Raw genomic sequence first — 55,918 nt, forward strand, 5'->3', positions numbered from 1 at the left:
ACGTGTGCCCGAAGGGTCTGAACCCGACCAAGGCCATCGGCAAGATCAAGGAGCTGATGGTCCGCCGCGCGGTGTGATCCTGCGGCTGTCTAAGTAGTAAGCGGCGCGTCAGCCAGAGCGGCTATATCTGGCGGGCGCGCCGAAAGTAGGAAGCCATGACCGAGAGTCCTGCCACCACCTTCTCCCATCAGGCCGATCCGCACAAGCGCGCACGGTTGCGCTGGCGTGCCCGCCGCGGCCTCCTGGAGAACGACATCATCGTCGAACGTTTTTTCAACCGTTACGAGGAGAGCCTGTCCGACGAGGATGTGGCTTCGCTGAGCCAGCTGTTCGAACTCAGCGACAACGAGTTGATGGACCTGCTCCTTGCCCGCAAGGAACTGGACGGTGAGCTCGACACGCCCCCGATGCAGCGCGTAGTGAACCTGCTGCGTACGGTCTGAGTTTTGGTCAACATTATTATTCACAGCATTTGAAGGATCCGACATGACGCCGTCCGATGTGAAAGCCACGCTATCGTTCTCCGATGGTTCCCCCAGCGTTGAGCTGCCGATTTATACGGGCACCGTTGGCCCGGACGTGATCGACATTCGCAAGCTGTACGGACAAACCGGTAAGTTCACCTACGACCCCGGTTTCATGTCGACGGCTTCGTGCAATTCGAAGATCACCTACATCGACGGCGACAAGGGCGAGCTGCTGTACCGCGGCTACCCGATCGAGCAACTGGCGCAGAAGTGCGACCACCTCGAGACCTGCTACCTGCTGCTCAAGGGCGAGCTGCCCAACGCCAAGCAGAAGGAAGAATTCGTCGGCCACGTGATGAACCACACCATGGTTCACGAGCAGCTGCAGTTCTTCATGCGCGGTTTCCGCCGCGATGCCCACCCGATGGCCGTGCTGACCGGCCTGGTGGGTGCCATGAGCGCGTTCTACCATGACGCGATGGACATCGACGATCCGCACCAGCGCGAGATCTCGGCCATCCGCCTGATCGCCAAGATGCCGACCATGGTCGCCATGGCGTATAAGTACAACATCGGCCAGCCGTACATTTATCCGCAGAACGACCTGTCCTATTCGGGCAACTTCCTGCGCATGCTGTTCGGCACGCCGTGTGCGCCGTACACCGTGAACCCGGTGCTGGAGCGCGCGCTGGACCGCATCTTCATCCTCCACGCCGACCACGAGCAGAACGCCTCGACCTCGACCGTGCGCCTGGCCGGCTCGTCGGGCACCAACCCGTTCGCAGCCATCGCCGCCGGCGTCGCGTGCCTGTGGGGCCCGGCCCACGGCGGCGCCAACGAAGCCGCGCTGAAGATGCTGGAAGAGATCGGCAGCGTCGACAACATCGGCGAGTTCATCAAGCAGGTCAAGGACAAGAACTCGGGCGTGCGCCTGATGGGCTTCGGCCACCGCGTGTACAAGAACTACGATCCGCGCGCCAAGCTGATGCGCGAAACCTGCCATGAAGTGCTGAACGAGCTGGGCCTGCACAACGACCCGCTGTTCAAGCTGGCCATGGAGCTGGAAAAGATCGCGCTGGAAGACGAGTACTTCGTCAGCCGCAAGCTGTACCCGAACGTCGACTTCTACTCGGGCATCGTCCAGCGCGCGCTGGGCATCCCGACGTCGCTGTTCACCTGCATCTTCGCGCTGGCCCGCACCCCGGGCTGGATCTCGCAGTGGGAAGAGATGATCACCGATCCGGAATACAAGATCGGCCGTCCGCGCCAGCTGTTCGTCGGCGCCGCCACGCGCGACGTGCCGGACGTGGCCAAGCGCTAAGCGCAGTTCATCCGATCCGCTGCGCAGTGCAGCAATTGCAGACGCCCCGGCCCGCCGGGGCGTTTGTCTTTTCTGCGTCGGTGCGCCTTGTGCAGTGCAACGACGGCAAGGGCAGGAAATTGCACCTTGACTGGTCCGGGCCGCAATTAGTGGAAAATTGTGTCGCGTTTTCCCAATGGGGTTCCGCATTTATTGTGCGATTGTCGCGTAGCGCAGGAAATTTGACCCTATAATGCGGGCTGCTTTGCCGACGGCAGCCGGGCCATCCCTCCGGCATGCGGTGCGGCAAGCGGGGCAGGCGAATCGCTTGCGCAATAGAGAACGCATCAAACGTTGTCTTTCCGAACCTTGGTCCCCATACCACAGCGGGGACTGACACATGCCGGGCCCCGCACAGCTTCTTCTTCCTTGCAGGCCTGTCTTCCGCGTTCGGGGCGGCGCTTCTGCCAGTCCCGATCCCAGTAGTCCGCGGGTGTTGTTCGATTGCGCAGGTCATTCCGTTTCTGCCCGGATGACCCAAACATAAATCGAGGAGCTCCTGATGACGCTGTCCCGTCTTACGACCATTTCGCTGGCTGCCATGCTGGCCACCTTTGGCGCCGCAGCCAACGCCGAAACCGTGAAGATCGCCATTGCCGGCCCGATGAGCGGCTCGGTGGCGCAATACGGCGACATGGTCAAGGCCGGTGCGCTGACCGCCATCGAACAGATCAACGCAGCCGGCGGCGCCGGCGGCAACAAGTTCGAGGTGGTGATGATGGACGACGCCTGCGAACCGAAGCAAGCCGTCGCGGTGGCCAACAAGATCGTCAGCCAGAACATCAAGTACGTGATCGGCCATGTGTGCTCGGGTTCGACCATCCCCGCCTCGGACATCTACGAGAACGAAGGCATCGTGATGGTGACGCCGTCGGCCACGGCGCCGCAGCTGACCGAGACCAGGAAGCGCAAGTTCATCTTCCGCACCATCGGCCGCGACGACCAGCAAGGCCCGGCAGCCGCCCAGTACATCATCGGCAAGATCAAGCCGAAGAAGGTTGCCGTGCTGCACGACAAGCAGTCGTACGGCCAGGGCATTGCCAGCTCGGTGAAGAAGGACCTGGAAGCCGCCAAGATTCCGGTGGCCGTGTTCGAGGGCATCAACGCCGGCGATTCGGACTACTCCGCCGTCATCACCAAGCTGAAGTCGCAGGGCGTGGACTTCGTTTACTTCGGCGGCTACCACCCGGAAATGGGCCTGCTGCTGCGCCAGGCGCGCGAGCAGGGCGTGAAGGCCGCCTTCATGGGCCCCGAGGGCGTGGGCAACAAGGACGTGACCGCGATCGCCGGGCCGTCGTCGGAAGGCATGCTGGTGACGCTGCCGGCCGACTTCTCGGCCGACCCGGCCAACGCCGGCCTGGTGAAGGCATTCGCCGACAAGAAGCGTGACGCCAACGGTCCGTTCCAGATGCCGTCCTATGCCGCCGTCAAGATCATCGGCGACGCCATCGCCGGCGCCAAGAGCACCGACCCGGCCAAAGTCTCGGCGTACATGCACAAGAACGCCTTCACCACCCCGATCGGCAAGGTCGAGTACGACGACAAGGGCGACCTGAAGTCCTTCAAGTTCGTGGTCTACACCTGGCACAAGGACGCAAGCAAGACCGCCGCAAACTAAGCAGGCGCTCCCTTCCGCACACGCCCCGCCCGTACCCCGGGCGGGGCGTTCTGGTATCGGGCTTCAAGTTCCTGAGGCTTCCCCAATGAATGAATTCCTCCCACAGTTCACCCAGCAGCTGGTCAACGGCCTGACGCTGGGTGCGATCTACGCGCTGATCGCCATCGGCTACACAATGGTCTACGGCATCATCGGCATGATCAATTTCGCGCACGGCGAGATTTACATGATCGGTGCCTATGTCGGCCTGGTCACGCTCACCGCGATCGGCGCCCAGGCGGGCTACCCCCTGCCGCTGGTGCTCGGCGCCGCCTTGCTGGTCTCGGTGCTGGTCACCGGCGTCTACGGCTTTGCGGTCGAGCGGGTGGCATACCGGCCCCTGCGCGGCGGTCCGCGGCTGGTGCCGCTGATCTCCGCCATCGGCATGTCGATCTTCCTGCAGAACTATGTGCAGATCGGGCAGGGCGCGCGCGACGTGTCGGTGCCGGTGCTGATCTCCGGCGCCATCGAGTTCCAGATGGGCGGCGACTTCACCGTGACCGTGCCGTATTCGCGCCTGCTGATCGTGGGCGTGACGCTGGCGATGATGGTCGCGCTGACGCTGTTCATCGGCCGCTCGCGCATGGGCCGCGCCTGCCGTGCCTGCGCTGAAGACATGCGCATGGCCAATCTGCTCGGCATCGACACCAACAAGGTGATCTCGTTCACCTTCGTGCTGGGCGCAATGCTGGCCGCCGTCGGTGGCATGCTGATCGGGCTGAGCATCGGCAAGCTCAATCCCTTTATCGGCTTTATCGCCGGCATCAAGGCCTTTACCGCGGCGGTGCTGGGCGGTATCGGCAGCATCCCGGGCGCGATGCTCGGCGGCGTGCTGCTGGGCCTGGCGGAAACCTTCGCCTCGGGCTACATGCCGGCCGAATACAAGGACGTGGTCGCATTCAGCCTGCTGGTGCTGGTGCTGCTGTTCCGTCCGACCGGGCTGCTGGGCAAGCCTGATGTCGAAAAGGTGTGAGGGAGGGCGAGACCATGACTAACCAAGTTTCTGCGATGTCCGCCGCACAGGTAGCGCGCGGCGCCATGCCGGGCCAGTCGCTGAAGAACGCGATCACGGCGGCCGTGATGACGGCGATCCTGACCATTCCGATCCTGGGCCTGCAGCTCAGGCTGGAAGGCTACAAGGTGGTGCTCGAGCCGCACTGGCGCCCGGTGTGGATTGCCGTGGCGGCGGTGTTCCTGTTCCAGCTGTTCAAGCCCATGCTGTCGCGCGCCGGCAGTGCCGTGCGTTTGCCGTCGGTGCCGCAGCTCGGCGCGCGGCAGCAGCGTGCGGCGATATGGGTGCTGCTGGCGGTCGGGCTGGTGTGGCCGTTTTTCGGCTCCCGCGGCGCGGTGGACGTGGCCACGCTGGCGCTGATCTACGTGATCCTGGGGCTGGGCCTGAATATCGTGGTGGGCTATGCCGGCCTGCTCGACCTGGGCTATGTCGGCTTCTACGCGATCGGCGGCTATACCTATGCGCTGCTGAACCAGCACTTCGGGCTCGGCTTCTGGGAATGCCTGCCGATCGCCGCGGCGATGTCGGCTACCTTCGGCTTCCTGCTGGGCTTCCCGGTGCTGCGGCTGCGCGGCGACTACCTCGCGATCGTGACGCTGGGCTTCGGCGAGATCATCCGCCTGCTGGCCAACAACCTGACCAGCCTGACCGGGGGGCCTGATGGTGTCTCGGGCATTCCGAAGCCGTCAGTGTTCGGCATCGAGATGGCGCGCAACGCCAGCGTGGAGGGTGCCAGGACCTTCCATGACCTGATCGGCCTGGACTACAGCGGCCAGCACATGGTGATCTTCCTGTACCTGCTGGCGCTGCTGCTGGTGGGCTTCACGCTGTTCGTCACCAGCCGACTGATCCGCATGCCGATGGGCCGTGCGTGGGAAGCGCTGCGCGACGACGAGATCGCGTGCCGCTCGCTGGGCCTGAACCCGACCCGCATCAAGCTGTCGGCGTTCACGCTGGGCGCATCGTTTGCCGGCATCGGCGGCGCCTTCTTCGCGGCGCGCCAGGGTCTGGTCAATCCGGAATCGTTCACCTTCATCGAGTCGGCGCTGATCCTCGCCGTGGTGGTGCTGGGCGGCATGGGCTCGCAGCTGGGCGTGATCCTGGCGGCAATCCTGCTGACAGCGCTGCCCGAGGTGGCGCGCGGCTTTGCCGAATACCGCATGCTGATCTTCGGCCTGGTGATGGTGCTGATGATGATGTGGCGTCCGCAGGGCCTGCTGCCCGCGAGCCGTCCGCACGTGGAGCTTCCCCGATGAGTGCAGAACTGCTGAAAGTATCCGGCCTGCAGATGCGCTTCGGCGGACTGCTGGCCGTGGACGGCATCGATTTCGATGTCCGCAAGGATGAGGTCTTCGCCATCATCGGTCCCAACGGCGCCGGCAAGACCACGGTGTTCAACTGCGTCGGCGGTTTCTACAAGCCGACAGCGGGCGAGGTTACGCTGGACGGCCATGCCATCGCCGGCCTGCCCAGCCACAAGGTGGCGCGGCAGGGCCTGGTGCGGACCTTCCAGAACATCCGCCTGTTCAAGTCGCTGACGGTGGTGGAGAACCTGCTGGTGGCGCAACACCTGCAGGTGCAGTCCGGCATCCTGCGCGGCCTGTTTGCCACCCCGGCCTATCGCCGTGCCGAGCGTGAAGCGCTGGAGCGCGCCGCGCTGTGGCTGGAGCGCATGGGCCTGACCAAGGTTGCCAACCGCGAGGCCGGCACGCTGTCGTACGGCCACCAGCGCCGGCTGGAGATCGCGCGCTGCATGATCACCAGGCCGCGCCTGCTGATGCTGGACGAGCCCGCCGCCGGCCTGAATCCGCAGGAAAAGGTCGAGCTGCAGCAGCTGATCGACCAGCTGCGCCGCGAGTTCGGCATTGCCGTGCTGCTGATCGAGCACGACATGAGCCTGGTGATGGGGGTCTCCGACCGCATCCTCGTGATGGAGCACGGCAAGCCCATCGTTACGGCCAAGCCCGACGAAGTGCGCAACGACCCGCGCGTAATCAAGGCCTACCTGGGAGAGGACTGATGCTGAAGCTGGAACAGGTCCATACCCATTACGGCGCCATCGAGGCGCTGTCGGGCGTATCGATCGAAGTCAAGAAAGGGGAGATCGTCACCCTGATCGGCAGCAACGGCGCCGGCAAGACGACGCTGATGATGACCGTGTGCGGCACGCCGCGCGCCTCGAGCGGACGCGTGCTGTTCGAGGGCAAGGACATCACCAACCGCTCGACGCACGAGATCATGCGGCTGGGCATGGCGATTTCGCCCGAGGGCCGTCGCGTGTTTCCGAGCCTGACGGTGCTGGAAAACCTGAAGATGGGTGGCTTCTTTGCCAGTCGCGACGAGATCGAGGCTGGTATCGAGCACGTCTTCAAGCTGTTCCCGCGCCTGAACCAGCGTGCCAGCCAGCGCGCCGGCACCATGTCGGGCGGCGAGCAGCAGATGCTGGCGATCGGCCGCGCGCTGATGAGCCGGCCCCGGCTTCTGCTGCTGGACGAGCCCACGCTCGGCCTCGCGCCGCTGATCATCGCGCAGATCTTCGACATCATCCGGACCATTCGTGACGAGGGCGTCACCGTGTTCCTGGTCGAGCAGAACGCCAACAAGGCGCTGCAGGTGGCGGATCGCGGCTATGTGCTGGAAACCGGCAAGGTGGTGCTGGCCGATACGGGTGCCAACCTGCTTGCCAACGACAGGATCAAGGCCGCCTACCTGGGCGGCTGACGCCGGGAGGGCCGCCGCCCTGCAACGGGGCGGCGGCCCGCCAACGATTCGTTTTCGTGATCGGCGAAAGCCCCCTTTCGCCAATCACATTACATCCCAGGCGCCGTCCCGGCCGGGCAGGGCGCTGATCCCCATATCCCCTGTGGCATAATCGATTGCCAAGTCAAGCATTGCGGCAACGCTTGAAATAACGCTCGCTTCAGGCGGCTTCCGGCGCGATCATCGCGATTGATCGCGATCGACGCCCGTGTTCGCCGCCGCGACCGAAGCGAACAAAAAACCCCTGCAAACTACTGCGCGGTCACCGCGGACTTCTCCTGCCAAGGATCGGTCATTCGGCCCGCCATCGCACCATGGCCAAGACGCTCTACGACAAACTCTGGGATGACCACACCGTCCACGTCGAGGAAGACGGCACCACGCTGCTCTATATCGACCGCCACCTGCTGCATGAAGTGACCAGCCCGCAGGCGTTCGAGGGCCTGAAGATGGCGCAGCGTCCGGTATGGCGCATCAGCGCGAACCTGGCCGTGTCGGACCACAACGTGCCGACCACCGACCGCAGCCAGGGCATTGCCGACCCGGTGTCGAAGCTGCAGGTCGATACGCTGGATGCCAATTGCGACAGCTATGGCATCACCCAGTTCAAGATGACGGACCATCGCCAGGGCATCGTGCACGTGATCGGGCCGGAGCAGGGCGCGACGCTGCCTGGCATGACGGTGGTGTGCGGCGATTCGCATACCAGCACGCACGGCGCCTTCGGCGCACTGGCGCATGGGATCGGCACCTCGGAAGTCGAGCACGTGCTGGCCACGCAGACGCTGCTGGGCAAAAAGGCGAAGAACATGCTGGTCAAGGTGGAAGGCAAGCTGCCGCGCGGCTGCACCGCCAAGGACATCGTGCTGGCCATTATCGGCAAGATCGGCACCGCCGGCGGCACCGGCTACACCATCGAGTTCGCCGGCTCGGCCATCCGCGACCTGACCATGGAAGGCCGCATGACCGTCTGCAACATGGCCATCGAGGCGGGCGCGCGCGCCGGCCTGGTGGCGGTGGACGACGTCACGCTGGAATACGTCAAGGGCCGCCCGTACGCGCCGCAGGGCGTGGAGTGGGAGCAGGCCGTGGCTTACTGGCGCACGCTGCATTCGGACGCAGGTGCCAAGTTCGACCAGGTGGTCGAGCTGCGTGCCGAAGAGATCCGCCCGCAGGTGACCTGGGGCACTTCGCCGGAAATGGTCATCAGCATCGAAGACCGCGTGCCGGATCCCGAGAAGGAAAAGGACCAGACCAAGCGCAACGCGATGGAGCGCGCGCTGGAGTACATGGGCCTGCAGCCCAATGTGCCGGTCGAGAGCATCAATATCGACAAGGTTTTCATCGGCTCGTGCACCAACAGCCGTATCGAGGATATGCGCGCCGCTGCGTGGGTGGTGCAGAAACTGGGCCGCAAGGTTGCGTCCAACGTGAAGCTGGCGATGGTGGTGCCGGGTTCGGGCCTGGTCAAGGAACAGGCCGAGCGCGAAGGCCTGGACAAGATCTTCAAGGCCGCCGGCTTTGAGTGGCGCGAACCAGGCTGCTCGATGTGCCTGGCCATGAATGCCGACCGCCTGGATCCGGGCGAGCGCTGCGCGTCGACCTCGAACCGCAACTTCGAGGGCCGCCAGGGCGCCGGTGGCCGTACCCACCTGGTGAGCCCGGCGATGGCAGCCGCTGCCGCCATCGAAGGCCATTTCGTCGACATCCGCAAGCTGGGCTGAGCGGAGCGCGGCAAATGAAAAGGACCCTGATCGCACTGCTGGCATGCTTGGGCATGCTGCAGCTTGCCGGCTGCAACACCATGGCCGGACTGGGCAAGGACACGCAGGCCGCCGGCCGCTCGCTCGAGAGCGCGGCGAAGAAGTAAGGAAAGAGACATGGAAAAGTTCACCGTACACAGCGGCCTCGTGGCGCCGCTCGACCGCGAGAACGTCGACACCGACGCCATCATCCCGAAGCAGTTCCTGAAGTCGATCAAGCGCACCGGCTTTGGCCCCAACCTGTTCGACGAGTGGCGCTACAAGGATGTCGGCGAGCCGGGCATGGACAACAGCAAGCGTCCGCTGAACCCGGACTTCGTGCTGAACCAGCCGCGCTACCAGGGCGCGTCGATCCTGCTGGCGCGCCGCAACTTCGGCTGCGGCAGCTCGCGCGAGCACGCGCCGTGGGCGCTGACGCAATACGGCTTCCGCGCCGTGATCGCGCCCAGCTTTGCCGACATCTTCTTCAACAACTGCTACAAGAACGGCTTGCTGCCGGTGGTGCTGAGCGAGCAGCAGGTCGACCACCTGTTCAACGAGACCAACGCGTTCAACGGCTACCAGCTGACCATCGACCTGGACAAGCAGGTGGTGCTCACGCCGTCGGGCCAGGGCTATGAATTCGACATCGCCCCGTTCCGCAAGTACTGCATGCTGAACGGTTTCGACGATATCGGCCTGACCCTGCGCCATGCCGACAAGATCAAGGCCTATGAGGCCGAGCGCGTGGCGAAGATGCCGTGGCTGAACAACCGCCTGGTCGGATAAGACTCAACGAGGAAGACAACAATGAAGATCGCAGTCCTGCCGGGTGACGGCATTGGTCCCGAAATCGTTGCAGAGGCCGTCAAGGTCCTGAACGCGCTCGACGAGAAGTTCGAACTGGAAACCGCGCCGGTGGGCGGCGCCGGCTACGAGGCCGAAGGCCATCCGCTGCCGGAGAACACGCTCAAGCTGGCCAAGGAAGCCGACGCCATCCTGTTCGGCGCCGTCGGCGACTGGAAATACGACAGCCTGGAGCGCGCGCTGCGCCCGGAGCAGGCCATCCTGGGCCTGCGCAAGCACCTGCAGCTGTTCGCCAACTTCCGTCCGGCGATCTGCTATCCGGAACTGACCGGCGCCTCGAGCCTGAAGCCCGAGCTGGTGGCCGGCCTGGACATCCTGATCGTGCGCGAACTGAACGGCGACATCTACTTTGGCCAGCCACGCGGCCTGCGCGAAGCGCCGGACGGCCTGTTCAAGGGCGAGCGCGAAGCCTTCGACACCATGCGCTACAGCGAGCCGGAAATCCGCCGCATCGCGCATGTGGCGTTCCAGGCCGCGGCCAAGCGCGGCAAGAAGCTGTGCAGCGTCGACAAGGCCAACGTACTCGAGACCTTCCAGTTCTGGAAGGACATCGTGATCGATGTCAGCAAGGAATATCCGGAAGTCGAGCTGTCGCACATGTATGTCGACAACGCGGCCATGCAGCTGGTCAAGGCGCCCAAGAGCTTCGACGTGATCGTCACCGGCAACATGTTCGGCGACATCCTGTCGGACGAGGCCGCCATGCTGACCGGCTCGATCGGCATGCTGCCGTCGGCGTCGCTCGATGCGAACAACAAGGGCCTGTACGAGCCGTCGCACGGCTCGGCGCCGGACATCGCCGGCAAGGGCGTGGCCAATCCGCTGGCCACCATCCTGTCGGCGGCGATGATGCTGCGCTACTCGCTGAACAAGGCCGAGCAGGCCGACCGCATCGAGAACGCCGTCAAGAAGGTGCTGGCCCAGGGCTACCGCACCGGCGATATCCTGACGCCGGGCTGCAAGCAGGTCGGCACCCGCGAGATGGGTGAAGCGGTGCTGGCGGCACTGTAAATCACAACCCCAAAAGGGCACCGCTGCGGCGGTGCCCTTTGTTTTATTTGTCTCCGATTTCCACGCTGCGGCAGCGCCGCAAAATCGTGTAGACTCTGCGAATGGCCCGATTTTCCCAGTCCACCCTGACTGCTGTTGTCGCCCTGACCGCCACCCGCGGCCCGGTCGGCACGATTTCGCTCGGCCAGACCGCAACGACGATTAAAACCATTATTAAAACCGCGATCGCCTAGATCCGTTCGTCGTGCCTGCCCGTCTTCCCCGCGCAGCCACGCCGGGCGAGGAAAATGGCGGGGAAGTAAAAATCACATCCGAGGTAAATCATGATTGTAGGTCTCGTCGGTTGGCGGGGTATGGTCGGCAGCGTCCTGATGCAGCGCATGCAGGAAGAGCGTGATTTCGACCACATCGAGCCCGTCTTCTTCAGCACGTCCAACGCCGGCGGCAAGGCGCCCGCCATGGCCAAGAACGAAACCACGCTCAAGGATGCCAACGACATCGAGGCACTGAAGAAGTGCGACGTGGTGCTGACCGCCCAGGGCGGCGACTACACCAACGAGGTCTTCCCCAAGCTGCGCGAGGCGGGCTGGAAGGGCTACTGGATCGACGCGGCCTCGTCGCTGCGCATGAAGGACGATGCCATCATCGTGCTGGATCCGGTCAACCAGGGTGTGATCAAGGATGCCCTGTCCAAGGGCGTGAAGAATTTCGTCGGCGGCAACTGCACGGTCAGCTGCATGCTGATGGGCCTGGGCGGCCTGTTCCAGGCCGACCTGGTCGAGTGGATGACCTCAATGACTTACCAGGCCGCCTCGGGCGGCGGTGCGCAGCACATGCGCGAGCTGCTGACCCAGTTCGGCACGCTGAATGCGTCGGTCAAGTCGCTGCTGGATAACCCGGCCTCGGCCATCCTGGAAATCGACCGTACCATCCTGGCAACCCAGCACGGCCTGTCCGCCGACGAAACCAGGCAGTTCGGCGTGCCGCTGGCCGGCAACCTGATTCCCTGGATCGACAAGGACCTGGGCAACGGCCAGTCGCGCGAGGAGTGGAAGGGCGGCGCCGAAACCAACAAGATCCTGGGCCGCGGCGAAGGCTTCCTGGGCGCGACCGGTGCCACGCCGATCGCCGTGGACGGCCTGTGCGTGCGGATCGGTGCCATGCGTTGCCACTCGCAGGCGCTGACCATCAAGCTGCGCCACGACGTGCCGCTGGACGAGATCGAAGGCATGCTGGCTGCCCACAACCGCTGGGCCAAGGTGGTGCCGAATACCCGTGAAGCCAGCATGACCGACCTGACCCCGGCGGCCGTGACCGGCACGCTGACGATCCCGGTCGGCCGCCTGCGCAAGATGCAGATGGGCGGCGAGTACCTGTCGGCATTCACGGTCGGCGACCAGCTGCTGTGGGGTGCGGCCGAGCCGCTGCGCCGCATGCTGCGTATCCTGATCGAATCCTGATGGGAAGCTGCCTGGTTGCGGCCGTTGCAGCCAGGCAACAGAAAAGACCGCTTTGCCGACAACGCCGCGCCCACGCGCGGCGTTGTTGTATCCGGGCGCCTATTTTCCCGGGCGATGCGTCACAATACGCCGGCATGCGCCCCGGTCCGCAGGGATCGGCGCCTGCGCGCCGGCTGGTCAAGGGGTGCAGTCAGAATGCCCCGCCAGCCTGCCGGACCTGTCTATGGGGTCGGTTTGTCGATGTATATCGCTACTAAAACATAACGGAGCATAAGGTGAGTGTGAGCCAACATCGCCGGAAAGATGCGCCTACTGCCCGTCAGCGCTGGTCAACGCTGGCCGTCACGGCACTGGGCCTGCTGCTTGCGCAGCCGGCCGCATATGCCGCGGGGTTCGGGCAATTGCGGGTTCAGTCGAATCTGGGGCAGCCGCTGCAGGCTGAGATCGACATCAGCGGGGTCACGCCCGAAGAGGCCTCAGGGCTGAACGTCAGGCTGGCGTCGCCGGGGGCGTACGCGGCGGCGGGGCTGACCTACCAGCCCGCGGTCAGCTCGCTGCGCCTGGAGATCGAGCGCCGTCCCAACGGCAGCTATGTCGCCAAGGTCCGTTCGACGCAGCCGATCAGCGAGCCGTTCGTCGACATCCTGGTCGACATGAGCTGGTCCAGCGGCAAGGTGTCGCGCGCCTACACATTCCTGCTTGACCCCGCCGGGGCCAAGCCATCCAACGAGACCTACTCGCCGTCGACGGTGGTGCAGGCGGCAACGCCCGACGCCTCGCCCGCCACCGCGCCACAGCCCGCGGCTGCCGCGGCGCCGCAAGCGGCCGCACAGGAAGCGGCGCCTGCCGCCGAGTCCGCCCGTCCGGCAGCGCCCGTGCGCCCCGCACGGCAGGCCAGGCGCGCGCCGTCGGCGGCGCCCGCAGCCAGCGCCGACGTGGCACCCGGCGGTGGCTATACCGTCAAGCGCGGCGATACGCTGTATGGGATTGCCGGCGAGGCCGTACAGGGCGCCGAATCGGTGTCGTTGGACCAGATGCTGGTCGCGCTCTACCGCAACAATCCCAACGCCTTTATCGGCGGCAACATGAACCGGCTGCGCAGCGGCGCGGTGCTGCAGGTGCCGACCCAGCAACAGGCACAGTCCGTCACGCCCAAGGCCGCGCGCCGCGAGGTGGTCGCGCGTACGCAGGGCTTCGACGCCTATCGCAGCCGCCTGGCGAGCGCCGCGGCGGCCAAGTCGGTCGAGCCCGACAGCGGCCGCCAGCAGTCCGGCAACGTGACGGCGCGCGTGCAGGAACAGGCGGCCCCGACCGATGGTCCGCGCGACGAACTGAAACTGAGCAAGGCCGAGCGGGGCGCGCAGGGCGATGCCGCCGCCAAGGCCGAAGCCAATGTCGCGCGCGATCGCCAGGTCAAGGAAGCCGAGGCGCGTCTGGCGCAGCTGGAAAAGAATATCGGCGACATGCAGAAGCTGCTCGAGCTGAAGAACGCCGAGATCGCCAAGCTGGGCCAGGCCAACCAGGCGGCGCTGGCCGACAAGGAAAAGGAAAAGGCGGCCGCGGTGGCCAAGCCTGAAGCAGCCGCGCCGAACGTGGTGGCTGCCCAGGCGCCGAAGGCCAATGCCGCAGAACCGGCCGCAGCGGCGGCAACTGCCGCCGCCGCAGTGCCCGATGCCGCCAGTGGCGCCGCGGCGGCAGCGCCCGCCGTGGCCGCCGCCGAGGCTTCGGCGCCGCAGGCTGCTGCAGCGGCTGCCGCGCCGGCATCGGCCCCCGCCCCCGCAGCCAAGCCGGCGCCGCCTGTGGTGGCGCAGCCCGCACCGGTGCAGGAGCCGTCGTTCCTCGACGGCCTGCTGGCCAACCCGATGCTGCTGCCCGGCGGCGGCCTGCTAGTGGCGCTGCTCGGCGTCTACGCGATCTATCGCCGTCGCCAGCAGCAGAAGCAGGGCGAGGCGACCGGCTTCGGCGACAGCATCCTGTCGCAGGAAAGCACGGTGATGGCCGGCTCCAATTCGTTGTTCGGCGCCGCCGGCGGCCAGAGTGTCGACACCTCGCAGCACAGCGTGTTCGGTGCCGATTTCCGCATCGGCAACAACACGCCGGACGCCAACGAGGTCGATCCGATCGCCGAGGCCGAGGTCTATATCGCTTATGGGCGCGATGTGCAGGCGGAGGAAATCCTGCGCGAAGCCCTGGAGAAAAACCCGGAGCAGCAGCCGGTGCGGCTCAAGCTCCTGGAGATTTACAGCAACAGACAGGATGTGGAAGGTTTCCGCGTGATAGCAGAAGAAATGTTCGCCCAGACCGGCGGACACAGTGCGGAATGGCTGAAGGCAGCAGAAATGGGGCGTGCGCTCGAGCCGGGCAACGCGATGTACCTGGCGGTGACGCCGGAGGCCGCGGGTCCGGATACGGCCTCGCCGGCGACGGACCAGTGGCGCACGCAGGACCCGTCGCAGGATCCGGCTTCGATCCCGCGACTCGAGCCCTCGCTGGGCGACCTGGCGTTGCCGCTGGACGCCTTCCCGGCGCCCGCGGCGGGCGACCCGATCGTGGCGCCGGCGTCGGCGGCCATGGTGTTCGGTGCGGATTCGGACCCGACCGAGCCGGCCGTGCGCCTGGACGGCGGGCTGCACCTGGATTTCCCGGCCCGCGCCGGCGATCCGCTGGCCGACCCGCTGGCTGACCCGCTGGCTGACGATAGGGACGTGCCGCGCCTGGATACGCCGACGCGCTCGCGCCCGCTGGAGTTCGACATGTCGGGCCTGTCGCTGGACCTGGGCAGTGATCCGTCGGCCACCGGGGGCTCGCCGGGCGCGGCGGACGAAGCTTTCGCCCCGCTGCCTGCGACGACCCTGCTGCGCGACGGCAAGCTGGCCGCGCCGATCGACCTGTCGCGCGTGCCGGACGAAACCAATCCCGACACGGCCCGCGGCGTTTCGCCCAGCACGCTGTCGACCGATGGCGTCGACGGCGGCCGCGACATGCAGATCAAGCTGGACCTGGCACGCGCCTATATCGAAATCGGCGACAAGGAAGGGGCCCGCGAGCTGCTGCAGGAAGTGGTCGAGCAGTCGCAGGACCCGCTGCAGGCCGAGGCCCGTTCGCTACTGCTGGAAGTGGCCTGAGCTATCATTGACGGTCCGCCGCGGCACGCGCTGCCGCGGCATGAAGCGATGCGCCGGAAGCGTCCCTTCCGGCGCATTTGCTTTTCCGGCGCGCATTGCCTGCCCGCCGCCATGCTTTTTCCCCTGACATGAACCGCATCGCACTTGGCCTGCACTACGACGGCGCCGCCTTTTCCGGGTGGCAGTCGCAGCCGCACCGCAATACCGTGCAGGATCACCTCGAAGACGCCATCGAGCGCTTCGCCGGGGTGCGCCTGCTGACCACCGTGGCGGGGCGCACCGATACCGGCGTGCACGCGCTGGGGCAGGTGATCCACCTGGATACCGAGCTGGAACGCGAGTCCTTTTCCTGGGTGCGTGGCGTCAATGCCTTTCTGCCGCCATCGATCGCGCTGCAGTGGGCGCTGCCGGTCGACGAAGGCTTCCATGCCCGCTTCCTGGCGTACGAGCGCATGTATTACTACGCGCTCTACACCGGTCCGCACCGGGTGCCGATGGTTCATGGCCGCGCCGGCTACCAGATGCTGCCACCCGGACAACGGCTCGACGTGGACGCCATGCGCGAAGCCGCGGCGTATCTGATCGGCGAGCACGACTTTTCCGCCTTCCGCGCCGCCGAGTGCCAGGCCAAGTCGCCGGTCAAGACCATGTATGACGTCACCATCCGCGACGACGGCAACTGGGTGTTCCTGCGCTTTCGCGCCAGCGCCTTCCTGCACCATATGGTGCGCAATCTGATGGGCTGCCTGGTGGCGGTGGGCCGTCGACGCTACCCGCCGCAATGGCTGGCGCAGGTGCTGGCCGGGCAAGACCGCAAGCTGGCAGCGCCCACGTTCATGCCGGACGGCCTCTACCTGGTCGGGGTCAAGTATCCTGATGCTTACCCGATCCCCGCGGCCGACCCATCCGCGAGCTTGTTCCATGGAGTGTTTGATGACGCAGCCTGAGGGCAGTCCGGTGCACCTGCCGCAGCGTACCCGCATCAAGATCTGCGGCCTGACCCGCGAGGACGACGTGCGCGCCGCCGTCGATGCCGGCGCGGACGCGATCGGGCTGGTGTTCTACCCGAAGAGCCCGCGCTACGTCGAGGTGGCGCAAGCCGCGGCGCTGGCCGAGGCCGCCGGGCCGTTCGTCGCGGTGACAGGCCTGTTCGTCAACGCCGAACTGGAAGACATCGCCCACGTGGCGGAGCGTGTGCCGTTGACGCTGCTGCAGCTGCACGGCGACGAAACCCCGCAGTTCTGCACCCAGGCCGCGCAGCGCTGCCGGCTGCCATTCCTGCGCGCCGCCCGTGTCCGTCCGGGGCTCGATTTGGTAGAATTTGCCGATCAATACCGTGATGCCGCTGCCTTGCTGCTCGATGCCTTCGTCGAAGGCTACGGCGGTGGCGGCCACGTCTTCGACTGGACCCTGATTCCTCCGGCATGGCTTCCGCCCAATCCTCCGGTTACGGCAACCGGCAACCCGAACGCAAGCGGCGCTCCTCGCATCGTTTTGAGTGGTGGGTTGAACGCGCAAAACGTCGCTGGCGCGATTGAACGCGTGCGGCCCTACGCTGTGGACGTCAGCAGCGGGGTAGAGGCCGCCAAGGGCGTGAAAGACCACGCCCGCATTGCCGAGTTCGTGCGCGCTGTCCGCAGCGCCGAGGCCGGATGAGCCGGATCGAAGCCCGATCCCTTGCCCACCCCGTGTCGGCCGCTTCAAGGCGGCCATCGCGCACACCCAGTCAACTACGCGCCCTTGCCGGCCAAGGCAAGGCCGCTGTTCCGAAGAGCCTAGACATGTACGACCTGCCCGATTCCCGTGGCCATTTCGGCCCCTATGGTGGCACCTTCGTTTCCGAGACGCTGGTCCACGCGCTGGACGAGCTGCGCGAAGCCTATGCGCACTACCAGAAGGACCCGGAGTTCGATGCCGAATTCCGCCGCGAGCTGAAGCACTTCGTCGGCCGCCCGTCGCCGATCTACCACGCGCAGCGCTGGAGCGAGACGCTCGGCGGCGCGCAGATCTACTTCAAGCGCGAAGACCTGAACCACACCGGCGCGCACAAGATCAACAACGTCATCGGCCAGGCGCTGCTGGCCAAGCGCATGGGCAAGCCGCGTGTGATCGCCGAGACCGGGGCGGGGCAGCATGGCGTGGCCACGGCCACCATCGCCGCCCGCTTCGGCATGGAGTGCGTGGTCTACATGGGCGCCGAGGACGTCAAGCGCCAGGCCGCCAACGTCTACCGCATGAAGCTGCTGGGCGCGACCGTGGTGCCGGTGGAAAGCGGCTCGCGCACGCTCAAGGACGCGCTCAATGAGGCCATGCGCGACTGGGTCACGAATGTCGAGAACACCTTCTACATCATCGGCACGGTGGCCGGCCCGCACCCGTACCCGATGATGGTGCGCGACTTCCAGTGCGTGATCGGCGAAGAGGCCAAAGTGCAGATGCCGGAGATGACGGGCCGCCAGCCGGATGCCGTGATCGCCTGCGTGGGCGGCGGCTCCAATGCCATGGGCATCTTCTACCCGTACATCGAGCACCAGGACGTGCAACTGATCGGCGTGGAAGCCGCCGGCGACGGCCTGGACACCGGCCGCCACGCGGCTGCGCTGATCGGTGGTTCGCCGGGCGTGCTGCACGGCAACCGCACCTATCTGCTGCAGGACGACAACGGCCAGATCATCGAGACGCATTCGGTCTCGGCCGGCCTGGACTACCCTGGCGTCGGCCCGGAGCACGCCTGGCTCAAGGACAGCGGCCGCGCGCAGTACGTGCCGATCACAGACGAGGAAGCGCTCAAGGCCTTCCACGACTGCTGCCGCATCGAGGGCATCATCCCGGCGCTGGAGTCGAGCCACGCGATCGCCTATGCCTGCAAGCTGGCACCGACGCTGCCCAAGGACAAGCTGCTGCTGGTGAACCTGTCCGGACGCGGCGACAAGGACATGCATACCGTGGCCGAGCGCGCGGGGCTCAAGCTCTGATGCGCGCGCTGCCCCACCCCCAGGGCCTCGCCATTGGCGGGGCCGACGCCTTGCCTGGCGCGTCCGGCGCACCGCCGCTGCAATTGTTCCAGGAAGACATGTTCGAGGGCATTGCCCGCCTGCCGGACGGCTCGGTCGACCTGATCGTCGCCGACCCGCCGTACGGGCTGGGCAAGGACTACGGCAATGATTCCGACCTGCTGTCGGGCCAGGCCTACCTGGACTGGTCCGAGCGCTGGATGGATGCGGTCGTGCCCAAGCTCGCGCCCAAGGGCACGCTCTACCTGTTCTGCACCTGGCAGTATTCGCCGGAGCTGTTCGTGATGCTCAAGCGGCGCCTGACGATGATCAACGAGATCATCTGGGACCGCCGCGTGCCCAGCATGGGCGGCACCACGCGCAAGTTCTCGTCGGTGCACGATAACATTGGCTTCTTTGCCAAGGCGCGCGACTACTACTTCGATCTCGACCCGGTCCGAATCCCGTACGACCCCGAGACCAAGAAGGCGCGCAGCCGTCCGCGCTTCGAGGGCAAGAAGTGGCTGGAGGTGGGCTACAACCCCAAGGACCTGTGGAGCATCTCGCGCATCCACCGGCAGGATCCCGAACGCGCCAACCACCCGACGCAGAAGCCGCTGGAGATCGTCGAGCGGATGGTGCTGTCGAGCTGCCCGCCGGGCGGCCTGGTGCTGGACCCGTTCGCGGGCAGCGGCACCACCGCGGTGGCGTGCCTGCGCCACGGCCGGCGCTTTGTCGGCTACGAGATCAACCCGGAGTACGTGCAGGTGGCGTGCGGGCGCGTGGCCGCTGCCGCGCAAGCCATGCCCGCAATCGAGCCTGACGCCACCCCAACCCTGGCCGCCGCCAACGACGACGCCTCGCCGGCGCCGCGGCCTCACCTGATTCCCTGATATGTCCCGTATCCAGAAGACGTTCGCGGCGCTGGCCGCGCAGCAGAAGAAGGGCCTGATTCCGTTCATCACCGCCGGTGATCCCGAGCCCGGCCTGACCGTGGCGCTGATGCACGCGCTGGTGGCGGGCGGCGCCGACGTGATCGAGCTGGGCGTGCCGTTCTCCGACCCGATGGCCGACGGCCCGGTGATCCAGCGCGCCTCCGAGCGCGCGCTGGCGCAGGGCGTGTCACTGACGCAGGTGCTGCAGTGGGTGCGCGAGTTCCGCCAGGCCAATGCCGAGACCCCGGTGGTGCTGATGGGCTACGCCAACCCGATCGAACGCATGGGCGAAGAGGCCTTTGCCAAGGCCGCGAGCGCGGCCGGCGTGGATGGCGTGCTGGTGGTCGACTATCCGCCCGAAGAGTGCGAGTCGTTCGCCGCGCTGATGCGCGACAACGGCATGGACCCGATCTTCCTGCTGGCGCCGACCTCCACCGACGCACGCATCGAGGCCGTGGCCAAGGTCGCCAGCGGCTATCTTTACTATGTCTCGCTCAAGGGCGTGACCGGTTCCGCATCGATCGACCTCGACAGCGTGGCCTCGCGCCTGCCGCTGATCAAGCAGCACGCCAACCTGCCGGTCGGCGTGGGCTTCGGCATCCGCGACGCGCAGACCGCGCGCGCGATCGGCAGCGTGTCCGACGCCGTGGTGATCGGCAGCCGCCTGGTGCAATTGCTGGAAGACACGCCGCGGGAACAGGCCGTCGCCACGCTGCAGGCGTTTATCGCCGAGATCCGCCAGGCGCTGGACGCGAAGTGATCTACTCCAAGCCCGGCGGGCATCGAGAAGTGACCTAATGTGCCTAATTCGCACGCCGCGCTTCGAGGTCACCGGCCCGCCGTGGTAAATTCGCGGGCTGATTCCCTGCCACCTGCCGAAGTTCGCCCTGACAGAGGGTTTGCCGGCGGCGCGCAGCTATCCGAAAGGAGCTTTCATGAGCTGGTTGGATAAACTCCTGCCCCCCAAGATTCAACAGACCGACCCCCGTACCCGCAAGGGCATCCCGGAGGGGTTGTGGGTCAAGTGCCCGTCGTGCGAGTCCACCCTGTACCGGACCGATGTCGAGGCCAACCTGCACGTCTGCCCCAAGTGCGACCACCACATGCGCATCAACGCGCGTGCGCGCCTGGACGCGCTGCTGGACGCCGAAGGCCGCTATGAGATCGGCCAGGAGATCGTGCCGGTCGACGCGCTCAAGTTCAAGGATTCGAAGAAGTACCCGGACCGCATCAAGGCGGCCATGGACGATACCGGCGAGACCGACGCCATGGTGGTGATGGGCGGTGCGATCCACACCATCCCGGTGGTGGCGAGCTGCTTCGAGTTCGAGTTCATGGGCGGTTCGATGGGCTCGGTGGTCGGCGAGCGCTTCGTGCGCGGCGCGCAGGCCGCGCTCGAGCAGAAGGTGCCTTTCATCTGCTTTACCGCCACCGGCGGCGCGCGCATGCAGGAGAGCCTGCTGTCGCTGCTGCAGATGGCCAAGACCACGGCCATGCTGAACCAGCTGAGCGCGAGCAAGCTGCCATTCATCAGCGTGCTGACCGACCCGACCATGGGCGGCGTGTCGGCCTCGTTCGCCTTCCTGGGCGACGTGGTGATCGCCGAGCCGAAGGCGCTGATCGGCTTTGCCGGCCCGCGCGTGATCGAGCAGACCGTGCGTGAGAAGCTGCCGGAAGGCTTCCAGCGCTCGGAGTTCCTGCTGCAGAAGGGCGCCGTCGACATGATCGTCGACCGCCGCAAGATGCGCGCCGAACTGGCGCAGCTGCTGGCACTGCTGCAGAAGCAGCCGGCCGACGCGGTGGCATAACGCCGCGAATATCGCTGTACTGAAGGCGCGGGTGGTTGACGCGCCTTTCGCCTTTTCTGGACGCCGGCGGCGCTGGTCCTTGACTTTGCGCCCGCCTGCCCGAATCTGGTAGCAAACGCTTTCCATCGCTTTCCTCGCCCACCTGAAATGCCTGTCTTCCACACGCTCCCCGAATGGCTCACCCATCTCGAAACCGCCCACCCCGTGGGCATCGACATGGGCCTGACGCGTATCACGCGCGTGAAGGAAGCCCTCGGCCTGCGCATTGACGCCACGGTCTTCACCGTTGGCGGCACCAACGGCAAGGGCTCGACCTGCGCCATGCTCGAGCGCATCCTGCTGGAAGCCGGCTACAAGGTGGGCTGCCATACCTCGCCGCACCTGATCTCTTTCAACGAGCGTGCGCGCCTCAATGGCGAGATGGCGACCGATGCGCAGCTGCTGCCGCACTTCGAGGCGGTCGAGCGCGCGCGCATCAGCTTTGCCGACCCGGTCAGCCTGACCTACTTCGAGTTCACCACGCTGGCGATCATCCATTTCTTCGCCGCTTCCGGCCTGGACGCGATCATCCTGGAAGTCGGGCTGGGCGGCCGCCTGGATGCGACCAATGTGATCGATACCGATTGCGCCATCGTCACCAGCGTCGACATCGACCATACCCAGTACCTGGGCAACACGCGCGAGGAAATCGGCTTTGAGAAGGCCGGCATCTTCCGTCCGGGCGTGCCGGCGATCTGCGGCGACCCGGTGCCGCCGAAGTCGCTGGTGGCGCATGCCGAGGCCATCGGCGCCGAGCTGTGGCTGGTGGGCCGCGATTTCCACTTCCACGCGGCCAAAGGCCAGGAACGCCAGCAATGGGACTGGAGCGGCGGTGGGCGCAAGCTCAACGGCCTGGGCTACCCCGCGCTGCGCGGCGCCAACCAGCTGCTGAACGCCGCCGCCGCGCTGGCCGCGCTGCAGGCCATGCGCCGGCAATTGCCGGTGAGCGCCCAGGAAGTGCGCAACGGGCTGGCGTTCGTCGAGCTGCCGGGGCGCTTCCAGGTGTTGCCGGGACGGCCCGCGGTGATCCTCGACGTGGCGCATAACCCGCATGCGGCCGCCACGCTGGGGCAGAACCTGGAGAACATGGGCTTCTTCCGCTACACCTATGCGGTGTTCGGCGCGATGCAGGACAAGGATATCGCCGGCGTGCTGCAGCACGTGGCCGACAAGGTCGACCACTGGTGCCTGTGCGACCTGCCCACCGAGCGCGCCGCCAGCGCTGCCGACGTGCTGGCGACGCTGGAGGGGGGCGGTTTCCGCGCCGGCCCCGACGCCACCGCCGCCTGCTTTTCCAGTCCGGAGGCGGCGTTCCGCGACGCCATGGAGAGAGCGACCGAGAATGATAGAATTCTGGTCTTCGGATCGTTCTATACCGTCGCCGGCGTGATGGCCTACCGGGCCACGCAAGCCAACTGACCTGGCACTGAGCGGCAAACGCAACGACCGGCCCCTGTCAGAGGGGGCTGTCGCACCGAACCAATTTATGGGCCTGCTTTCGCTGTTTTCTTCCCGCAAGGGCAACGACCCGGCACCAGAGCGTGCGCGCCGCCAGCGCAACGACCCGGGTGCAGGCATCGCCTCGTCGCGCCGTCTGGCCGACGAATATGCCGACGACACGCTCGATCCTGAATTCCCGCAGAAGCAGCGCGCACGCCGCCGCCTGATCGGCGCCGTGGTGCTGGTGGTGGCCGCGGTGATCGTGCTGCCAATCGTGTTCGAGACCAAGCCGCGCCCGGTGGCCGACGATGTCGCGGTCAAGGTGAGCGGCGGGCAGGGCAGCAGCAAGCCCCGTGTCGAGCCGCGCAAGGCCGATCCGCTGCCGCCGGCGCCGGCGGCCCGCAACGACGCGGCGGCGCTCGATGCCGGCGAGGAAATCGTCAATACGGCGGACAAGCCGGCCGACAAGCCCGTCCAGCGCGCCGAGGCCAGGGCCGACGCAAAGCCTGACGCCAAGGCTGAAACCAAGCCTGAGGCCAAGCCCCAGGGCAGCGGCAAGTACCTGATCCTGATTGGCGCATTCTCGTCGGAAGAGAAGGCGAAGACCTGGCTGGCCAAGCTCAAGGCGAGCAAGGTGCCGGCCTACGTGGAAAAGAAAGTGCTGGCCGACGGCGAGCGCATCCTGCTGCGCGCCGGCCCCTTCAGCGACCGCGACGCCGCTGATGCGGCCGACAAGCGCGTGCGCGCGGCAGGCCTGACCTCGAAGGTAATCGAACAGTAATGGGCTAGCGCTGCCTGGCGCATGGGCGCGGCAGCGAGCAACGATGCAGCCGACTTTCTTCGACTACGCCGTGGTCTTTATCCTGCTGGCCTCGGGCGCGCTGGGCGTGTTGCGCGGCCTGGTGCGCGAGGTGCTGTCGCTGATCGGCTGGGTGGTGGCGTTCTGGGTCGCGTTCCGCTACGGCGCGGTCGCCGCGGGCTGGATGCCCGAGTCGCTGCCCGGCGGCGAGCTGGCCCGCCACGCGCTGGGTTTCGTGGTGCTGCTGATCGGCACCGTGCTCGGGGCGTCGCTGGCCGGCATGGTGGTCGGGCAGTTGCTGGAGAGCACGGGCCTCAAGCCGGCGGACCGCGGGCTCGGGCTGGTGTTCGGATTGCTGCGCGGCGCGCTGCTGGTGATGGTGATGGTGACGCTCGCCAGCCTGACGAAATTGCCGGAAGAACCTTTCTGGCGCGATGCGGTGAGCCGCCCCTATGTGATGCAGGCCATGGAATCGGTCAAGCCATGGCTGCCGCCGGAGCTGGCGAAGTACGTCAAGACATGACATGAAGCCGGGCATGGTGCCCGGCCAGTAGTACGCAGGCCTTGCGGTCCGGAAGGATAGCCGGACCAGGCTGCGCCCCCTGATTCAAAGCCTTTCCTGGGAGCTTGGCATGTGCGGTATCGTCGGTGTGGTTTCAGCCACGCCTGTCAACCAACTGATTTACGACAGCCTGCTGTTGTTGCAACACCGCGGACAGGATGCTGCCGGCATCGCCACCGCCAACGGCAGTACTTTCCACATGTACAAGGCCAACGGCCTGGTGCGCGACGTCTTCCGTACCCGCAACATGCGCGGCCTGCCGGGCACCGCGGGCATCGGCCAGGTGCGCTACCCGACCGCCGGCTCGGCCTCGAGCGAGGAAGAGGCGCAGCCGTTCTACGTCAACGCCCCTTACGGCATCATCCTGGCGCATAACGGCAACCTGACCAACTGGCAGCAGCTGCGCGAGGAAATGTTCCGCCGCGATCGTCGCCACATCAACACGCACTCCGACACCGAAGTGCTGCTGAACGTGCTGGCCGACGAGCTGCAGCGCGCCAGCAACGGCATGGCGCTGGACCCGGAAATGATCTTCAAGGCCGTTTCGGGCATGCACCGCCGCGTGCGCGGCTCGTACGCCATCACGGCGCAGATCGCCGGCTACGGCATGCTGGCGGTGCGCGATCCGTTCGGCATCCGTCCGCTGTGCCTGGGCAGCGTCGAGACGCCGTCGGGCAAGGAGTGGATGGTTGCCTCCGAGTCCGTGGCGCTGGAAGGCATCGGCTACAAGTTCGAGCGCGACGTGGCGGCGGGCGAAGCGATCTTCATCGACCTGGATGGCAAGCTCTACAGCAAGCAGTGCGCCGACAACCCGGTGCTGACGTCCTGCATTTTCGAGTACGTCTACCTGGCCCGCCCGGATTCGTGCATTGATGGCGTGCCCGTCTACGACGCGCGCCTGCGCATGGGCGACTACCTGGCCGAGAAGATCCGCGAGGAAGTGTCGGCCGGCGACATCGACGTGGTGATGCCGATTCCCGACTCCAGCCGTCCGGCTGCCATGCAGGTGGCCAACCGACTGGGCGTGAACTATCGCGAAGGCTTCTTCAAGAACCGCTATGTCGGCCGCACCTTCATCATGCCGGGCCAGGCGGTGCGCAAGAAGTCGGTGCGCCAGAAGCTCAACGCCATGGGCGTGGAGTTCAAGGGCAAGAACGTGCTGATCGTCGATGATTCGATCGTGCGCGGCACCACCTCGTTCGAAATCGTGCAGATGGCGCGCGATGCCGGTGCCAACAAGGTGATCTTCGCCTCGGCCGCGCCGCCGGTGAAGTACCCGAACGTGTACGGCATCGACATGCCGACCCGCAGCGAACTGGTGGCGCACGGCCGCACGCACGAAGAGATCGCGAAGATCATCGGCGCGGACAAGCTGGTGTACCAGGACGTGGAAGCGATGAAACAGGCGGTGCGCGACATCAACCCGGCGCTGAAGGACTTCGATGCGTCGTGCTTCGATGGCCGCTATATCACCGGCGATATCGACGAGGCCTACCTGAACCGACTGGAGACCGCGCGCAGCCAGGCCGATCGCGACGGCACCGCCGGCGACACCGAGCGCTCGGCACTGCACCTGCAGCGTTCCGGCAATAACGAGTAAGCCGCGCGCCTGTCCCGCGAGCATGTCCGTTCGTTGACGGATGCGAAGCCCGGCCGTAACATGGCCGGGCGTCGATTTGATAGTCAGCTTGCGGACGCGGGTCCAGCCCGAAACAGCTAAAGAGATGGTGGCCAGCAAGATTCGCCAAGGCGCGCAGTGCCTGCGCAACGTGCCCACCAATCGCCAAAGCCTGCCGAAGGCCGCCGCAGCACAGCAAGCCCGTCGATCCGACCATCCGATCGCACGGGCTTTTTTCATGGCCGGCCGCCTTGCCGCGACAGGCTACAACCATTGCATTCGCGCGGGTACGACCGCGCCACCAGCATGAACGAACCGCTCAACCCTGAATCGCTCGGCATCGATACCCTTGGCGTGCGCGCCGGCACGCTGCGCAGCGAGTTCATGGAGCATTCCGAGGCCATTTACCTGACCTCGAGCTTCTGCTTCAACAGCGCCGCCGAGGCCGCCGAACGCTTTGCAAACTCGGAAGAGGGCTTTACCTATTCGCGCTTCACCAACCCGACCGTGTCGATGTTCCAGTCGCGGCTGGCCGCGCTGGAAGGGGCGCAGGCCTGCATGGCCACGGCGTCGGGCATGAGCGCGATCCTGTCGGTGGTGCTGTCGTCGATGCAGGCGGGCGATCACCTGGTCAGTTCGCGCGCGATCTTCGGCTCGACCATGACGCTGTTCAGCAATATCTTCGGCAAGTTCGGCGTGGAGACGACCTATGTCGATCCGACCGACCTGGAAGCATGGCGTGCCGCGGTGCGGCCGAATACGAAGCTGTTCTTCCTGGAGACGCCGTCGAATCCGCTGACCGAAGTGGCTGACATCGCGGCCGTGGCGGACATCGCCCACAACGCCAATGCGCTGCTGGTGGTCGACAACTGCTTCTGCTCGCCCGCGCTGCAGCAGCCGATGAAGTTCGGCGCCGACATCGTGGTGCACTCCGCCACCAAGCATATCGACGGCCAGGGCCGCGTGCTGGGCGGCGCGGTGCTGGGCTCGCACGATTTCATCATGGGCAAGGTGTTCCCGTTCGTGCGCACCGCGGGCCCGACGCTGTCGGCGTTCAACGCGTGGGTACTGCTCAAGGGCATGGAGACGCTCGGGATTCGCATGGAGCGCCATTCGTCCAGCGCGCTGGCGCTGGCGCAGTTCCTGGAGTCGCACCCGGCCGTGGCGCGCGTGTTCCATCCGGCGCTGAAGTCGCACCCGCAGCACGAGATTGCCATGCGGCAGCAGAGCGGCGGCGGCGCGATCGTGTCGTTCGAACTGAAGGGTGCCACGCCCGAGCAGCAGCGCGCTAACGCGTGGCGCGTAATCGACAACACCCGGCTGTGCTCGATCACCGGCAACCTGGGCGATACCCGCACCACCATCACGCACCCGTACACGACCACGCACGCGCGCGTGAGCCCGGAGGCGAAGGCGGCCGCTGGCGTCGGGGAAGGGTTGATCCGGCTGGCGGTGGGGCTGGAGTCGGTCGAGGACCTGAAGGCGGACCTGCTGCGCGGGCTCGGGGAATAAGCGAAGTTACTCCCGAAGTTACTCAGTCGGCGGCGGGTCGTCGCTGCCGGCGACCGCCTTCACGCCGGCGGCGGTGACGTCATAGGTGGTGCCCACCGCCGTCGAGGCGACGCTGACCGCGGCCGAGCCCACGGTCGCCGCGGCCGACACCGCGGCACCGCCAACCGCCATGGTGGCGCCCACCACCATGCATCCGCCCAGCGAAACGGTTGCCATTGCGGCTGCCAGCGCCAGTGCAACACGCTGCAAGGTGGCGGCTCTTCCGCTATCGTTGTCCACGGTACGCAACTTTAGCGCTGCCTCAGCGCAGCATCCGCCGGCGCAGCAGCACCAGCGAAACCACCAGCGCGGCCGCCGCATAGGCTGCCAGCACGGCAAGGTGCAGGCCTGCGCCATCCACCGGCCGGCCCAGCATCAGCGGCCGGATCAGCTCGACCGCGTGCGCCAGCGGCAGCAGCCTGGTGGCCGCCTGCACGCCTTCCGGCAGTTGCTCCACCGGGAAGAATACGCCCGACAGCAGCAGCATCGGCGTCATCGCCAGCGTCTGGTAGAACATGAAGAAGTCGTAGCTTGGCGCCAGCGCGGTGACGATCATCGCCAGCGCGGCAAACGCAATGCCGGCCAGCACGATCACCGGCAGCGCCAGCAGCGCGCCCGGCATTTGCGCATAGCCCAGTGCGGCGGCCACCAGCATGATCGCCAGGCCCGACAGCACCGCCTTGCTGGCCGCCCAGAAGATCTCGCCCAGCACGACGTCGCCCAGCGTCAGCGGCGCGTGCATGATCGCTTCCCAGGTGCGCTGCACGTGCATGCGCGAGAAGGCCGAGTACATCGACTCGAAGCTGGCCGACATCATCACGCTCGATGCGGTGGTGCCGGCGGCGAGGAAGGCGATGTATGACACGCCGTTGACCTGGCCCACCATCAGCCCCAGCCCGAGGCCGAGGCCGAACAGGTAGATCATCGGGTCGGCCAGGTTGCCGATCATCGACGGGATGGCCAGCTTCCTCCACACCAGGTAGTTGCGGTACCAGACCATCATCCAGTTGCGCATGTTGCGCGGCAGCAGTGGCTGTGGATAGGTCTGGCGCGTTGGCGCGGCATCGCCCCGGGTGGCGATGGCGGGTGTATCAGTGCGGGGATCCTGTTCGCTCATGTCAGTCCCTGGTTCAGTCCCGCATCTCGCGGCCGGTCAGCTTGAGGAACACGTCCTCCAGGTTGGCCGGGCGGTGCAGGTAGCGCACGCCGTTCCTGCCGTGCAGCGCCGCCAGCAGCGGGGCGGGCTCGCGCACGTAGCAGAAGAGGGTCTCGCCGCTCATTTCGGTGCGCTGCGCCAGCGGCGTCAGCGTGCCGCGCAGCGCTTCCAGTTCATCGCCGTAGACCTCGACCACGTCGCAGCCGATCTGGCTGTCGATCAGCTCGTGCGGCTTGCCTTCGGCGATCTTGCGCCCGCCGTCGATCACGCACAGGTAGTTGCACAGCCGTTCGGCTTCTTCCATGAAGTGCGTGGTCAGCAAGATGGTCTTGCCGCTTGCCATCAGCGACTTCAGGCGCTCCCAGATCAGGTGGCGCGCCTGCGGATCCAGCCCGGTGGTGGGCTCGTCCATCACCAGCAGGTCGGGATCGTTGATCAGCGCGCGCGCCACCGTCAGGCGCCGGCGCATGCCGCCGGAGAGGTCGCGCACCTGGGCGTCGGCGCGGCTTTCCAGCCGGGCGAATTCCAGCAGCATCGGCACGCGCCGCGCTATCTCGGCCGACGACAGGCCAAAGTAGCGACCGAAGATGCGCAGGTTCTCGATCACCGAGAAATCCGGGTCGAGGTTGTCGAACTGCGGCACCACGCCCACGCGCATGCGCGCCTGCGGCGCCCGCTCGGGAATGGGTTCGCCGCACAGCGTCAGTGTGCCGGCCATCGGCGTGGTCAGGCCCAGCAGCAGGCGCAGCGTGGTGGTCTTGCCGGCGCCGTTGGGGCCAAGCAGGCCGAAGCACTGGCCGCGAAACACCTGGAGGTCGAGGTCGTCGACAACGACCGTATCGCCGTATTGCTTGCGCACCTTGCGCAACTCGAGGATGGCAGTCAAGGCAGGGTCCGGTAGGCGCCCCAAGGGGGCGCAATATCTGCCATTATGCCGGGCATCGGCGCAATGCTCAGGTGGCGCAGTGCAGCAAAAGCCGCCAATGTTGTGAGCATCCGTGACGCGTTGCGCGCGGGCATAAAAAAACCGCCAGCGAACTGGCGGTTTTTTTGCGAAGCTTGCCCGAATCAGTACATCTTCTTCGGCAGCATTTGCATGCGCAGACGCTTGCGCAGGCGTGCTTCGGCGGCCTTCTTCTTGCGCTTGCGCTCGGTCGTCGGCTTCTCGTAAGCGGTGCGGCTCTTGAGTTCAACGATCAGGCCAGTCTGCAGAATGGCACGACGGAAACGCCGCATTGCAACTTCAACGGGCTCACCGGGTTTCAAGACGATCTTAGTCAATTCAGTCCTTTAGGGGATTGCCGCGGTAGCGGCTGGTTCACACGGGGGGAAACTGCTGTCGCCGGAGCGACTGGTATTGCACGCTGGGCATGTGCCCGGTGCGCCCCCGCGAACCTGAAAGATGTGGACGTTTTAGTCCGTGCAACCAGTGTCAGGGGTGATAGCGCCAGGTCCGAATATAACTGGAGTCTGACAGTACCGGTTTCCATGAATGCTATACGCCCGTAACTATGGCATGTATACGACGCATCTGTCAAGAATGGCTTGCGACCGGCGCCGCAGCGGAGCGGCGGCAAGGGGCGAATTATACCCTTTCCTCGCTCGTCCACCAGTTCTTGGGAATCAGGGGGTGATGGTCCGGACGCCGCCTCCCGGTAAACCCGCAGCACGCCCGAAATTGTTTGACGATGATATTCATATGTATAAACTAAGATTCATAGATATGAATTAATCGCCAACTGGCGAAGCCTCGACAGGAGAGCAGCGTGCCGCAATCCCCCGTTTATTTCATCTCGACCGAGGAGGTCGAGGGCTACCACCCCGCCAACCACGTCGGCACGCTGAACCGCCGCCTGATCGGCCCCGAAACCGTGGGGTCGCGCCACCTGGAAGTGATCCACGGCACCATCGAGAAAGGCAAGGGCGCGCTGCCCCACGCGCATCCCGGCATCGAACAGGTGTGCTACGTGCTGGAAGGCCGGGCCATTGCCGAGGTCGGCGGCCAGCGCAAGGAACTTGGCCCGGGCGATTGCTGCTTCTTCCCGCCGGACGAAATGCATGTGTTCACGGTGGTAAGTGAAGAGCCAGCCAGGATCCTGGTGATCTATTCCCCACCATACGAGGAATCGCCCGAGCGCGTGGTACGGCCCGCCTGAGACGCGGCCGGCCACGGCAAGGGTTCATATAACGACAGGAGACAGACCGTGAAGTCCTTCAAGACCGCTTTCGCCAGCCTGGTGCTGGGATGTGCCGCCGCGCTGTTCGCAGCACCGGCGCTGGCCGCCGATGAATTTCCGTCCAAGCCGCTGCGCCTGGTGGTGCCGTTCGCCGCCGGCAGCGGCACCGATGCCGTGGCGCGGCTGACCGCCAAGTACCTGGGCGAATCGCTGCAGCAGCCGGTAGTGGTCGACAACAAGCCGGGCGCCAACGGCACCATCGCCGCCGAGTTCGTCGCCAAGGCGCCGGCGGACGGCTATACGCTGTTCATGACCACCAACACCACGCATTCGGCCAACCCGTCGCTGATGAAACAGCTGCGCTACGACCCGGTCAAGGACTTCACGCCGGTTTCGCGCATGGGCAACCTGCCGTTCATGCTGGTGGTCAATCCGCAGCTGCCGGTGAAGACGCTGCGCGAGTTCATCGACTACGCCAGGGCGCATCCTGGCATGAGCTACGCGAGCGGCAACAGCACCGGCATCGTCGCCGGCGCGACGCTGTCGAAGATGGCGGGCCTGAAGATGCTGCACGTGCCGTACAAGAGCACGCCGCCGGCAATGACCGACGTGATGGGCGGCCAGGTGCAGGCGATGTTCGTCGACTTTGCCGCGGGCATCGCCAATGTGCGCGCCGGCAAGCTGCGCGCGCTGGCCGTGACCACCGCGCAACGCAGTGCGCTGCTGCCCGACCTGCCGCCGGTCGGCAGTGCGCCCGAACTCAAGGGTTTCGATATCACGTCCTGGAACGGCGTTTTCGCACCCGCCGGCGTGCCGGCACCCGTGGTGGAGCGCCTCAACCGCGAGCTGGTTGCCATTGCCACCAGCAAGCAGCACGCCGCGCAGTTCCACGCGCTAGGGTTCGAGCCGTTCGGCAGCACACCCGCCGAGCTGAACCAGTTTGTCGTGGCCGAACTGCAGAAGTGGTCGCGTCTGGTGAAGGACGCGGGCATCCAGCCGGAATAAACAACCAGACAGGCAAGCTCATGAATTTCGATCTCTCCGAAGAACAGGCATCGATCGTCGAAGCCGTGCAACAGGTCTGCACGCAGTTCGACATGGAATACTGGGACCGGCTCGACAAGTCCGGCACCTATCCGCACGAGTTCTACAAGACCCTGTGCGAGGGCGGCTGGCTGGGCGTGGCGATGCCGGAGGCGTTCGGCGGCGCCGGTCTCGGCATCCTGGAAGCGGCGCTGGTGATGCAGACCATCTCGCAGTCGGGAGCGGGCATGACCGGCGCCTCGGCGGTGCACATGAACGTGTTCGGCCTGAACCCGGTGGTGGTGTTCGGCACCGAGGAGCAGAAGGGCCGTTTCCTGCCGCCGTTGATCGCCGGCAAGGAGAAGGCCTGTTTCGGCGTGACCGAGCCCGATGCGGGCCTGGACACCACCAAGCTCAAGACCTTCGCGCGCAAGGTGCCGGGCGGCTATTCGGTGAGCGGGCGCAAGATCTGGATCTCGACCGCGCAGGTGGCTGACCGCATGCTGCTGCTGGCGCGCACCACGCCGCTGGAGCAGGTGAAGAAGTCGACCGAAGGGCTGTCGCTGTTCTACACCAAGGTCGACCGCAGCAAGATCGAGATCCGTGAGATCGACAAGATGGGCCGCGCCGCCGTCGATACCAACATGCTGTTCATCGACGACCTGTTCATCCCGGAAGAAGACCGGATCGGCGAGGAGGGCAAGGGCTTCGAGTACATCCTGCATGGCCTGAACCCCGAGCGCATCCTGATCGCGGCCGAAGCCATCGGGCTGGGTCGCGCGGCGCTGGCGATCGCCACGCAGTATGCCAAGGAGCGTGTGGTCTTCGGCCGTCCGATCGGCATGAACCAGGGCGTCCAGCACCCGCTGGCGCAGGCCTGGATGCAGCTGGAATCGGCCAACCTGATGATGCTGAAGGCCGCCGCGCGCTACGACGCGGGCCAGTCCTGCGGGGCCGAGGCCAACGCAGCCAAGTACCTCGCCGCCGAGGCCGGCCACAACGCCTGCCAGACCGCGATCCTGACGCTGGGCGGCATGGGCTATTCACGCGAATACCGCGTCGAGCGCCTGCTGCGCGAATCGTATATCCCACGCATCGCGCCGGTCAGCCCGCAGCTGATCATGTGCTTTATCGCCGAGCGCGTGCTGGGTTTGCCCAAGTCCTACTGAACGGGGGACGACGATGCAAGACAAAGCGCCTCCCGCGACCGGGCCACTGGCGGGCGTGCGGGTGATCGACATGACCTCGGTCGCGATGGGTCCGTACGCCACGCAGATCCTCGGCGACATGGGCGCCGAGGTAATCAAGGTCGAAGCGCCCGCCGGCGATGTGTTCCGCCATGCCGAGCCCGCGCGACATGCCGCGATGGGCGCCAGCTTCCTCAACCTGAACCGAAACAAGCGGTTTGTCGTGCTCGACGTCAAGCAGCCGGATGACCTTGCCGAGCTGAAGTCGCTGATCGCCACGGCCGATGTCTTCGTCTCCAACGTGCGTCCGCAGTCGTTGCGCAAGCTCGGCCTGGACTATGCCTCGCTGCGGGCGGACCATCCGCGGCTGATCTATTGCGGCGCCTATGGCTACTCGGAGGAGGGCCCGTATGCCGGCGCACCGGCCTTCGACGACATCATCCAGGCGCGCAGCGGGATGGCGCAGTTCCAGGGCGCCAACTCGAACGAGGGGCCGCAGTACGTCAACACCATCCTGGCCGACAAGGTCGCCGGCCTGACCGTCGCCTATGCGATCCCGATGGCGCTGTATGAGCGTGAGCGATCGGGCCAGGGGCAGGCCATCGAGGTGCCGATGTTCGAAACGCTGGTGTCCTTTCTTGCCACCGAGCAGCTCGCCGGGCAGACTTTCGTGCCGCCGCTCGGCGCTGCCGGCTATCCGCGCGTGATGTCGGCCCACCGCAAGCCGTACCGTACCAGCGACGGCCATCTCGCTCTGCTGCCCTATACCAGCGCGCAGTGGCTGCGCTTTTTCGACCTGTCAGGCCATGCCGAACTGGCGCGCGACCCGCGCTATGCCACGCCCGCCGCGCGCAGCGCCAATATCGACGCACTCTACGCCACGCTGGCCGAGATCGTCGCGCAGCGCACCACCGCGGAATGGCTGGCGTTGTTGCGCGACGCCGATATCCCGCACAGCGAGCTGCCGCATTTCGACAGCCTGGTGGATGACCCGCACCTGCGCGCCACCGGTATGATGTTCGAATACGACCATCCGAGCGAAGGACGCCTGCGCGGCGTTGGCATCCCCACGCGGTTCTCGCGTACACCGGGCAATATCCGTAGTTGGCCGGAAGGCTTGCCAAAGGCGCAGGACGACGCCGGCACCTGATCCGGTCGCACCGGGATCGGCAGGTGCCGCCAGCATGTCGCGTACCAACGCGCCGCGTACAATTCCGGCCAAAGCACACGGAAGTCGAGGAAGCCAACGATGGCAGAAAACGAAGCGGCGGAAAAATCCGGCTACGGCAGCGTCAAGACGGCGCTGCGCGTGATCGAGATCATGGAGATCTATGCGCGCGAAGGGCGCTCGCTGACGCTGACCGAACTGGCGAAGCTGCTGGGCGCGCCGATGTCGAGCTGCCTCGGGCTGATCCGCACGCTGGCGTCGCTGGGCTACCTGTACGAAACCGGCCGCCGCCAGGGCTATTACCCCACGCGGCGGCTGCTCGATATCGCCCAGCGCATCGCGCGCAACGACCCGCTGCTCGAACGCGTGCAGCCGGTGCTCGAGTCGCTGCGCGATGACACCGGCGAAACCGTGATCTTCGGTAAGCTGCAGGACGACGGCCGCATTCTGTACCTGGAGGTGCGCGAGTCCGCCAACCCGGTGCGCTATATCGCCGCGCCGGGCGAACTGCGCGACGCGCATGTCAATTCCATCGGCCGCGCCATCCTCGGCACCATGACCGCGGAGAGCCGCGCGGAAGTGCTCGCCGGCGTTTCCTTTGCGTCGCGCACCGGGCGCACGGTGGATTCGCTGCGGGTATTCGAGGCAGCGATGCAGCAATGGCAGGCGCAGGGGTGGTATCCGAATTTCGGCGAGTCATTCCCGGACCTGGGGGCCATCGCGATTCCGGTATCGCTCGGCGGCGTTGTTTACGGGATGTCGGTGGCGGGGCCGCTGCATCGGGTCGAAGCCAATACAGAGGCTATCGTTGTGGCACTGAAGGCTGCAGGCGGTTCACTGCAGAGCGGTTCGCCGCGGGGATAAGCGGGGATAAGCGGGGATAAGCGGTTAAGCGAAGGGCAGGGGCGACGCGGCAGCCCCGAACGAAAGCCCCAAAACGAAAAAGCCCGGTGCATTTGCACCGGGCTTCCGTATCGGTTGGCTCCCCGACCTGGGCTCGAACCAGGGACCTGCGGATTAACAGTCCGTCGCTCTACCGACTGAGCTATCGGGGAACAGCTGAGAAAGAAATTATAGCCAGTTTCTCTTTTTGTCGTCAACACCTTGTCAACATTTTATTTGTCGTCAGGTGCTTCGGAGCGGCTGGCTGGCTGCGTCCCACCTTGGTGTTCGACAGCGAGGCCGCATTATAGCGACGGTTCTTCGTTTGTGCCAGAAAAAAACCGCCTTGCGGCGGCTTTTTTCTGCGGCACCGTGAAGCGCCGGATCAGTCGAAGACCGGCGATTCCACGCCCAGGACCTTGTGCAGCTTCGGCGAGGTCGTGGTGTACTGCATGTGGATCTTCTTCTCGGGGAAGATATACGGCGCAGCACCGAACGCGGCCAGCGCGGCCTCGTGGAAGCCCGACAGGATCAGCTTCTTCTTGCCGGGGTAGGTGTTGATGTCACCCACGGCGAAAATACCCGGGATATTGGTCTGGAACTTCTCGGTATCCACCTTGATCTGCTTGCGCTCCAGGTCCAGGCCCCACTCGGCGATGGGGCCGAGCTTGGGCGACAGGCCGAAGAACACCAGCAGGTCGTCCAGCGGCAGGCGGCGGGTCACGCCGTCGGCGCCCGTCACTTTGATTTCCGTGAGCACGCCGTCCTTCTCTTCATAGCCGCCGATCTGGCCGACCAGGAACTGCATTTCCATCTGTTCGCACAGTTCCTTCATCTTGGCCACCGAGGCCGGCGCGGCGCGGAAGCCGTCGCGGCGGTGGATCATCACCACCGACTCGGCCTTGCCGACCAGGTCCAGCGTCCAGTCCAGCGCCGAGTCGCCGCCGCCGACGATCACCAGGTTGCGGCCGTGGAAGCGGCTCGGATCCTTGACGCGGTAGAACAGTTGCTTGCCGTCGAACTTGTCGAGGCCCTCGACCTTCAGCGTACGCGGCTGGAACGAGCCCACGCCGGCTGCGATGAAGATGGTCTTGGTGATAAAGCGGGTTCCGAGCGAGGTCTCGACAAAGAAGCGGCCGTCTTCACGGCGCTCCACCACGGAGACTTCCTGGCCCAGGTGGAAGGTGGGCTCGAACGGCTCGATCTGCTTGAGCAGGTTGTCGGTCAGTTCCTGGCCGGTGCAGCTGGGCACGGCCGGGATGTCGTAGATGGGCTTGTCCGGATACAGCTCCACGCACTGGCCGCCAACGACTTTCAGGGAATCTATCACGTGGGCCTTGATTTCGAGCAGGCCCAGTTCAAACACCTGGAACAGGCCCACGGGACCGGCGCCGACGATCAGCGCGTCGATTTCCAGCGGCTGGCCGCCTGCGGGGCTACCGCCTTCGACCTGCTTGGTCGCGTCGGCAACGGGATTTGGAATGCTCAAGTCCATATTCGTCCTGATACGTTGGTTGGGCACGCGGGTGCCCGGCATTGCGGAAAGCGCGTGGGGACGGCTTTCTTTGCTGCCTGGTGCGCTCAGCGCTCCAGGTACTGCAGCTTGTCGGTGGTGTCCTTCCACTCCTCGGCCTCGGCCAGCGGGGCCTTGGTCTTGGTGATGGAAGGCCAGGCACGGGCCAGTTCGGCGTTCAGTTCAATGAACTGCTGCTGGTCGCCCGGCACGTCTTCCTCGGCGTAAATGGCGTTCACCGGGCATTCGGCCACGCACACGGCGCAGTCGATGCACTCGTCCGGGTCGATGGCCAGGAAGTTCGGGCCTTCGCGGAAACAATCCACCGGACATACGTCAACGCAGTCTGTATAGCGGCAACGGATGCAGGATTCGGTGACAACGTGAGTCATGTCTGTTCCAGGAAAACGGGTCGGCTTTTAATGGGAAACTGTTGGGCCGCTTCTTGCCGGCGGACGCCTCCATCTGCCATCGCGGGCAGGGATGGGCGGGACGAGCGCCGGCCGTGGCCTTTCGGGAACCGGTATTGTAGCCGAGCCTTCCGGCTAGGATAGCCGGTCTATATAGCTGGATCAGATAGTTTTCTTATTTCTTTATGTGCTTTTGATCCAAGACATGGCGGGGCGCTGGCGTGCTTGCGCAACCGCAGGCATGATGAAGCCGCCTGAATGCCACATGCTTCCATGCCGGGAGATTCCTATGCCACGCCAGCTTCGTTGTTGCCACCGCGCTGCCTTGCTGTCGCTGCTTGTGATGCTGGCGGCATTTCCGGCGATGGTCCCGCCCGCCGGCGCGCAGGCCCTGGTCCAGCCGGGCATGGCGGACAGCGTAGTGTCCCGTCTGGTGGCATGGCGCGCGCGATCCGAGGCCCCGGTCGCGTTGCCGGCGCTGACCGGCTTCGATTGGGACCACTTCAGCGTGACCGATTCCCCCGCGGGCGATGCCATAGCGCATTGCGGCCGGGCCGGCCTGATGCCTTGCGGACCCGAGTTGCACCCGAAGCCGGGCGACCGGATGCAGGTGCTGCGCTTCGAGCGCGCAGGCGCATCGGTCTACACCGAGCGCATTCTTGCCGAGGACGGCGCCTTTGCCGAGCCGCTGCCGCAGCGCGTGCCGCGCAGCGCGGCCACGCTGGTGTCCTGCCCGGGAAGCGACGGCCGGGCGCTGTGGTGCCTGCAGGGCAGGGCGGCCGGCAAGCCGGTCCTGCGCGCGCCGCAGCCATTCCTCGACGGCGCCTGAGCGCCCCCGGATGCGCGCAGTCTCGGTTAGCATGTCAGACTGACCCGGCACCTCGCCGTCTGGCTAGCTATGATCATCCAGTCTCTGCTCGACACCGACCTGTACAAGTTCACGATGATGCAGGTGGTCCTGCACCAGTTTCCGCAGGCTCAGGTCGAATATCGCTTCAAGTGCCGCAACGCCGGTGTCGACCTGACGCCGTATATCGATGAGATTCGCGCCGAGATCACGCACCTGTGCCAGCTGCGTTTCACGGACGACGAACTCGCCTACCTGCGCGGGCTGCGCTTCATCAAGAGCGATTTCATTGACTTCCTCGGCCTGTTCCACCTGAACGAAAAGTACGTGTCGGTGCGCGAGGCGCCGCAGGGCAACGGCGAGATCGAGATCTCGATCATCGGCCCCTGGCTGCATACCATCCTGTTCGAAGTGCCGGTGCTGGCGATCGTCAACGAGGTCTACTTCCGCCGCACCCAGCCGCGGCCCGACCTGGCCGGCGGCCGCCGCCGCCTGGAAGACAAGCTGGCGCTGCTGCAGCCGCCGGAACTCGCCGATTGCGTCATCGCCGACTACGGCACGCGCCGGCGCTTCTCGCGCGACTGGCAGGAAGAGGTGCTGCTGACCATGCGGCAAGAGCTCGGTGCGCAGCTGGCCGGCACCAGCAACGTCCATTTCGCCCGCCTGCACAACATGGTGCCGCTCGGCACGATGGCGCACGAATACCTGCAGGCCTGCCAGGCGCTGGGGCCGAGGCTGCGCGATTCGCAGGTGTACGCGCTGGAACGCTGGGCGCGCGAGTATCGCGGCGACCTTGGCATCGCGCTGTCCGATACCTATGGCTTCGATGCCTTCCTGCGCGACTTCGACCTGTACTTCTGCAAGCTGTTCGACGGCGTGCGCCATGACTCGGGCGACCCGATCGTGTGGGGCGAGCGCATGGTGGCACATTACGCGGCCAGCCGCGTCGACCCGCGCACCAAGACGCTGATCTTCAGCGACAGCCTGGACGTGCCGCGCGTGATCGAGCTGTTCCAGCGCTTCCACGGCCGCTGCCGGCTGGCCTTCGGCGTCGGCACCAACCTGACCAACGACCTCGGCTACACGCCGCTGCAGATCGTGATCAAGATGGTGCGCTGCAATGGCCAGCCCGTGGCCAAGCTGTCGGACACGCCGGAAAAGACCATGTGCGACGATTCCGGCTACCTGTCTTACCTGCGGCAGGTGTTCTCGGTCCAGTCGGCGTCGGTATAGCGGGATTCCGACGCGCCGTGCTGTGCCGCGGCAACTATAATCGGCGCATCGCGTAACTTGCGGTATCTGTAACTTGCGGTATCTCTTGCCGCATTCTCGCCAACCGCACTGCCAGGTCCTATGGAAACCAACGACGCCCGCGACCGTATCTTCGCCCGCATCCGTGCCGCACAGGGCAGGACGCACCAGCCCACGCAGGGCGAGCGCGCCGCGGTGGCCGACTACCTCGAGCGCCACCCGCAAGGCCCGCGCCCGCTGCCGGCGGCCGACCTGGTCGAAGCCTTCTTGCTGCAGGCCCAGCGCATGGCGTCCACCGTCGACCGTGTCGCCACCATGGATGAAGTGCCGGCGGCAACGCGGCGTTTTCTCGACAGCCTGAACCTGGTGCAGCGCGCGGTGGCATGGGATGCGCTGGGCACGCTGCCATGGCAGGACGCCGGCATTGCGGTCGAATGCCGGCCGCCGTTGCGCGAGGTCGAGGCCGACCGCGACCATGGCGACCTGGTCGGCATCACCGGCTGCTTCTGCGCGATCGCCGAGACCGGCTCGCTGATGCTGCTGTCGGGGCCGGCGACGTTCGCCTCGGCGGCGCTGCTGCCGGAAACGCATATCGCGGTGGTGCCGCGCTCGCGCGTGGTCGCCGGTCTGGAAGACGCCTTTGCGCTGGTGCGCAGCGAGCGCGGCGAGCTGCCGCGCGCGACCAATATCATCAGCGGCCCGTCGCGTACCGGGGATATCGAGCAAACCATCGTGCTGGGCGCGCATGGCCCGTATCGCGTGCATGTGATTCTGGTCGAGCAGGCTTGATCATGGGGCGGCACGGACTTAAGAATCGCCTGTAAACGCGCGCCGCGGCGCAATCTCGCGAGGCGGTTGGATTAAACTTGCAGGCTTGCCGTGCGAGCCCGGTCGCCGTTGGTGGCGAGGGCTCGAGGCACCATGAATGCTGCATTCCCGAGGAGATCCTGCTTGATGCGACGTGCTTTCGTACCGTTGCCGATGCTGACCATGCTGGCCGCTGTCCTTGCTGTCTTCCCTGTGGCCGCGCATGCCGCGGACCTCGACGGGGCGGCACTGTCGCCGCTATGGGGGCTGCCGTTTGCCGGCATGCTGCTGTCGATCGCGCTGTGGCCACTGCTCGCGCCGAAGTTCTGGCACCACCACTATGGCAAGATCGCCGCGGGCTGGGGAATGCTGTTCCTGCTGCCGTTCGCCGCGGTATTCGGCACGCATGCGGCAGCCGCCAGCGCGGTGCATGCGCTGCTCGCCGAGTACATCCCGTTCATCTCGCTGATCGCTTCGCTCTATATCATCGCGGGCGGCATCTGCGTGCGCGGCAACCTGCACGGGACACCGGGACTCAATACGGGCATCCTGGCACTGGGCACGGTGCTGGCGAGTTTCATGGGGACGACCGGCGCGGCCATGCTGCTGATCCGGCCGTTGCTGCGCGCCAACGACAACCGTCGCCACGTGGCGCACGTGATCGTGTTCTTTATCTTCCTGGTGGCCAATGCCGGCGGCTCGCTGACGCCACTGGGTGACCCGCCGCTGTTTCTGGGTTTCCTGAAGGGCGTGGACTTCTTCTGGACCATGCGCAATATCTACCTGGAGACGCTGTTCATCTGCACGGTGCTGCTGGTGCTGTTCTACCTCGTCGACAGCCACTACTACCGCAACAAGGAAGAAGAGCTGCCGCAGAAGAACGACCCAACGCCGGACTCGCACGGTATCTCGATCGACGGCAAGATCAACTTCGTGCTGCTGCTGGCCGTGATCGGCCTGGTGCTGATGAGCGGGCTGTGGCAGCCGGCGATCTCGTTCAACGTCTTCGGTACCGACGTGCCGCTTCAGGCGGCGGCGCGAGATGCGCTGCTGATCGTGGTGGCGGTGGTGTCGCTGCTGGTCACGCCGCATACCGCGCGCGCAGGCAATGAGTTCAACTGGGAGCCGATCCTGGAGGTCGGCAAGCTGTTCGCTGGCATCTTCCTGACCATCATCCCGGTGATCGCCATGCTCAAGGCCGGCACCGACGGCGCCTTTGCCGGCGTGATCCGCGCGGTCAGCGACAGCAACGGGCAGCCGGTCGACAGCATGTATTTCTGGGCAACCGGGCTGCTGTCGTCGTTCCTGGACAATGCGCCAACCTATCTGGTGTTCTTCAACACCGCCGGCGGCGACGCCGCCACGCTGATGACGCGCGATGCCTCGACGCTGGCCGCGATTTCCACCGGCGCGGTCTTCATGGGCGCGAACACCTATATCGGCAACGCGCCCAACCTGATGGTCAAGGCCATTGCCGAGAACCGCGGCGTGCGCATGCCGAGCTTCTTCGGCTACATGCTGTACTCGGGCATCTTCCTGGTGCCGCTGTTCGTCATCATGACCTTCCTCTTCTTCCACGTGTGATGCCATGAAGCCGTCCGTGCTTGTCACCCGCGCCATCTATCCCGAAGTGATCGACCGCCTGGCGCAGTATTTCGATGTCGACGACAACCAGCAGGACGCGGTGCTTGATGCCGCCGCGCTGAAGGCGCGCCTGGCCGGCAAGGCCGGCGTGCTGGCCAACGCCGCCGACCGCATCGACGCAGGCCTTGTCGCCGCGTTGCCGTCGCTGCGTGCGGTGTGCAACATGGCCGTCGGCTACAACAACCTCGACGTGCCTGCGCTTACCGCCGCGGGTGTCGTCGCCACCAACACGCCCGACGTGCTGACCGAGACCACCGCCGACTTCGGCTGGGCGCTGCTGATGGCCACCGCGCGTCGCGTCACCGAGGCCGAGCACTACCTGCGCGCCGGCAAGTGGAAGCGCTGGAGCTACGACATGCTGGTCGGCATGGACCTGTACGGCAGCACGCTCGGCATCCTGGGCATGGGCCGCATCGGCCAGGCGCTGGCGCGTCGTGCCAGCGGGTTTGGCATGAGCGTGCTGTACCACAACCGCAGCCAGCTGCCGGCGGACACCGAGCGCGCGCTCAATGCCCGCTATGTCAGCAAGGAAGACCTGCTGCGCCAATCCGACCACCTCTTGCTGGTGCTGCCTTACGGCCCGCAGAGCCACCATGCCATCGGCGCCGCCGAACTGGCGCTGATGAAGCCGACCGCGACGCTGGTCAACCTCGCGCGCGGCGGCATCGTCGACGATGCCGCCCTGGCGCAGGCACTGCGCGACAAGCGCATCTTCGGTGCCGGCCTGGATGTGTTCGAAGGCGAGCCCGGCGTCCATCCCGACCTGCTGACGGTTCCCAACGTCGTGCTGACACCGCATATCGCCAGCGCCTCGGAGAAGACCCGCCGCGCCATGGCAATGCTGGCCGCCGACAACCTGATCGCCGCGCTCGACCAGGGCCCGCAGGCCGGCCATCCGCCCACCGTGATCAACCCCGAAGTCATGCCGCGCCGCCGTTGAGGCGCGCCCGGCTGTCTGTCGCTTACGTTGTTGCTGCATGTCGCTGATTCCGTTCCTGACGCTGGCCGTGGGGCTGCTGGCGGTCGTCCTGCTAGTGATCGTGCTGTTGCGCCAGCAGGCCGCTTCGCCTGGCGCCGAACTGGCCCGTCAGCTTGCCGAGTTGCGCGTCGAAGGCGCGCGCGGCATGGAGCGCGTGGAGCGCGAAGTCCGCACCGACGTAGCGGAGGCGGCGCGCGGCAACCGCGATGAGTCGGCCCAGCAGATGCTGCGCTTCCAGCAGGCGCTGTCGTCGCAGCTCACCGGTATCGCCACGCTGCAGAACAACCAGATCGACACCTTTGCGCAGCAGCTGGCCAAGCTGACCGAGTCCAACACGCAGCAGCTCGAGCACGTGCGCCAGAACCTGATGCTGCAAAGCCAGCAGGCGCGCGACGAGCAGGCGGGGACGCTGCGCCGCTTCGGCGACGGCTTGCAGCAGCAGCTGGCGCAGATGTCCGAAGCCAACGAGCGCCGCCTGGCAGAGGTGCGCGCCACGCTGGAGCAGAAGCTGCGCGACATCGAGGCCAATAACGCGGCCAAGCTGGAGGAAATGCGCCGTACCGTCGACGAGAAGCTGCATGCGACGCTGGAGCAGCGCCTGGGCGAGTCTTTCAGGCTGGTCTCGGACCGGCTTGAGCAAGTGCATCGCGGGCTGGGTGAGATGCAGGCACTGGCGCAGGGCGTGGGCGACCTGAAGAAGGTGCTGACCAACGTGAAGTCGCGCGGCACCTGGGGCGAAGTCCAGCTCGAAATGCTGCTGGAGCAGATGCTGACGCCGGACCAGTATGGCAAGAACGTCGAGACGGTGCGCAATTCGGGTGCGCGGGTGGAGTTTGCCATCCGGTTGCCAGGCAAGGCAGCAGGCGGCGGTGGCGATGGCGGCGCGCCGGTGTGGCTGCCGGTCGATGCAAAGTTTCCCAAGGAGCAATACGAGCGGCTGGTCGATGCGCAGGAGCGGGGCGATCCGGACGGCGTCATCGCCTTCGGCCGCGAGCTGGAGACGGCATTGCGGCGAGAAGCGCAGACCATCGCCGAGAAATACCTGGCGCCGCCGCAGACCACCGACTTTGCCATCCTGTTCCTGCCGACCGAAGGGCTGTACGCCGAAGTGCTGCGGCGTCCCGGTCTGACCGACCTGCTGCAGCGCAACTACCGTGTCACGGTGGCGGGCCCGACTACGCTGACCGCGCTGCTGAACAGCCTGCAAATGGGCTTCCGCACGCTGGCGTTGGAGAAGCGCTCAAGCGAAGTGTGGGAAGTGCTGGGCGCGGTCAAGACCGAGTTCGGCAAGTTCGGCGATGTGCTGGCCAAGACCCGCGACACGCTCGAGCGCGCCGCGCGCAATATCGAGCAGGCCGAGGTGCGCACGCGCCAGATGGCGCGCAAGCTGCGGACCGTGGAAGCGCTGCCGGGCGATGCCGCACAGCAGTTGCTGGGACTTAACGGAGTGGAAACGGCCGAGACGCCGGATGACAGCGGCGGCTGATCGCGCGTCAGAGCAGAAGGGGGCGGCCCGCAGCGCGGGCCGGATGGCCGGCGACCTGCCGGCCTGTGGATTACCGTGAATCGGCTTGAATTCAGCGGTCGTCTTCCGGCGCCAGTTCGCGCACGTGGACTTCGATGCCGCCAAAGCGGGCGGCCACCCAGTTGTACGCCTTGCATGCCAGCCACAGCAGGCCAAAGCCGATCAGCGCATTCAGGATGATCGCGCTGAAGACCGTGATCGCCGGCAGGTCGCCATAGCGGATAAAGGTGACAAACAGGCCCAGCGAGACGATCGGCAGCGAGAAGCAGAGGTAGACCAGCACCAGCGCGCGGGCGGTCTTCACGGGATGGAGGTAGGCGATCTCCTGATTCATGACGGGGAGTAACTTGATTGTTGCTGAATCGTGCGCCAAGTGTAGCGACTGGCCGATCCCAAGCATAGCCCGCTGCCCACGCCGCGGCCGAAAGCCATGCGCCGGACGCGTCACGGCGTCAAATGTGCAGCACAAATACGACACATTGCGGCCGCAGCGAAGCGGCCGGGTTGCCGCTGCGCTCAGACCAGCCCGTCGAACAGCATGACCTCGACCGGATCGCCGGCCTTGACCGAGTCCTGCTCGTGGCCGAGCACGATAAAGCAGTTGGCCTCGCTCATCGAGCGCAGCACGCCCGAACCCTGCTGGCCGGTGATGCGCACCTCCCACTGTCCGTCTGCCGCCCGGCCCAGGATGCCGCGCTGGTATTCGGTGCGGCCGGGCTTCTTGCGGATGGCCTGCGCGCTGCGCACTTGCAGCAGCGGCAGCGGCGGCACGTTGGCACCCATCAGGCGATGCAGCGCCGCCCGCACGAAGTGGTAGAAGGTGACCATCACGGCGACGGGGTTGCCCGGAAGGCCGAACAGCAGCGCCGAGTTCCGATCCTGCCGGTCCTCCCGGTCTTCGCCGCTGCCGATACGCCCGAAAGCCATCGGCCGGCCCGGGCGCATCGCGATCTTCCAGAACGTGACATCGCCCAGGCGCGCCATGATCTGCTTGGTGTAGTCGGCCTCGCCGACCGAGACGCCGCCCGAGGTGATGACGGCGTCGGCGCTTTCGCAGGCCATGCGGAAGGCCGCTTCCAGGGCCTCGGGGTCGTCGCGCACCACGCCCATGTCGAGGAGTTCGACGTTCATCCGGCGCAGCATGCCGTGCAGCGTATAGCGGTTCGAGTCGTAGACGCAGCCAGCGTCCAGCGGCTCGCCGATCGAACGCAGTTCATCGCCGGTGGAGAAGAAGGCCACGCGCAGGCGCCGGCGCACGCGGATTTCGGCAATGCCCAGCGAAGCCAGCAGGCCGAGATCGGCCGGCCTGACGATGCGGCCGGCCGGCAGCGCGGCCTGGCCACGCGCCAGGTCTTCGCCGCGCAGGCGGCGGTTGTCGCCGGCGCGCACGCAATCGGCGGCAAAGCGGATGTGCGTACCGTCGGCCACCGTCTCGACGAATTCTTGCGGCACCACCGTGTCGCAGCCTGCCGGCATCACCGCGCCGGTCATGATGCGTACCGCCTGCACGGCCGTCGGCGCGAGCGCGCCGGCACCGCCGGCGAAGGCGCTGCCGATCACCTCCAGCTCGACGGTGTCGGTCTGCGCGGCGGCGAGCGCTTCGCTGCGGAAGGCGTAGCCGTCCATGGCCGAGTTGTCATGGGCCGGCACGTCGATGGTCGAGACGATGTCCTCGGCCAGCACACGGTCGAGCGCGCTGCGGATCGGCAGCTGTTCGATGCCGCGCACCGGCTCCACCACCTCGCCGATGATGCGGTTGGCCTGGTCCACCGGCAGCGCGGTGGGATCGTAGTCGGACAGGCAGGAAATGACGGATTGCAGGGAAGGCATGGTGGCTCGGCGGCGGGTGATTGCGTTTTCGGCTGACTAGCGGGTGACTAGCGGCTTTCGTGCGTGCGCAGTTCGTCCAGCGTGTTGATATTGGCGAAGGCCGCGGCGTCGTCGAACATCACCTCGGCCAGCCGGTGCGACGCAGCCCAGGTCTCGATCTTGCGGCCGCCGCCGGAAAGATACGCGACCAGGCTGTCGAGCGCACTGACCGGCATCAGGCAAAACACGGGTTGCGTCTGGCGCTTGCCGGTTTCATCCAGCGTCACCGGAATCGCCAGTTCCGCGCCTTCGGACTCGATGGCGTGCGACAGGCGTGCCACGAGATCGGTGGGCAGGAAAGGCGAGTCGCACGGCGCCGTCACCATCCAGGATGTGCCGCATTGTTCCAGCCCCGCAAGCATGCCGGCCAGCGGCCCGGCAAAGTCGGGCACGCTGTCGGTGTAGACCGGCACGCCGAACGATTCATAGGCGGCAAGGTTGCGGTTGGCGTTGATGATCAGGCTGCCGACCTGCGGGCCGAGACGCATCATCGTGTGCATCGCCATGGGCGTGCCGTGCAGCGGCTGCAGCCCCTTGTCGGTGCCGCCCATGCGGCTGCCCCTGCCGCCTGCGAGGATCAGGCCGGTGATGTCGTCGCGTGCAATCATGGAAGTGTGGCGGTGGGTTCAGCCGCCGATATAGGACATCTCGATCTTGCGCTCGGCCCGTGCCTGGCGCACTGCCGGGTCGCCGCGCTGCTCGGAGTAGTTGTCGGTGCGCCCTTGCCACACCTGGGCGATGGCGTTCGAGATCTCCAGGTCGCTGTAGCCGCCGCGCAGCAGCGCGCGCAGGTCATAGCCCTCGGTGGCGAACAGGCACAGGTAGAGCCGGCCTTCGGTGGACAGCCGGATGCGGCTGCAATCGCCGCAGAACGCATGGGTGACGCTGGAGATCACGCCGATCTCGCCGCTGCCGTCGCGGTAGCGCCAGCGCTCGGCGGTCTCGCCGGTGTAGTTGGCCTGCACGGGTTCGAGCGGGAATTCGGCATCGATACGGCGCACGACCTCGGCCGAGGGCAGCACCTCGTCCATCTGCCAGTGGTTGCTGGCACCGACGTCCATGAACTCGATATAGCGGACGATGATGCCGCTATGGCGGAAATGGCGCGCCATCGGCACGATTTCCTGGTCGTTGGTGCCGCGCTTGACCACCATGTTGACCTTGATCGGCGCCAGGCCGACGGCCTGCGCGGTCTCGATGCCGTGCAGCACGTCGGCGACGGCGAAGTCGACATCGTTCATGCGGCGGAAGGTGGCGTCGTCGATCGCGTCCAGGCTGACGCTGACGCGCGTCAGGCCGGCGTCGCGCAGCGAGCGCGCCTTGCGCGCCAGCAGCGAGGCATTGGTGGTCAGCGTCAGGTCGAGCGGCTTGCCAGAGACGGTCTCGATCTTTGCCAGCATCTCGACCAGGTGCTCGATGTTCTTGCGCAGCAGCGGCTCGCCGCCGGTCAGGCGGATCTTCTCGACACCGTGCGCGACGAACAGGCGTGCGGTGCGCTCGATTTCTTCAAAGCTGAGCAGTTCCGAATGCGGCAGGAAGGTGTAGTCCTTGTCGAACACTTCCTTTGGCATGCAGTAGACGCAGCGAAAGTTGCACCGGTCCGTCACCGAGATGCGCAGGTCATGCAGCGGCCGGCCGCGGGTGTCGGCCACCAGGCCGGTGGGCGATTCCAGCTTGCCGGGGATGCGCGGCGTCATCGAATGGTAGCGATGGTCGCGCAGGTCGAAGATCGGAATGACGGATTCAGTCATGGCCTGTGGGTGGGTGCTGCTCCGGCGAGCGGCCTGCTAGGCCAGGCCGGGGAACTCAGGGAGCCCTACGCATTTGCTGCCATTCTAGCCGAGTGGGCGTCCGGGGAGCCGCATTCGCGCGAATCGCGGGGATTTGCCATGCATGAAAAAAGGGACAGCCGAGGCTGTCCCTCGGGCTGTCCCTTCTGCAGCGGCGCGGGTGCCGGCGACGGCACCCGGGCAGGCTTACTGCTGCGACGCCATTTCCACCTCGCGGCCGCGGGTTTCGACCAGGATCATCGGCCCCTGGGGCAGCGGCGGCAGCGGCTTGCGCTCGCGCGGCACGCGCGGTGCCTGCACGATGCGGGCAGCGGCTTCCTGGGCGGAGCGCAGCTTGTCGGCATCGGTATGGACCCATTGCAAGCCGGCGCCGGCGAGCATCGGCTCGAGGCTTTCCATTGCCACCGGCGCAGCAGCCGGGGTAGCGGGAGCTGCCGGTGCGGCCTGGGTCACCTGGGCGACCTGGGCCACCTGGGCCACCTGGGCCACCTGGGCCACCTGGGCCACCTGGGCCGGCGCGGCGGCCGGTTCCGCGGCGGGCGCGGGCACGGCAGGGGCGGGTTCCACGGCTGCGGCCAAGACCGGCTCGGCCACGGCTTCGGCGGCGATCGCCTCAGTCAGCGCTGCGGCGGATTCCGCCTGCACGGCCACGGCGGCCGGGACGGGTTCGGCCGCGGGTGCGGCTACCGGTGCCGGTTCGGCGGCGGGGGCAGTTGTCACGGCTTCCGGCACGGCGATACGGATCGCTTCGACGCTTTCCGCGGCGGCTGCCGCGACCACTGCCTGCGGCGCCGGTTCTGCTTGCGGGGCGGCCTGGATGGTCACCGGGGCGATGCCTTCGGTGGCTTCGGCAGCGCCTTCCAGAGCTTCGCCTTCACCTTGCATGCCCTGGCCGGCCTCGTCGCGCTCACGGCGATAGCGGTTGCGGCCACGGCGGTTACGGCGGCGGCGCTCTTCGCCTTCGGCGGTTTCGGCGAATCCTTCGGCACCTTCCGTCAGTTCGGCGCGCACGGCCGGCACTTCGTCTGCGGCGGCATGCGGCAGCACGCCCAGCGCCTGGGCGGCGGCTACGGCTTCCGGCTGCGGCGCTTCGCCGGCCTCGGCTTCACGCAGGTCGCTGCGTTCGCGCTGGCGATCGCGCTGGCGCTCGCGGCGTTCCTGGCCGCGTTCGCGGCGGCCTTCCTGGCGGGCTTCGGCGCGCTCGCCCTGGGCACGTTCACCCTGGGCGGCTTCAGCCTGGCGGGCGACGGCCGGAGTGGCCTGGCCGTCCTGCTGGCGCGGCTGGCGGCCCTGGCGCTCGCCACGGCCTTCGCGTTGTTCGCCGCGCTCGCCTTGCTGGCGCTCGGCACGCTCACCACGCTCTGCACGCTGACCGCGAGGCTGGCGGTCGCCGCGTTCCTGACGCTCGCCACGCTCACCGCGCTCGGCGCGTTCGGTACGTTCACCGCGCTCGCCACGCTGGCCACGGCCTTCGCCGCGCTGGCCGCGCTCGCGGCGGCCTTCGCCACCGCGGCTTTCGGCGGCCGCCACCGGCTTGGCCGGCTCAACCACCGGCGCAGGCGCCGGACGCGCGCCAAACAGGCCCTTCAGCCAGGCGATAAAACCGCCGGCTTCCACCGGCTTGGTGGCAGGGACGGGCGGAGCGGCCGGGGCAGCTTCCGGACGCGGAGCGCGCTCCGGACGCGGCACGGAGACCGGAGCCGGCTGTTCCGGAGTGATGCCCTTGACCGCCGCTTCCTGACGCGGCTTGGCTTCTTCCTTGCGGCGGCTGCTGTAGCTGGTGTCAGCTTCCAGTTCCTTGGCGGCAGCCTCGGCCATCTTGTAGCTGGCGGTGCTGTCTTCCAGGCGCGGGTCGTCGTGGCGCAGGCGCTCCAGCTTGTAGTGCGGCGTTTCCAGGTGCTTGTTCGGGATCAGCAGCACGTTGACCTTGAAGCGCAGCTCGATCAGGTTGATTTCCTGGCGCTTCTCGTTCAGCAGGAAGGCGGCGACCTCCACCGGTACCTGGCAGTGGATGGCGGCGGTGTTTTCCTTCATCGCCTCTTCCTGGATGATGCGCAGCACTTGCAGGGCGGACGATTCGGTATCGCGGATATGACCCGTGCCGTTGCAGCGCGGGCAAGTGATGTGCGAGCCCTCCGACAGCGACGGACGCAGGCGCTGGCGCGACAGCTCCATCAGGCCGAAGCGGCTGATCTTGCCCATCTGCACACGGGCGCGGTCATGGCGCAGCGCGTCCTTCAGGCGCGTTTCCACGTCCTTCTGGGCCTTGCCCGATTCCATGTCGATGAAGTCGATCACGATCAGGCCGCCGAGGTCGCGCAGGCGCAGCTGGCGGGCGATCTCGTCGGCGGCCTCGAGGTTGGTGCGCAGCGCGGTTTCCTCGATGTCGGCGCCCTTGGTGGCGCGGGCCGAGTTAACGTCCACGGAAACCAGCGCCTCGGTGTGGTCGATCACGATGGCGCCGCCCGACGGCAGCATCACCATGCGCGAGTAGGCCGACTCGATCTGGTGTTCGATCTGGAAACGTGAGAAGAGGGGCACGTCGTCCCGGTACTTCTTCACGCGGTTCATGTTGTCAGGCATCACCACGCTCATGAAAGCGCGGGCCTGTTCGTAGATCTCGTCGGTATCGATCAGGATCTCGCCGATATCCGGCTGGAAGTAGTCGCGGATGGCGCGGATCACCAGGCTCGATTCCAGGTAGATCAGCAGCGGGGCCTTGTTGTCGCCGGCGGCGCCGTCGATGGCCTTCCACAGTTGCAGCAGGTAGTTCAGGTCCCACTGCAGTTCCTCGGCCGAGCGGCCGATGCCCGCGGTACGGGCGATGATGCTCATGCCTTCAGGCACGGTCAGCTGCGACATGGTTTCGCGCAGCTCCTGGCGGTCCTCGCCCTCGATGCGGCGCGACACGCCGCCGCCGCGCGGGTTGTTCGGCATCAGCACCAGGTAGCGGCCGGCCAGCGAAATGAAGGTGGTCAGGGCCGCGCCCTTGTTGCCTCGCTCTTCCTTCTCGACCTGGACGATCAGTTCCTGGCCTTCATGCAGGGCATCCTGGATACGCGCGTTGCGCACGTCGATGCCTTCCTTGAAGAAGGCTCGGGCCACTTCCTTGAACGGCAGGAAGCCGTGGCGTTCTTCGCCGTAGTTGACGAAGCAGGCTTCCAGCGAGGGTTCGATACGGGTGATGACACCCTTGTAGATGTTGCCCTTGCGCTGTTCGCGCCCGGCAGTCTCGATGTCGATATCGATCAGTTTCTGACCGTCGACGATGGCGACGCGCAATTCCTCCTGTTGCGTCGCGTTGAACAGCATGCGTTTCATCGCAATACCTCACTCCAGAGCCGCGGTTGCACCGTCTTGGCGGTGTCCGCGGCGATCCATGGAGCACGCGAGGGAGCGAGCGAAGGCGCGAGAATTGCCGGAAAGCGCCGTTTCGCGCAAAGGCGAGCGGCTGGGCGCGGGTGAAAGAGAGGCGATGACGTCGGGGTAACGTCCGTGGGGCGGGAGAGTACGCCGGCGGCTGCTCTGGCAGACACTGGCGCGTTCCCGTTCCGGAGGCGATGCTGGACGCCAGCGCAACTGGCGCCGGCGGCATCGCGGCCGGGCCGCGGAAGGCCTAGACGCGTCAAAGAGCAAATTTTTCGGACACGGCAAGGCTGCCAATGCTGCCTGACATCTCCTGGCGGGCGCACCTACTACTTCTTGGAGTTCTGCGACCGGGCGCCGGTATTTCCAGTCAGGCGGCAGGCGGGCCTGCCGGCCGGCACCGTTTCCCGGTGCAGGCGGGACTTCTCTCACCGAAGCGGATGCCTACGGGGCATCCACTCTTGAATTCTGTTTTACCTGAACACTCTGTTCCCACGTCATCGCCTGCTGCGCCGAAGCCTCCTTTGGGCGACTTCCTGCGTGCCGGCGATATCGTGCGTGCTGCTTTTACTGCCATTTGGCCGTCTGGCGTCCGCGCGGATCACGCAATGAAGCGGCGCAGGGCGGAAGACGGTCCGGGTTGGCGGCGACCCCAAGTGTAGAATGCGGTCAATCCAAGATTAATCACGGGATTGATCGCTTACACAGGTCTTGCGCTGCCGGCCCCGGCCGGAACAGCGAGGAAATTATATTGAAAATGAATGAGTTACGCCATCAAATTGAAAAGCCTGCCGATGTAGCGCCGGCAAGCCCGCAGGTGGCGTATGTCACGATCGACGAGGGCTCCGAAGGTCAGCGCATCGACAACTTCCTGCTGAAGGTGGCCAAGGGCGTACCCAAGAGCCATATCTACCGGGTGCTGCGGTCGGGTGAAGTGCGCGTCAACAAGGGGCGTATCGATGCCACTTATCGCCTGCAATCGGGCGACGTGGTGCGAATTCCCCCGATGCGAGTGGCGTCTTCGTCTCAATCCGCCGGGGCGCAGCCGGTGCCAGCCAGCGAATTTCCCGTGCTGTTCGAGGATGCGCAGCTGCTGGTGGTGAACAAGCCCGCCGGCGTGGCGGTCCATGGCGGCTCGGGCGTTGCCTTCGGCGTGATCGAGCAGTTGCGCCAGGCGCGGCCCCAGGCCAAGTTCCTCGAGCTGGTGCATAGGCTCGACCGTGAGACCTCGGGCATCCTGGTGCTGGCCAAGAAGCGCTCGGCCCTGGTCCACCTGCATGAGCAGATCCGCGGCAACAGCATGGACAAGCGGTATTTCGCCTGCGTGGCCGGCGAGTTCCCGAATAACCGGCAGCATGTGAAGCTGCCTCTATATAAGTACACGACGCCCGACGGCGAGCGACGCGTGCGGGTACAGGCCGACGGGCTGGCGTCGCACACGGTATTCAACCGGATCGAGGCGTTTCCCGGCTTTACCTTGCTGGAGGCCGAGCTGAAGACCGGCCGTACGCACCAGATCCGCGTCCACCTGGCGCATTCGGGATTCCCGATCGTTGGCGACGAGAAGTACGGCGATTTCCCCCTGAACAAGTCGCTGGCGCGTTCCGCTGCGAATCCCGGCATCAAGCGCATGTTCCTGCACGCCCACCGGCTGGTGTTCATCCACCCGGCGACGGGCGCGCCGCTGGCCGTCGAGGCACCGTTGCCAGACGAATGCGTCGGATTCCTGCAACAATTGCGACAGCTGCGCGCCCCGGAGTAGGGCCGCGCGATCAACGCCACAAGGACAACCATGGCCAGGCAACAATTTGACCTGATCGTTTTCGACTGGGACGGGACGCTGATGGACTCGACCCCGACCATCGCCAAGTGCATCCAGCTCGCCAGCCGCGACCTGGGCCTGCCCGTGCCGGACGACAGCGCGGCCAGCCATGTGATCGGGCTTGGGCTGAAGGATGCATTGTCGTACGCAGTGCCGACGCTGGACCCGGTCGACTATCCGCGCCTGGCTGAGCGCTACCGCTACCATTTCCTGACCCGCGACGCCGACCTGGTGCTGTTCGACGGCGTGCGCGAGATGCTGGAAACGCTACGCGGCGAACACTATTTCCTCGGCGTTGCCACCGGCAAGACCCGTGTCGGCCTGCAGCGCGCGCTGGCCGCCAGCGGCCTGACGCGGCTCTTCGACGCTACCCGCTGTGCCGACGAAACCTTTTCCAAGCCGCATCCGGCCATGCTGCAGGAACTGACCCGCGAGCTGGGGCAGGACATGGCGCGCACCGTCATGGTGGGCGACACCACCCATGACCTGCAGATGGCGGTCAATGCCGGCGCTGCGGGCATTGGTGTATGCTATGGCGCACATCCAGGCGACTCGCTGCGGGCGATGGCGCCGGTACATTGCGCCACGTCGATCGCCGACCTGACCGACTGGTTGCTGGTCCATGCCTGAGAACGCGGCCGGCCAGGGCGCGGTGCGGCTGTGCGCCGCGGCAGACCTGGAAGAGGGCGGCCTTGGGGTGCGCTTCTCTGTGGTGCTGGACAGCCGCGAGATCGGCGCCTTCGTGGTGCGCTTCGACGGTGCTGCGCATGCCTACCTGAACCAGTGCGCGCATGTACCGATGGAGCTCGACTGGCAGGAGGGGCGGTTCTTCGACAGCTCGGGCCTATACTTGATGTGCGCCACACATGGCGCGATTTATGCGCCGGATAGCGGCGAGTGCGTCGGCGGTCCCTGCCGCGGCGCGGCGCTGGCCAAACTGCGCATCGAAGAGCGCGATGGCCAGGTCTTCTGGTTCCCTGAAGGTCCGTACCGGGCCGCCGCGCAAGCGAACGGCACCTGAATGACGGGCGGCCTGGCCGCCCGTTCTGTTTTCAAGCTTTCCACGAGCGAGTTGCATGACAGAAGAACAGAAGCCGCCAATTGGTCAACCGGAAGCATCGGGCGAATCGCGTGAACCTGGGCAGGACGATACAAAACAACCCGAGTCCGAACGCCTCGTCACCGCGAAGCAAGCCGACTATCCGCTGGAAAACGAACTGCGCGCAGGCGACGCTGCGGCCCAGCGCGAGCAGCGCGAACGCAAGGCCCGCATGGCTGGGGGTGCCGGAGCGGCCGGCAACGGTCCGGTGGGCGCCGCGGGCTGGGAGCGTGATGTCCTGGAAAAGGTGCTGACGGCATCACTGCGCGAGCAGCGCGCCGCACGCCGCTGGCGCATCTTCTTCCGTTTCGTCGGACTGGGCCTGCTGGCGCTGATCTTCGTCGCGCTGTTCGATTTCAAGGGCGACGGCATCAACACGTCCGGCCGCCATACCGCGATGGTCACGCTGGAGGGCGAGATCGCTGCCGGTACGCCGGCCGGCGCCGAGTCGATCAATGCCTCGCTGCAGGCGGCATTTGCCGACGCCAACGCCGCCGGCGTGATCCTCAAGATCAACTCCCCGGGCGGCTCGCCGGTGCAGGCCGGCATCATCAACGACGAGATCCAGCGGTTGCGCGGGCTCTATCCGTCCAAGCCGTTCTATGTTGTGATCGAGGAAATCTGTGCCTCGGGTGGCTATTACGTCGCCGCGGCGGCCGACAAGATCTATGTCGACAAGGCCAGCATCGTCGGCTCGATCGGCGTGCTGATGGACGGCTTCGGCTTTACCGGCCTGATGGACAAGCTCGGCGTGGAGCGCCGGCTGTACACCTCGGGCGCGAACAAGGGCATGCTCGACCCGTTCTCGCCGCAGGTGCCGAGGCAGAAGGCCTACGCCGAGGCGATGCTCAAGGAAATCCACGAGCAGTTCATCGACGTGGTGAAGGAAGGCCGGGGCGACCGGCTCAAGGACGATCCGGACCTGTTCTCCGGGCTGTTCTGGTCGGGCGAGCGCAGCATCGAACTGGGCCTGGCCGACGCGCTGGGAACCTCTGATTCCGTCGCGCGCGACGTACTCAAGGCCGAGGATATCGTCGACTACACGGTCAAGGAAAACATCGCCGAGCGCGTGGCCAAGCGCTTCGGCGCTGCGGTCGGCACAGCGGCAATGAAGACCATGCTGTGGAGCACGCGCCTGCAGGGCTTGCACTGAAGCAGGTGGCGCGCTTCGGCGCTTCGGCAGATGAAAACGGGGCGCGCTTGCGCCCCTTTCTATACGGCTGGCGTGTTCAGGCTGCCAGCAGCGAAAAGATCGCCGGCCGCTTTTGCAGCGCGATCTTGTCCGGGCGCCACGCCGACAGCGGCAGCGTGACGATGGTTTCGGTCGGCAGCGTCAGGTCCACCGCCACCGACAGCAGCGTGGTGCCGGCGCAATGCTGGCGCATTGCTTCTAGCAGCGCCAGGTTGCGGTACGGCGTTTCGATAAACACCTGCGTCTGGCTGGCCTTGCGCGAACGCTGCTCCAGTTCGCGCAGCCGCTGCGCACGGTCGCCGGCATCGACCGGCAGGTAGCCGTTGAACGCAAAGCTCTGGCCATTCAGGCCCGAGCCCATCACCGCCAGCAGGATCGAGCTGGGCCCCACCAGCGGCCGCACCCGGATGCCGCGCGCATGCGCCAGCCGTACCAGCTCGGCGCCGGGATCCGCCACCGCCGGCACGCCGGCTTCGGACAGCAGGCCGCCGTCGCGGCCGGCCTGGATCGGCGCGAGCAGTTCGGCCAGCGCGTCGGCGCGGGTGTTGACGTTCAGCTCGCGGATCTCGATCTGCTGGATCGGGCGCGCCAGCGGCGTGCTTTCGCCCAGCTTCTTCAGGAAGGCGCGGGCGGTCTTGGCGTTCTCGGCGACCAGGTAGTCGAGCCCGGCTGCGATCTGCTGCACGCCGGCGGGAATGACTTCCGCCAGCGGATCGGCTTCGTCGCGCTTGCCGAGGGTATTGGGAATCAGGAAAAGATTGCCGCTCATGGTTGAGTCCGGTGGGTCATGCTGCGAGCAGCGGGTAGCCGGCCCGGCGCAGCATGCCGGTCAGCGCGATCAGGGGCAGGCCGATCAGGGCCGTGGGGTCGTCGGACTCGACGCGCTCGAGCAGCATGATGCCGAGCCCTTCGGACTTGGCGCTACCCGCCACGTCGTAGGGACGTTCCAGTTGCAGGTAGGCTTCGATCTCGGCATCGCTCAGATCGCGCATGGTCACGCGGGTC

54 protein-coding genes, 1 tRNA gene and 1 pseudogene (1 of these 56 cut by a window edge) are annotated in these 55,918 nt (G+C 66.2%); 42 read left to right on the plus strand and 14 right to left on the minus strand.

Going from position 1 to position 55,918, the window contains the following annotated elements:
• The 27 genes and pseudogenes from sdhB to J8I34_RS23595 all read left to right on the plus strand — a co-directional run.
• Positions 1-77, plus strand: a pseudogene (gene sdhB, locus J8I34_RS23470) (succinate dehydrogenase iron-sulfur subunit); the annotation flags it as partial.
• Positions 78-155: 78 nt separating this feature from the next.
• Positions 156-443, plus strand: coding sequence for an FAD assembly factor SdhE (locus J8I34_RS23475; RefSeq protein WP_029050110.1), 288 nt, complete (start codon positions 156-158; stop codon positions 441-443).
• A gap of 43 nt (positions 444-486) precedes the next feature.
• On the plus strand, positions 487-1,788 hold the full coding sequence (gltA, locus tag J8I34_RS23480) for a citrate synthase (RefSeq protein ID WP_029050111.1): 1,302 nt from the start codon (positions 487-489) through the stop codon (positions 1,786-1,788).
• Positions 1,789-2,329: 541 nt separating this feature from the next.
• Positions 2,330-3,445, plus strand: coding sequence for a branched-chain amino acid ABC transporter substrate-binding protein (locus tag J8I34_RS23485; RefSeq protein WP_029050112.1), 1,116 nt, complete (start codon positions 2,330-2,332; stop codon positions 3,443-3,445).
• An 85-nt stretch (positions 3,446-3,530) separates the two neighbouring features.
• On the plus strand, positions 3,531-4,457 hold the full coding sequence (livH, locus tag J8I34_RS23490) for a high-affinity branched-chain amino acid ABC transporter permease LivH (RefSeq protein WP_209807123.1): 927 nt from the start codon (positions 3,531-3,533) through the stop codon (positions 4,455-4,457).
• A gap of 14 nt (positions 4,458-4,471) precedes the next feature.
• Positions 4,472-5,752 carry a high-affinity branched-chain amino acid ABC transporter permease LivM gene (locus tag J8I34_RS23495; protein ID WP_029050114.1) on the plus strand — a complete coding sequence of 427 codons (1,281 nt, stop codon included), beginning with the start codon at positions 4,472-4,474 and terminating at the stop codon, positions 5,750-5,752.
• On the plus strand, positions 5,749-6,516 hold the full coding sequence (gene livG, locus J8I34_RS23500; protein ID WP_029050115.1) for a high-affinity branched-chain amino acid ABC transporter ATP-binding protein LivG: 768 nt from the start codon (positions 5,749-5,751) through the stop codon (positions 6,514-6,516). Before J8I34_RS23495 ends, livG begins: the two co-directional genes overlap by 4 nt.
• Positions 6,516-7,217 (plus strand): ABC transporter ATP-binding protein, encoded by a 702-nt coding sequence (locus tag J8I34_RS23505; RefSeq protein WP_029050116.1) that lies wholly within the window; start codon positions 6,516-6,518, stop codon positions 7,215-7,217. The genes livG and J8I34_RS23505 overlap by 1 nt, the downstream gene beginning before the upstream one ends.
• A gap of 353 nt (positions 7,218-7,570) precedes the next feature.
• The gene (leuC, locus tag J8I34_RS23510) at positions 7,571-8,980 is read left to right on the plus strand and encodes a 3-isopropylmalate dehydratase large subunit (RefSeq protein ID WP_029050117.1); all 1,410 of its coding nucleotides are present in this window, start codon (positions 7,571-7,573) and stop codon (positions 8,978-8,980) included.
• Between the two features lie 14 nt (positions 8,981-8,994).
• Complete coding sequence (locus J8I34_RS23515; RefSeq protein WP_029050118.1) at positions 8,995-9,126, plus strand: entericidin A/B family lipoprotein; 132 nt, start codon at positions 8,995-8,997, stop codon at positions 9,124-9,126.
• Positions 9,127-9,136: 10 nt separating this feature from the next.
• Complete coding sequence (gene leuD, locus J8I34_RS23520) at positions 9,137-9,787, plus strand: 3-isopropylmalate dehydratase small subunit (protein WP_029050119.1); 651 nt, start codon at positions 9,137-9,139, stop codon at positions 9,785-9,787.
• 21 nt (positions 9,788-9,808) lie between these two features.
• Positions 9,809-10,876 carry a 3-isopropylmalate dehydrogenase gene (gene leuB / locus J8I34_RS23525; protein ID WP_029050120.1) on the plus strand — a complete coding sequence of 356 codons (1,068 nt, stop codon included), beginning with the start codon at positions 9,809-9,811 and terminating at the stop codon, positions 10,874-10,876.
• Positions 10,877-10,977: 101 nt separating this feature from the next.
• Positions 10,978-11,109 (plus strand): hypothetical protein, encoded by a 132-nt coding sequence (locus tag J8I34_RS35280; protein ID WP_012353360.1) that lies wholly within the window; start codon positions 10,978-10,980, stop codon positions 11,107-11,109.
• 90 nt (positions 11,110-11,199) lie between these two features.
• Positions 11,200-12,336: an aspartate-semialdehyde dehydrogenase gene (gene asd / locus J8I34_RS23530; RefSeq protein ID WP_209807124.1), complete on the plus strand. Its 1,137-nt coding sequence runs from the start codon at positions 11,200-11,202 to the stop codon at positions 12,334-12,336.
• 275 nt (positions 12,337-12,611) lie between these two features.
• The gene (locus tag J8I34_RS23535) at positions 12,612-15,461 is read left to right on the plus strand and encodes a motility hub landmark protein FimV (RefSeq protein ID WP_209807125.1); all 2,850 of its coding nucleotides are present in this window, start codon (positions 12,612-12,614) and stop codon (positions 15,459-15,461) included.
• Positions 15,462-15,589: 128 nt separating this feature from the next.
• Positions 15,590-16,408: a tRNA pseudouridine(38-40) synthase TruA gene (gene truA / locus J8I34_RS23540; protein WP_029046262.1), complete on the plus strand. Its 819-nt coding sequence runs from the start codon at positions 15,590-15,592 to the stop codon at positions 16,406-16,408.
• Complete coding sequence (locus J8I34_RS23545) at positions 16,395-17,117, plus strand: phosphoribosylanthranilate isomerase (protein WP_029046263.1); 723 nt, start codon at positions 16,395-16,397, stop codon at positions 17,115-17,117. Before truA ends, J8I34_RS23545 begins: the two co-directional genes overlap by 14 nt.
• A 125-nt stretch (positions 17,118-17,242) precedes the next feature.
• Positions 17,243-18,436 (plus strand): tryptophan synthase subunit beta, encoded by a 1,194-nt coding sequence (trpB, locus tag J8I34_RS23550; RefSeq protein ID WP_029046264.1) that lies wholly within the window; start codon positions 17,243-17,245, stop codon positions 18,434-18,436.
• Positions 18,436-19,347 (plus strand): DNA-methyltransferase, encoded by a 912-nt coding sequence (locus J8I34_RS23555; RefSeq protein WP_029046265.1) that lies wholly within the window; start codon positions 18,436-18,438, stop codon positions 19,345-19,347. The genes trpB and J8I34_RS23555 overlap by 1 nt, the downstream gene beginning before the upstream one ends.
• Before the next feature lies 1 nt (position 19,348).
• Positions 19,349-20,149, plus strand: coding sequence for a tryptophan synthase subunit alpha (trpA, locus tag J8I34_RS23560; RefSeq protein WP_029046266.1), 801 nt, complete (start codon positions 19,349-19,351; stop codon positions 20,147-20,149).
• Positions 20,150-20,324: 175 nt separating this feature from the next.
• A complete protein-coding gene (accD, locus tag J8I34_RS23565) occupies positions 20,325-21,197 on the plus strand; it encodes an acetyl-CoA carboxylase, carboxyltransferase subunit beta (protein WP_029046267.1) in 873 nt (290 codons plus the stop codon).
• 147 nt (positions 21,198-21,344) lie between these two features.
• Positions 21,345-22,655, plus strand: a complete 1,311-nt coding sequence (folC, locus tag J8I34_RS23570; RefSeq protein WP_209807126.1) for a bifunctional tetrahydrofolate synthase/dihydrofolate synthase — start codon at positions 21,345-21,347, stop codon at positions 22,653-22,655.
• 67 nt (positions 22,656-22,722) lie between these two features.
• On the plus strand, positions 22,723-23,457 hold the full coding sequence (locus J8I34_RS23575) for an SPOR domain-containing protein (RefSeq protein ID WP_029046269.1): 735 nt from the start codon (positions 22,723-22,725) through the stop codon (positions 23,455-23,457).
• Positions 23,458-23,500: 43 nt separating this feature from the next.
• Positions 23,501-23,998: a CvpA family protein gene (locus J8I34_RS23580; RefSeq protein WP_029046270.1), complete on the plus strand. Its 498-nt coding sequence runs from the start codon at positions 23,501-23,503 to the stop codon at positions 23,996-23,998.
• 109 nt (positions 23,999-24,107) lie between these two features.
• Positions 24,108-25,637: an amidophosphoribosyltransferase gene (gene purF / locus J8I34_RS23585; RefSeq protein ID WP_029046271.1), complete on the plus strand. Its 1,530-nt coding sequence runs from the start codon at positions 24,108-24,110 to the stop codon at positions 25,635-25,637.
• Between the two features lie 124 nt (positions 25,638-25,761).
• Complete coding sequence (locus tag J8I34_RS23590) at positions 25,762-25,965, plus strand: hypothetical protein (protein ID WP_156914335.1); 204 nt, start codon at positions 25,762-25,764, stop codon at positions 25,963-25,965.
• Complete coding sequence (locus tag J8I34_RS23595) at positions 25,962-27,167, plus strand: O-succinylhomoserine sulfhydrylase (RefSeq protein ID WP_029046272.1); 1,206 nt, start codon at positions 25,962-25,964, stop codon at positions 27,165-27,167. Before J8I34_RS23590 ends, J8I34_RS23595 begins: the two co-directional genes overlap by 4 nt.
• Before the next feature lie 18 nt (positions 27,168-27,185).
• Here J8I34_RS23595 and J8I34_RS23600 read toward each other — a convergent pair whose 3' ends face one another.
• The 4 genes from J8I34_RS23600 to rpsU all read right to left on the minus strand — a co-directional run bounded on the left by J8I34_RS23600 (position 27,186) and on the right by rpsU (position 29,643).
• Positions 27,186-27,383 (minus strand): hypothetical protein, encoded by a 198-nt coding sequence (locus J8I34_RS23600; RefSeq protein WP_245176091.1) that lies wholly within the window; start codon positions 27,381-27,383, stop codon positions 27,186-27,188.
• An 85-nt stretch (positions 27,384-27,468) separates the two neighbouring features.
• On the minus strand, positions 27,469-28,323 hold the full coding sequence (locus J8I34_RS23605; RefSeq protein ID WP_029046274.1) for an ABC transporter permease: 855 nt from the start codon (positions 28,321-28,323) through the stop codon (positions 27,469-27,471).
• A 13-nt stretch (positions 28,324-28,336) separates the two neighbouring features.
• Entirely contained in the window at positions 28,337-29,248 is a 912-nt protein-coding gene (gene nodI, locus J8I34_RS23610) for a nodulation factor ABC transporter ATP-binding protein NodI (RefSeq protein ID WP_035877193.1), read from the minus strand.
• A gap of 182 nt (positions 29,249-29,430) precedes the next feature.
• Positions 29,431-29,643 carry a 30S ribosomal protein S21 gene (gene rpsU, locus J8I34_RS23615; protein WP_010814647.1) on the minus strand — a complete coding sequence of 71 codons (213 nt, stop codon included), beginning with the start codon at positions 29,641-29,643 and terminating at the stop codon, positions 29,431-29,433.
• A gap of 485 nt (positions 29,644-30,128) precedes the next feature.
• Here rpsU and J8I34_RS23620 point away from each other — a divergent pair, with 485 nt between their 5' ends.
• From J8I34_RS23620 to J8I34_RS23640, 5 genes are all read left to right on the plus strand, one after another.
• Positions 30,129-30,518: a cupin domain-containing protein gene (locus J8I34_RS23620; RefSeq protein ID WP_209775941.1), complete on the plus strand. Its 390-nt coding sequence runs from the start codon at positions 30,129-30,131 to the stop codon at positions 30,516-30,518.
• 48 nt (positions 30,519-30,566) lie between these two features.
• A complete protein-coding gene (locus tag J8I34_RS23625; protein WP_209775940.1) occupies positions 30,567-31,544 on the plus strand; it encodes a Bug family tripartite tricarboxylate transporter substrate binding protein in 978 nt (325 codons plus the stop codon).
• 20 nt (positions 31,545-31,564) lie between these two features.
• Positions 31,565-32,731: an acyl-CoA dehydrogenase family protein gene (locus J8I34_RS23630; RefSeq protein ID WP_209775939.1), complete on the plus strand. Its 1,167-nt coding sequence runs from the start codon at positions 31,565-31,567 to the stop codon at positions 32,729-32,731.
• 13 nt (positions 32,732-32,744) lie between these two features.
• Positions 32,745-33,899: a CaiB/BaiF CoA transferase family protein gene (locus tag J8I34_RS23635; RefSeq protein WP_029046278.1), complete on the plus strand. Its 1,155-nt coding sequence runs from the start codon at positions 32,745-32,747 to the stop codon at positions 33,897-33,899.
• A 99-nt stretch (positions 33,900-33,998) separates the two neighbouring features.
• Positions 33,999-34,781 carry an IclR family transcriptional regulator gene (locus tag J8I34_RS23640; RefSeq protein ID WP_209807128.1) on the plus strand — a complete coding sequence of 261 codons (783 nt, stop codon included), beginning with the start codon at positions 33,999-34,001 and terminating at the stop codon, positions 34,779-34,781.
• A 115-nt stretch (positions 34,782-34,896) separates the two neighbouring features.
• Here J8I34_RS23640 and J8I34_RS23645 read toward each other — a convergent pair.
• From J8I34_RS23645 to fdxA, 3 genes are all read right to left on the minus strand, one after another.
• Positions 34,897-34,972 (minus strand) — tRNA-Asn (locus tag J8I34_RS23645).
• Positions 34,973-35,184: 212 nt separating this feature from the next.
• Positions 35,185-36,294, minus strand: a complete 1,110-nt coding sequence (locus tag J8I34_RS23650; RefSeq protein ID WP_029046280.1) for an NAD(P)/FAD-dependent oxidoreductase — start codon at positions 36,292-36,294, stop codon at positions 35,185-35,187.
• An 86-nt stretch (positions 36,295-36,380) separates the two neighbouring features.
• Positions 36,381-36,704, minus strand: coding sequence for a ferredoxin FdxA (gene fdxA, locus J8I34_RS23655; RefSeq protein ID WP_029046281.1), 324 nt, complete (start codon positions 36,702-36,704; stop codon positions 36,381-36,383).
• A 307-nt stretch (positions 36,705-37,011) separates the two neighbouring features.
• Here fdxA and J8I34_RS23660 point away from each other — a divergent pair, with 307 nt between their 5' ends.
• The 6 genes from J8I34_RS23660 to J8I34_RS23685 all read left to right on the plus strand — a co-directional run bounded on the left by J8I34_RS23660 (position 37,012) and on the right by J8I34_RS23685 (position 43,736).
• A complete protein-coding gene (locus tag J8I34_RS23660; RefSeq protein WP_029046282.1) occupies positions 37,012-37,551 on the plus strand; it encodes a hypothetical protein in 540 nt (179 codons plus the stop codon).
• Positions 37,552-37,620: 69 nt separating this feature from the next.
• On the plus strand, positions 37,621-38,802 hold the full coding sequence (pncB, locus tag J8I34_RS23665; RefSeq protein WP_209807129.1) for a nicotinate phosphoribosyltransferase: 1,182 nt from the start codon (positions 37,621-37,623) through the stop codon (positions 38,800-38,802).
• A 120-nt stretch (positions 38,803-38,922) separates the two neighbouring features.
• Complete coding sequence (locus J8I34_RS23670) at positions 38,923-39,609, plus strand: LutC/YkgG family protein (RefSeq protein ID WP_029046284.1); 687 nt, start codon at positions 38,923-38,925, stop codon at positions 39,607-39,609.
• A 165-nt stretch (positions 39,610-39,774) separates the two neighbouring features.
• Positions 39,775-41,211, plus strand: a complete 1,437-nt coding sequence (locus J8I34_RS23675) for a sodium:proton antiporter (RefSeq protein WP_029046285.1) — start codon at positions 39,775-39,777, stop codon at positions 41,209-41,211.
• A gap of 4 nt (positions 41,212-41,215) precedes the next feature.
• Positions 41,216-42,211: a 2-hydroxyacid dehydrogenase gene (locus tag J8I34_RS23680; protein ID WP_029046286.1), complete on the plus strand. Its 996-nt coding sequence runs from the start codon at positions 41,216-41,218 to the stop codon at positions 42,209-42,211.
• 37 nt (positions 42,212-42,248) lie between these two features.
• The gene (locus J8I34_RS23685) at positions 42,249-43,736 is read left to right on the plus strand and encodes a DNA recombination protein RmuC (protein ID WP_209807130.1); all 1,488 of its coding nucleotides are present in this window, start codon (positions 42,249-42,251) and stop codon (positions 43,734-43,736) included.
• A gap of 91 nt (positions 43,737-43,827) precedes the next feature.
• Here J8I34_RS23685 and J8I34_RS23690 read toward each other — a convergent pair whose 3' ends face one another.
• The 5 genes from J8I34_RS23690 to J8I34_RS23710 form a co-directional block, all read right to left on the minus strand.
• Positions 43,828-44,109 (minus strand): hypothetical protein, encoded by a 282-nt coding sequence (locus J8I34_RS23690; RefSeq protein WP_029046288.1) that lies wholly within the window; start codon positions 44,107-44,109, stop codon positions 43,828-43,830.
• Positions 44,110-44,291: 182 nt separating this feature from the next.
• On the minus strand, positions 44,292-45,605 hold the full coding sequence (gene moeA, locus J8I34_RS23695) for a molybdopterin molybdotransferase MoeA (protein WP_209807131.1): 1,314 nt from the start codon (positions 45,603-45,605) through the stop codon (positions 44,292-44,294).
• A 47-nt stretch (positions 45,606-45,652) separates the two neighbouring features.
• A complete protein-coding gene (gene mobA, locus J8I34_RS23700) occupies positions 45,653-46,252 on the minus strand; it encodes a molybdenum cofactor guanylyltransferase MobA (RefSeq protein WP_029046290.1) in 600 nt (199 codons plus the stop codon).
• An 18-nt stretch (positions 46,253-46,270) separates the two neighbouring features.
• Entirely contained in the window at positions 46,271-47,395 is a 1,125-nt protein-coding gene (moaA, locus tag J8I34_RS23705; RefSeq protein WP_029046291.1) for a GTP 3',8-cyclase MoaA, read from the minus strand.
• A gap of 225 nt (positions 47,396-47,620) precedes the next feature.
• Positions 47,621-50,755 carry an Rne/Rng family ribonuclease gene (locus tag J8I34_RS23710; RefSeq protein WP_209807132.1) on the minus strand — a complete coding sequence of 1,045 codons (3,135 nt, stop codon included), beginning with the start codon at positions 50,753-50,755 and terminating at the stop codon, positions 47,621-47,623.
• A gap of 802 nt (positions 50,756-51,557) precedes the next feature.
• On the opposite strand from J8I34_RS23710, the gene J8I34_RS23715 reads away from it, so the two are divergent.
• Genes J8I34_RS23715 through J8I34_RS23730 form a run of 4 tightly spaced genes read left to right on the plus strand, consistent with a single transcriptional unit; the run spans position 51,558 to position 54,874 of the window.
• Positions 51,558-52,562, plus strand: coding sequence for an RluA family pseudouridine synthase (locus J8I34_RS23715; RefSeq protein WP_209775933.1), 1,005 nt, complete (start codon positions 51,558-51,560; stop codon positions 52,560-52,562).
• A gap of 30 nt (positions 52,563-52,592) precedes the next feature.
• A complete protein-coding gene (locus tag J8I34_RS23720; RefSeq protein ID WP_029046294.1) occupies positions 52,593-53,252 on the plus strand; it encodes an HAD-IA family hydrolase in 660 nt (219 codons plus the stop codon).
• Positions 53,245-53,643: a Rieske (2Fe-2S) protein gene (locus J8I34_RS23725; RefSeq protein ID WP_209807133.1), complete on the plus strand. Its 399-nt coding sequence runs from the start codon at positions 53,245-53,247 to the stop codon at positions 53,641-53,643. Before J8I34_RS23720 ends, J8I34_RS23725 begins: the two co-directional genes overlap by 8 nt.
• 55 nt (positions 53,644-53,698) lie before the next feature.
• Positions 53,699-54,874, plus strand: a complete 1,176-nt coding sequence (locus J8I34_RS23730) for a S49 family peptidase (RefSeq protein WP_209807134.1) — start codon at positions 53,699-53,701, stop codon at positions 54,872-54,874.
• A 76-nt stretch (positions 54,875-54,950) separates the two neighbouring features.
• Here the strand turns inward: J8I34_RS23730 and J8I34_RS23735 are convergent, their stop codons facing one another.
• Together J8I34_RS23735 and J8I34_RS23740 are read right to left on the minus strand one after the other, a co-directional pair.
• Positions 54,951-55,682: an SAM-dependent methyltransferase gene (locus J8I34_RS23735; protein ID WP_029046297.1), complete on the minus strand. Its 732-nt coding sequence runs from the start codon at positions 55,680-55,682 to the stop codon at positions 54,951-54,953.
• A gap of 16 nt (positions 55,683-55,698) precedes the next feature.
• On the minus strand, positions 55,699-55,918 hold the 3' end of the coding sequence (locus J8I34_RS23740; RefSeq protein ID WP_209807135.1) for a Maf-like protein. 380 nt of this gene lie beyond the right edge of the window; 220 of the gene's 600 nt are visible here — the last part of the coding sequence; its start codon lies off the right edge, out of view; the stop codon is at positions 55,699-55,701.

The sequence above is a fragment of the Cupriavidus phytohabitans genome (assembly GCF_017815025.1).
In the GTDB taxonomy this organism is placed as follows: domain Bacteria; phylum Pseudomonadota; class Gammaproteobacteria; order Burkholderiales; family Burkholderiaceae; genus Cupriavidus.

Coding starts and splice junctions, on each gene's coding strand:
- trpB (WP_029046264.1), top strand. CDS start 17,243: ATGTACGACCTGCCCGATTCCCGTGGCCATTTCGGCCCCTATGGTGGC.
- moeA (WP_209807131.1), bottom strand. CDS start 45,605: ATGCCTTCCCTGCAATCCGTCATTTCCTGCCTGTCCGACTACGATCCC.
- J8I34_RS23600 (WP_245176091.1), bottom strand. CDS start 27,383: ATGGCAACCGTTTCGCTGGGCGGATGCATGGTGGTGGGCGCCACCATG.
- moaA (WP_029046291.1), bottom strand. CDS start 47,395: ATGACTGAATCCGTCATTCCGATCTTCGACCTGCGCGACCATCGCTAC.
- J8I34_RS23575 (WP_029046269.1), top strand. CDS start 22,723: ATGGGCCTGCTTTCGCTGTTTTCTTCCCGCAAGGGCAACGACCCGGCA.
- J8I34_RS23605 (WP_029046274.1), bottom strand. CDS start 28,323: ATGAGCGAACAGGATCCCCGCACTGATACACCCGCCATCGCCACCCGG.
- leuC (WP_029050117.1), top strand. CDS start 7,571: ATGGCCAAGACGCTCTACGACAAACTCTGGGATGACCACACCGTCCAC.
- J8I34_RS23485 (WP_029050112.1), top strand. CDS start 2,330: ATGACGCTGTCCCGTCTTACGACCATTTCGCTGGCTGCCATGCTGGCC.
- folC (WP_209807126.1), top strand. CDS start 21,345: ATGCCTGTCTTCCACACGCTCCCCGAATGGCTCACCCATCTCGAAACC.
- J8I34_RS23630 (WP_209775939.1), top strand. CDS start 31,565: ATGAATTTCGATCTCTCCGAAGAACAGGCATCGATCGTCGAAGCCGTG.
- J8I34_RS23590 (WP_156914335.1), top strand. CDS start 25,762: ATGGTGGCCAGCAAGATTCGCCAAGGCGCGCAGTGCCTGCGCAACGTG.
- J8I34_RS23475 (WP_029050110.1), top strand. CDS start 156: ATGACCGAGAGTCCTGCCACCACCTTCTCCCATCAGGCCGATCCGCAC.
- J8I34_RS23640 (WP_209807128.1), top strand. CDS start 33,999: ATGGCAGAAAACGAAGCGGCGGAAAAATCCGGCTACGGCAGCGTCAAG.
- accD (WP_029046267.1), top strand. CDS start 20,325: ATGAGCTGGTTGGATAAACTCCTGCCCCCCAAGATTCAACAGACCGAC.
- J8I34_RS23555 (WP_029046265.1), top strand. CDS start 18,436: ATGCGCGCGCTGCCCCACCCCCAGGGCCTCGCCATTGGCGGGGCCGAC.
- livG (WP_029050115.1), top strand. CDS start 5,749: ATGAGTGCAGAACTGCTGAAAGTATCCGGCCTGCAGATGCGCTTCGGC.
- J8I34_RS23685 (WP_209807130.1), top strand. CDS start 42,249: ATGTCGCTGATTCCGTTCCTGACGCTGGCCGTGGGGCTGCTGGCGGTC.
- J8I34_RS23495 (WP_029050114.1), top strand. CDS start 4,472: ATGACTAACCAAGTTTCTGCGATGTCCGCCGCACAGGTAGCGCGCGGC.
- pncB (WP_209807129.1), top strand. CDS start 37,621: ATGATCATCCAGTCTCTGCTCGACACCGACCTGTACAAGTTCACGATG.
- J8I34_RS23715 (WP_209775933.1), top strand. CDS start 51,558: ATGAATGAGTTACGCCATCAAATTGAAAAGCCTGCCGATGTAGCGCCG.
- livH (WP_209807123.1), top strand. CDS start 3,531: ATGAATGAATTCCTCCCACAGTTCACCCAGCAGCTGGTCAACGGCCTG.
- J8I34_RS23710 (WP_209807132.1), bottom strand. CDS start 50,755: ATGAAACGCATGCTGTTCAACGCGACGCAACAGGAGGAATTGCGCGTC.
- J8I34_RS23580 (WP_029046270.1), top strand. CDS start 23,501: ATGCAGCCGACTTTCTTCGACTACGCCGTGGTCTTTATCCTGCTGGCC.
- J8I34_RS35280 (WP_012353360.1), top strand. CDS start 10,978: ATGGCCCGATTTTCCCAGTCCACCCTGACTGCTGTTGTCGCCCTGACC.
- mobA (WP_029046290.1), bottom strand. CDS start 46,252: ATGATTGCACGCGACGACATCACCGGCCTGATCCTCGCAGGCGGCAGG.
- J8I34_RS23735 (WP_029046297.1), bottom strand. CDS start 55,682: ATGAGCGGCAATCTTTTCCTGATTCCCAATACCCTCGGCAAGCGCGAC.
- J8I34_RS23545 (WP_029046263.1), top strand. CDS start 16,395: ATGACGCAGCCTGAGGGCAGTCCGGTGCACCTGCCGCAGCGTACCCGC.
- J8I34_RS23670 (WP_029046284.1), top strand. CDS start 38,923: ATGGAAACCAACGACGCCCGCGACCGTATCTTCGCCCGCATCCGTGCC.
- asd (WP_209807124.1), top strand. CDS start 11,200: ATGATTGTAGGTCTCGTCGGTTGGCGGGGTATGGTCGGCAGCGTCCTG.
- J8I34_RS23660 (WP_029046282.1), top strand. CDS start 37,012: ATGCCACGCCAGCTTCGTTGTTGCCACCGCGCTGCCTTGCTGTCGCTG.
- J8I34_RS23515 (WP_029050118.1), top strand. CDS start 8,995: ATGAAAAGGACCCTGATCGCACTGCTGGCATGCTTGGGCATGCTGCAG.
- leuB (WP_029050120.1), top strand. CDS start 9,809: ATGAAGATCGCAGTCCTGCCGGGTGACGGCATTGGTCCCGAAATCGTT.
- leuD (WP_029050119.1), top strand. CDS start 9,137: ATGGAAAAGTTCACCGTACACAGCGGCCTCGTGGCGCCGCTCGACCGC.
- purF (WP_029046271.1), top strand. CDS start 24,108: ATGTGCGGTATCGTCGGTGTGGTTTCAGCCACGCCTGTCAACCAACTG.
- J8I34_RS23725 (WP_209807133.1), top strand. CDS start 53,245: ATGCCTGAGAACGCGGCCGGCCAGGGCGCGGTGCGGCTGTGCGCCGCG.
- truA (WP_029046262.1), top strand. CDS start 15,590: ATGAACCGCATCGCACTTGGCCTGCACTACGACGGCGCCGCCTTTTCC.
- J8I34_RS23720 (WP_029046294.1), top strand. CDS start 52,593: ATGGCCAGGCAACAATTTGACCTGATCGTTTTCGACTGGGACGGGACG.
- J8I34_RS23730 (WP_209807134.1), top strand. CDS start 53,699: ATGACAGAAGAACAGAAGCCGCCAATTGGTCAACCGGAAGCATCGGGC.
- J8I34_RS23595 (WP_029046272.1), top strand. CDS start 25,962: ATGAACGAACCGCTCAACCCTGAATCGCTCGGCATCGATACCCTTGGC.
- trpA (WP_029046266.1), top strand. CDS start 19,349: ATGTCCCGTATCCAGAAGACGTTCGCGGCGCTGGCCGCGCAGCAGAAG.
- J8I34_RS23680 (WP_029046286.1), top strand. CDS start 41,216: ATGAAGCCGTCCGTGCTTGTCACCCGCGCCATCTATCCCGAAGTGATC.
- fdxA (WP_029046281.1), bottom strand. CDS start 36,704: ATGACTCACGTTGTCACCGAATCCTGCATCCGTTGCCGCTATACAGAC.
- J8I34_RS23505 (WP_029050116.1), top strand. CDS start 6,516: ATGCTGAAGCTGGAACAGGTCCATACCCATTACGGCGCCATCGAGGCG.
- J8I34_RS23635 (WP_029046278.1), top strand. CDS start 32,745: ATGCAAGACAAAGCGCCTCCCGCGACCGGGCCACTGGCGGGCGTGCGG.
- J8I34_RS23650 (WP_029046280.1), bottom strand. CDS start 36,294: ATGGACTTGAGCATTCCAAATCCCGTTGCCGACGCGACCAAGCAGGTC.
- J8I34_RS23675 (WP_029046285.1), top strand. CDS start 39,775: ATGCGACGTGCTTTCGTACCGTTGCCGATGCTGACCATGCTGGCCGCT.
- gltA (WP_029050111.1), top strand. CDS start 487: ATGACGCCGTCCGATGTGAAAGCCACGCTATCGTTCTCCGATGGTTCC.
- J8I34_RS23690 (WP_029046288.1), bottom strand. CDS start 44,109: ATGAATCAGGAGATCGCCTACCTCCATCCCGTGAAGACCGCCCGCGCG.